Below are 56,948 nucleotides of genomic sequence, written 5' to 3'. Positions count from 1 at the left end.
TCGTTGATGAAGCGATAGCTGTCTTCCAGCGACGAGGTCAGCACGATGCCACCGCGCTTTCCCGTCAGCACCGCGCGTGAGAACTCCACGCGCTGTTCGGTCATCCGCGACCAGTGTTCCGGAAGTGCGGCGAGTGCCGCCTCGGCGACCTTGCGGCTGTGCGTCACCAGATAGGCCGAGGAATCCGGCCCGTGCTCGGCTTCGATCAAGAGGTCAAGCGCGGCAAGGCCGCCGTCGACACTTTCATCGGCAAAGATGATGGCTTCCGACGGGCCGGCCGGAAGACCGGTGTCGATGATCGACGACAGCACGCTTTTTGCCGCCACCACCCACGGGCTACCGGGGCCAACAATCTTGAGCGCGGGTTTCACCGTTTCGGTGCCGTAGGCAACGGCGGCGACGGCCTGGGCGCCGCCACACTTGTAGACGGTGTGCACGCCGGCTAGGCGCGCCGCGACCAACGTTGCCGCATCCACCGACCCGTCCGATGTCGGCGGTGTCACGATGGCGATCTGCGGCACGCCGGCAATGACCGCCGGGACCGACGTCATCATCGTCACCGACGGAAAGGCGCCCTTGCCGCGCGGTACGTAAAGCGCGACCGAGGCGATCGGCGTGTATCGGTCGCCGGCATAGGCACCCGGCCGGACTTCCTTGAGCCACATCGTCTCCGGCTTCTGCTCCTCATGGAAATGCCTGATGTTGTCGATGCCGAAGCCGATGCTTTCCACGACATCCTTTTCGACCTTGTCGAAGGCCGCGTCGAACTCGGCTTCCGAGACCTGCAGTCCGCCTTCGGCGACTTTGGCCTTGTCGAGTTCCCTGGCAAGGCGGATCAGCGCGGCGTCACCCTCGTCCTTGACGGCCTGGATGATCGGGCGGACTTTTTCGACGAAGACCGACAGATCGGCCTCGGCGCGTTTCAGCAGGCCGGCCCGCTGGGTGGCATCGAGCGATGACAGATCGTGGAAGCTGATATCGGACATGGGTATTCCTCTTTGTTGGAACGCAACCTGCCGGCTGGTTGCGTTGCGGAAGACGTTGATTTCGAACCTGTGGCGAGCTGCCTCAGATCGATGCCAGGAATCCGCCATCCACCGGAATGGACTGGCCGGTTATGTAGGCCGCGGCGTCCGAGGCAAGGAACACGGCAACGCCGTGCAGATCGCCGAGATCACCGAAGCGATGCTGCGGAATCTTGGCGAGCATGGATTTCTGCCATGCCTCGTTGCTGTAGAACACATCGGTCATCGCCGTCCGGAAATAGCCCGGGGCGATGGCGTTGACCCTGATGCCGAGATCGGCCCACTCCGCGGCAAGCGCCCGCGTCATGCCGAGCAGGCCTGACTTCGACGAGCCATAGGGCACCGCGGTGGGGATGCCGACTTCCGAGGTCAGCGAGCAGAGATTGATGATGGCGCCGCCACGCCCGGCGTCGCGCATCTGTCGCGCCGCCGCCTGGGCGCAGAAGAACGCGCCCTTGAGATTGGTATCGACGATCCGATCCCACAGCGCCTCGTCGACGTCGAGCGAGGGCCTGACCTCTTCCATCCCGGCATTGTTGACAAGGATATCGAGACCGCCAAGCAGGCTTGCAGCCTCGGCGGTGGCCGTCCGGCAGCGATCGACATCGGTGACGTCGAGGGCAACCGCATGCGCAACCCCGCCGGCCGCGCGGATCGCTGCTGTCGTCTCCTCAAGCGAGGCCAGGCTGCGCGCGGTGACCGCGACATCGGCGCCGGCAGCGCTCAGCGCCTCGGCGATGCTGCGGCCGATGCCCCGGCTGGCGCCGGTGACCAGCGCCTTCCTGCCGGCAAGATCGAACAGAGAAGCATTGCGCATGTGATCCTCCTTGCCGCTGTCGGCTCCGCTTGCATGGCGAGACTATCAGATCAGGTTCCATATACAAGCATGTACAAACTGTTTCGGCTACGCTACTCCTGTCAAAATTCGCCGCACCCGCACGCCTGTCGGTGACCCGGCTCGCCCCCGGGGACGATGCAGCGAAATCCAGTGTTTGAGAAACCCGGTCGATGACGGGAGTCCGTCGCATGGCCGCAGAGGAGCCCGCTCGTGTCAAAAGCCGCGAATATGGTCCGAGCCGAGGTTACGCGCCTGTCGCCTTACAATTCCGGGCTGACCATCGCCGAAGTCATGCAGCGATACGCTCCAGCCAGGATCGCCAAGCTGGGCTCGAATGAAAACCCGCTAGGCCCGAGCCCGACGCTCGCCACCATGATGCAGGCCGGCGGCGAGATGTTCCGGCTCTATCCGGATCCGGCCGGGCGCGCACTGCGCCAGGCCATCGCCGCGAGATATGAATTCAACGAGGACCAAATTATCCTCGGCAATGGGTCGGAGGACTTGCTCTCCGTCATCAGCCGCGCGGTGTTGCGGCCCGGCGATACCATCGTCACGCTTTATCCGTCGTTCCCGCTGCACGAGGACTATGCGACGCTGATGGGCGCGCGCGTCAAGCGTGTCGCCGTCAACGACGACCTTACTATCGACGTCGAAGCCCTGATCGAGGCGGTGCGCGAGCGGCCCCGCATGCTGCTGTTTTCGAACCCAATGAACCCGGTCGGCAGTTGGCTGTCCGGCAGCGATCTGTCGAAGGTGCTGGATGCCGTCGGTGAGGAGACTCTGATCGTCATCGACGAAGCCTATGCCGAATATGCGCTAGGTGAGGACTATGCCTCGTCACTGCGTTACCTCAGCGAACGCGACCGGCCCTGGATCGTGCTGCGGACATTTTCCAAGGCGTTCGGCCTGGCTGGATTGCGGATCGGCTTCGGCATCGTCGGCGATCCGGAATTGCGTGCGCTGCTCGACAGGGTGCGCACACCGTTCAACGCCAATGGCGTTGCGCAGGCGGCCGCGCTGGCCGCGCTCGCGGATGAGGAACACCTCGCCAAGGTTGTCGCACTGGCCAGGACGGAGAGAGCGCGTCTCGAGAATTTCCTGGCGAGCAAGGGCCTCGAAGTCGCCCGTTCCCGAGGCAATTTCCTGTTCTTCAACTGCGGGCAAGATGCCAGCGCATTCGTCGAAGGCCTGCTGCGCGAAGGCGTCATCGTCAAACCATGGAAGCAGGAAGGTTTTGACAGCTACGTGCGTGTCAGCATCGGCTCGCCAGCGGAGAACGACCACTTCATGGCGGCGCTGTCGCAGCTGTTGTGATTTCCCGAAAGCCATGCTGAATTGCCTGGCGCGCACCGGGCACGATATCCGACGGTCTGCCGTTGCAATATGGAGTTTTTCGCAGGTGGCGCATCCCCTTTCGCCCGACGGCTTCCGTCCAGCCTCTCGGACCTGTGTTCTTCCCTGTCACCTTGACGATGCCCAGCATGCTTGAGAGCAACCCACCGAAGAGCCTCTACCGCGAAACGGCCGGCGGCACCGGCGACTACCCTGCCCTCGCCGGCGCGCGGCGGGCGAGGGTCGCGATTGTCGGCGGTGGCTTCACCGGCCTTTCGACCGCCCTGCATCTGGCGGAAGCCGGCGACGACGTTGCCGTGATCGAGGCCCGACAGCCGGGCTGGGGCGCGTCGGGCAGGAATGGCGGTCAGGTCAATCCCGGCCTCAAATACGATCCCGACACGATCGAGGCGATGTTCGGCCCTGAGCTTGGGCCACCGATGATCGATTTCTCCTACAGTGCGCCGGATTTCACCTTCGGTCTTATCAGGCGCCTCTCGATCGCCTGCGAGGCGCGGCAGAACGGCACCATACGCGCGGCCATCCGGCCGAAGCCGGAAGCCGCCGTACGGACCACGGCCGCGCAATGCGTGCGGCGGGGAATGCCGGTCGAAATGCTGGACGCACAGGCGATGGCGGCGCGCACCGGAACCGATCGCTACATATCGGGCATGTGCGATGCCCGCGGCGGCGACCTCCACCCTCTGAAATACAGCCTTGGCCTGGCAGCCGCCGCGCGGGACGCCGGCGCGCGGATATTTGGCGGCAGCGAAGTCGTCTCGCTGAAGCGGGAGGCCGGGCGATGGGTCCTCAAAACCGCGAACGGCTCAATCAGCGTCGAGAAAGTGCTTGTCGCGACCAATGGCTATACCGGAACCCTGTGGCCGGGCCTGCAGCAGTCGCTGGTTCCGGTGTTCAGCGCGATCGCGGCGACCGAACCTCTTTCACCGACGGTCGCGACCCAAATTCTCCCCGACAGGCCTGTCGTCTACGAGGCCGGCAACATCACCGTGTACTACCGCATCGACGCCCAGAACCGTCTTCTCATGGGCGGCCGGGGACCGATGAGGCCCATCGGAGATGCTTCCGCCATCCGCTACCTCACCGATTATGCGCTGCGACTTTGGCCAGCGCTTGCCGGGGTTCGCTGGACACATGGCTGGAACGGCCGGGTAGCGATCACCAAGGACCATCTTCTGCACATTCACGAGCCGGAAGACGGCGTCCTGATCTGCCTTGGCTACAATGGCCGTGGCGTCGCCATGGCATCGGCAATAGGGGCTGCCCTGGCGCGGCGCCTGCGAGGCAACGAGACGTCGCTGTTTCCCATGCCGATATCGCCGCTCCAGCCAATCCGGTTTCACCGCTTCTGGCCGCTCGGGGTGAAGGCCGCGATCCTTTCCGGGCGGCTGAAGGACCGGTTCGGGATCTGACGCGGTGAGCCCGCACGGCCTGACGGCTCACGGGATCGCGAGAAAAACTATGCTTTCAGGTCAGACAATCTTTGGGCATGCCATCTCAGATGGTCGTCCATGAATGTCGAAATGAAGAAATACGAGTGGTCGTAGCCATCCTGCATGCGCAGCGTCAGCGCAATGCCAGCCTTGGCGCAGGCAGCCTCCAGAAGCCAGGGCTTCAGCCCATCATTGAGAAATCCGTCCGACGTTCCCTGATCGACGAAAAACTCCGGGAAACGGTGGCCATCCTCGATGAGCAAGGTGGTATCGTAAGGCCGCCATGATGTCTCGTCCGCGCCGAGATACTTTTCGAAAGCCGGCCGCGACCAGCCGGCGGTGCTCGGCTGCACGATCGGCGCGAAGGCCGAGCAGCTTTTGAAACGTTGGGGATTTTTGAGCGCGATCGTCAGCGCGCCATGCCCGCCCATCGAGTGGCCGAAGATCGCCTGGCGCGTCATGTCAGCCGGAAATTCCCGCGCGATCAACGCCGGCAATTCCTCTGCGACATAGGAATACATGCGGTAGTTCCTGGCGTAGGGCTCTTGCGTCGCATCGAGGTAGAAGCCGGCTCCGGCGCCGAACTGCCAATTGTCCTTCTCGTCGGGAATGTCGGCGCCGCGAGGGCTGGTGTCGGGACAGACAACGATCAGGCCAAGCTCGGCGGCCATGCGCCTGTACTCACCCTTGTCCATGACGTTGGCGTGGGTGCAGGTAAGGCCGGAGAGGTACCACACGACAGGACAAGGTTTTTCGCGAGCCTGCGGCGGCACGAAGACGGCGAAAATCATGTCGCAGGAGCAGACATCCGAAGCGTGGGAATAGACGCCCTGCACGCCGCCATGCGACTTGGCCGAGGAGATGGTCTTCATCCGGTCCGACATGTGTTTCTTCTCCGCCAAACGTCCTTCACGGCCGCCTGTCTACGGCATGGGCCGGGAGCGCGGCAACCCTGATGGATTGGACCATGGTTCCCAGGCCAGGCGGCGGCCGAAAATCATCCCCATAAGGGCCAAGCCATTGACCGTCACCCAGTGCCGGTTCGGGCGTCCGAGTCGGCCGACGTGGTGCGGGTAACGACACTGACGATGGATGGCTTGAGATCGGCCGAATACTCGAAAGCGATCTTTGTCCAGTCTTCATCGAATGCATTGGATTCGCCGCCACCAGGCCGGGCAAAGCCCAGACGACCCCTCGCCTCAAATAACAGCTTCTTCCAGGAACGGCTCGTTGCGCGCAATGCGCTCGTAGCAGAACGGCGACAGGTCGAGCGTCTGGAAAGACCCGTGGACGATGAGTTCCGAGACCGCACGCCCCACGGCCGGCGACTGTTGCAACCCATGCCCGGAGAAGCCATTGGCGAACATGAAGTTTTTCACCTCGGGGTGGAAGCCGACGATGCCGTTGTGGTCGAGCATGTTGTATTCGTAATGGCCGGTCCAGCTGGTCTGGACCTTCAGCGCATCGAAGGCCGGAATGCGATGCCAGAGCGACGGCCAGATATAGTCGTCGAACTCCTCGAAATGCATTTCGAAGTCGTCATAGTCGGCTGGGCCGTCGCCCTGCGGCGTGTTGCCGGTGAGGAAAAGCTCGCCTTCCGGCCGCACGAAGGTGCCGGAGAGGTCGATGACGTTGGGCATGCGGCCGGGGATCGGATTGGCGCTGGCGAAGACGAAGCTGTAGCGCTTGTAGGGCGCGACCGGGATGGACAGGTTGGCCATGGCGGCGACCTGCTGGGCACGCGGGCCGGCGGCGTTGACCAGGGTTCCGCAGGAAATCGTCTCGCCGGTCGCCAGACGCGCCGAGACGACGCGTCCGTCTGTGACATCCAGTGCGGTCACGGCGTTGTCGATATATTCGACGCCGCTGGCGCGCGCGGCGCGGCGGAACCCATTGAGCAGGCCCATGGAATCGAACCAGCCCTCTTCGCGCGAGCCCCAGGAGCCACCGCCGAGATCATCGACGTTCAGCCAGGGGAAACGTTCCTTCAACGGGCCGGGTTCGAGGAAGACCGTGTGGGCGCCGAGGCTACGCTGCAGATCCACCCTTTCGCGCGCCGCTTCCACGCCTTCAGGCGAGCAACAGTAGAGATAGCCATATTCCTTGAAGCCGAGATCGGGCGCCGGCTCATCCTTGTAGAAGGGCGCCATCCGTTCCGGAAACCCACGGATGATGTCGATGCCGAATTGGCTGATCTTCACATTGATCGGATTGGAATATTGCTGGCGGATGGCGCTGGTGGAGAGCGCCGTCGAAGAAAAGGTGTAGCTCGAGTCACGCTCGACCACGAGGATCGATGCGCCATTGCCCAGCGCCTGGCTGAGCCAATAGGCCGTCGACGAACCGACAACCGCGCCGCCGACGATGACGATGTCGTAGGCGGTGCGCGACGGCGCCTTGTAGGGAGGAATTGCCACGGTCTGTCTCCGGTCTACTGGTTGAATGAAGCGATCAGCGCATCCGAGCCGCGAGCCAAAAGGCCAAGGTCTGAGCCGACGGCAACCATGGTGAAGCCGTCGGCGAGATAGCGGTCGGCATCGGCCTTTGCCGGCGCCAATATGCCGCTGGCCTTGCCCGCTGCCTTTGCGGCCTTGCGAACCGAGGCGATGGCCTCCTGCACATGCGCGGCACCCGGATTGCCCATCGAGCCCATATTGGTGGAGAGGTCGCCGGGGCCGACGAAGAGGACATCGACGCCATCAACGGCCGCGATTTCGGCGGCATTGGCAACACCCAGTTCATCCTCGATCTGCACGGCGAGAAGCTGCTGCTCACGCGCCTTGGCGTGGTAGCCGGCGATGCGGCCGAAGGCGTTGGCGCGGTGACCGACCGAATAGCCGCGAAACCCGCCGGGCGCATAGGTCATGGCCGCAACGATGGCGCGGGCTTGCTCGGCGGTCCGCACATTGGGGATCATCAGGCTGCGCGCACCGATATCGAGCGCCTGCTTGATCAGATTGGAATCGTCGGACGGCAGCCTGACGACGGCCTCGCTGTCGAAGCCGCCCATGACCTGAAGCTGCGCCATGATGCTGCGCAGATCGTTGGGGCTATGTTCGCCGTCGATCAGCACCCAACCGGCTCCGCAGCCGGCGACGATCTCCGTGGTGAGGGCCGAAGCCAGTGAGCACCAGATGCCGATATGAGCCCGACCGACCGTTACGGCGGCCTTCAATGTGTTGCTGCGCTCCTGCATTTCGCGATCGGTCTCCAGCCAAATAAGGTCCATTGAAATTTGTATGATGTCCTATATCATATGGCTAACTTTGGCTGCAAGGCCGGTTTCACTGGCGGGGTCTGCTTGGGAGTTTGAACATGAAGATCGGCTTCATCGGGCTTGGCGTCATGGGTGCACCGATGGCGCGCCATCTCGCCGCTGCCGGGCATGAGATCATGACGGTTCTGAACCGCTCCCCCCTGCCGAGCGACCTGAAGGCATCGGTCGTCGCCTCCCCAGCCGAGGTGGCGCGGCTGTCCGAGATCATCGTCACCATGCTGCCCGACACCCCTGACGTGGAGCGCGTCCTGTTGGGAAAGGACGGCGTCGTCGAGGGACTATCGGCCGACAAGCTGGTGATCGACATGAGCTCGATCAGCCCGATCGCCACGGCCGAGTTCGCGGCGAAGGTTCGCGAGACCGGAGCCGGCTATCTCGACGCGCCGGTCTCGGGCGGCGAGGTCGGCGCCAAGGCGGCGAAGCTCACCATCATGGTTGGAGGGCCGGCCGCTGAGTTCGAACGGGCGCTGCCGATCTTCGAGACGCTCGGCAAGAACATCACCTTGATCGGCGAACAGAATGGCGCCGGACAGACCTGCAAGATCGCCAACCAGATCATCGTCGCGCTCAACATCGAAGCCGTGGCCGAAGCGCTTGTCTTCGCCAGCAAGGCCGGCTGCGACCCGGCCAAAGTGCGCAGCGCGCTCATGGGCGGCTTTGCCGCTTCTCGCGTGCTGGACATGCATGGCGAGCGCATGATTGCCCGCACGTTCGCACCGGGCTTTCGCATCCGGCTGCACCAGAAGGACCTCAATCTCGCGCTCGAAAGCGCCCGCGCGCTTGGCGTGGCCCTGCCGAACACCGCCGTGGCGCAGCAGCTTATGAATGCCTGCTCGGCCCGGACAGGCGGCGCGGAAGCCGACCACTCGTCCCTCGTCAAGGCGCTCGAGATGCTGAGCGACCATGAACTGTCAAACGGAAAGGAATAAATCGATGCGCGGAACCGGCAAGGCCGATATCTTCGTCATGCTGGCCCATCCCGTGGGCCATGCCAAGAGCCCCGGCATGTTCAACGAAATCTTCGAGCAGAAGGGCCTCGACAGCCTGATGGTGCCGCTGAGTTGCCGCCCGGAGGATTTCGAGACCTTCTGGGCCGGCATCACGGCGGCCGAGAACATCCGCGGCGTCATCATCTCGGTGCCGTACAAGGTCGCGGTCTACCACAAATGTTCCGCCGCGCATGACCGCGCCGCGCGGGTTGAGAGCGCCAATTCCGTGCGCCGCCAGGCCGATGGAAGCTGGTACGCCGACAATTTCGACGGCGTCGGCTTCATCGACGGCCTCAAGGCTGGCGGGCACCAGATTGCCGGCCGCCGCATCCTCCAGGTCGGTGCCGGCGGCGCCGGCGCGTCGCTGACCTACTGTCTGGCCGAGGAAGGCGCAGCGGAGATCCGGCTGACCGACATCGACAGGGGACGCGCGGAGAAGCTGGCCGCGCTGGTCGGCAAGTCCTTTCCAAAATGCCGTATCGAGATCGGCCAGCCCGATCCGTCTGGCATGGACATGGCGATCAACGCCACGCCTTCCGGGCTGAAGGCTACCGATCCGCTGCCCATGGATGTGACGAAGCTGACGCCTGACATGACGGTCGTCGACATCATCATGGAGCCGGCCGAGACGGCGCTGCTCAAGGCGGCAAAGGAGATCGGCTGCCGCGTCCAGCCTGGACGCCCGATGATGGACTTCCAGGTTGAAGCCATGGCCGAATTCTTCGACATCGAGCGCAAGGACCGCGGCCATGGCTGAGACAATGACGGCCGTCGTCATCGGCGGCACTTCGGGCATAGGCCGCGCGATCGCCTTGCGCTTCGCCGAGGACGGCTACCAGGTTGTCGTCGCCGGCCGGGACGCGACACGAGGCAAGGAGGCGGCCAGCGCCTGCGAGACGGCGGGCGCACCGCGCGCTCTGTTCGTCCAGACCGATGTCGCCGAAGCCGCTTCGGTGGAGGCGCTGGCGCAGGCCGTCAGCGCTGCGTTCGGCACGCCTGAAGTCGCAATCAACTGCGCCGGCATCCTGCAGAGCGGCAAGCATGTGCTCGATCAGGATCTGGACGAGGACGAGAAGATGTGGCGGGTGAATTATCGCGGCACGCTGCTGGGGTGCCAGGTGTTCGGTCGGCTTATGTCGGCCGCCGGGCACGGCGCCATCCTGAACGTCGGCTCGCTCGCCTCCTTCGCGCCGCTGTCGCTACCAGCCTACACGCCTGGAAAGCATGCGGTTCTGGCACTCACCCAAGTCCTGGCGGCAGAACTCGGCCCGCACGGCGTCCGCGTCAACGCGGTGGCGCCCGGCTACACGCTTTCCGATGGGCTGAAAGCCAGGATCGCCAAAGGCGAGCGAAACCCCGAAGCCATCCAGGCGACCACGGCGCTGCGCCGTTTCGTCGAGCCGCGCGACGTTGCCGAGGCGGCATTATTCCTCTGCTCGGATCGTGCGGCATCGATAACCGGCGTCACCTTGCCTGTCGACGCCGGCTGGCTCGTGCAGGCGCCTTACGCGCAATACCTGCAAGGCAATCCCATCCGGCGCACGCCGGCAAACTGACCCCGGCCGGCGGATGCCGGCAAACCGACAAGGACAACCCGTGAGCGATATCAAGCGTTTCGACTTCGACACCCGCATCCACCATGGTGTCATCCACAATGGCACGCTCTATCTCACCGGCCAGGTCGCGAGACCGGGCCAGTCCGCCGCCGACCAGATGCGCGAGGTGCTGGGCAAGATCGATGCACTGCTGGCCAAGGCAGGTACCGACAAGACCCGCATCCTGCACGTCCAGATGTGGCTGGATGACGTCAGGGATTTCGACGAGGTCAACACCGTCTGGGACGCCTGGATACCGAAAGAACATGCGCCGGCGCGCTCTTCCGGCGAAGGACGGATGGCCAAGCCCGGAATGCTGGTCGAGCTGATCGTCACCGCGGCAGTTTGAATGGTCCTGCCGGTTCGGGCATCATCGCGAATCTGGTTAGAGCAGCTCACGTTTCACGGAGACGACGAACCACTCTAACTCTTTGTTTTTGGCGCAATTCCGGACGGAGAACCGTTTACACTTTTGCTGGAATCGCTCTAAGGGGAGACTGATGACGAAGCGCAAGCCGCTTTCCACCGTCGTGGCGGAAAGCCTGTCCGAAAAGATCCGTTCCGGACAGCTGCTTCCCGGCGCGCAGTTGCCGACCGAGGCGGAGCTTTGCGCCGAATACGACGTCAGCCGCACGGTGGTGCGGGAAGCAGTAGCGCGGCTGCGCTCCGACGGCATGGTGGTGCCTCAGCAAGGGCGCGGCATGTTCGTCAGCGAGACGCCGGCGCCACGCAATTTCTCGATCCCGGACGAAGCGCTCAGGACCTTGCCGGAAACCATCGCCTTGCTCGAACTGAGGCTGAGCGTCGAAGTGGAGTCCGCCGGGCTCTGCGCGGAACGGCGGACCGACGCGGAGGCGAACGGCATCCGCGCCCTGATGGAACAGGTCGACGCCCAGCAGGCGGATCCGGCCGTGGTCCAGATCCACTACGACTATGATTTCCACCTGGCGATCGCCGAGGCGGCCCGCAATGAATTCATTCACGGCTTCCTGGCCTATCTCAGGCCCATGATCGTGCCGCGCTTTCAGCTCGGCTACGTGGTCACGCCGGAGCGCAAGGACAGCTACTACACGCGCATCCACAACGAGCACAAAGCCATCGTAGACGCCATCGAAAGGCAGGACGGCCGCGCCGCGCGCCAGGCCATGCGCAAGCACCTGCATAACAGCCTCGGGCGCGTGCGCGCGCTGGCTCGGGCTTCCGGCATCGAGGCAACGGAGGCGCAGCAGAAGGCGGCAGCGGCCTCGTTGTTCACCGATATGAAAAGGCCCTCTCCGACCGGCGGATAGTGCCCGGTGACGTCGATCGCATAGGCATTCGCCGGGAATCAGATTGGCCACGCATTACGAAAGCCATGTTTTTTGCTCGGCTGGCTGACCAAAACCGTTTTCAACAGGCAGAGAATGTTGCTTTCCCGCCGTTTCCCCGGATTTTCCGCCTCCGCGCCGGACTGACCGCCCGTCCAGTTCTCAGGCAAGAAAAAAGAATTCGAAAGTTTATCTTTCCTTTTTGCTGGTTTTCTTGGTTTCGCGGCGCCGGCCCGCGCCGCAGACTGAAACCAGGCAAACGGGGAAGCCCACGTGACGACAGCCTTCATCACCGGAGCGACGAGCGGCATAGGACGGGCGATGGCGATCGCGTTAAGCGATGTCGGCTATGACGTCTATGCGGTCGGGCGCAGCCAGGCCGCGCTCAAGGAGCTGCAGGCCGAGCGGCCGGGCATCGTGCCGATCGCCGTCGACGTCACCGATCGTGAGGCGCTGGAGGCGGTTCTGGCGGATCTCACGATCGACGTGCTGATCAACAATGCCGGAATCATGCCGCCACTCGGCAATTTCGCCGACATGAAGATATCGGACATCGACACCACGCTGGAGGTGAACCTCAGCGCGGCGATCCTGCTCACCCGCCTCGTCGTACCGCAGATGCGCGAGCGGCAGTCTGGCCACATCCTGTTCACCGGCTCCACGGCGGGCCACGCGGCATATTCCAACATTGCCGTCTATTCGGCCACCAAGGCTGCGATATCAGGCTTCGCCGCCGCGCTGCGCGCCGACCTCTCCCCATCAGGCATACGCGTCACCGAGATCGTGGCCGGTCGTGTCGAGACGCAGCTCTACCAGGACATCCTCGACTCCAAGGCACGTGCAGCCATGTACGCCAGCAAAGTCGTGCAGCCGGATGACGTGGCCAGGATGGTGGTCGGTGTGCTTGCGCTCCCCGCATGGGCCGACGTTACCCGTTTCGACATCATGCCGACCTGGCCAACCTCGCCGAGCGGCACCAAGTAAGGAAGACTGGAATGAAGGATCTTTCCGTTCTGATCGTTGGCGGCGGCGCCGGCCTCGGCGCGCTCCTGGCTGGGATGGCCGTGGAGGCCGGGGCGGCAAAGATCGGCATCATCGACATCAATCAGGAGGCTGCCGAATCCGCGCTCGCGCCGGCGAAGGCCAAGGGCTTGCCGGCCGCGACCGCTGCCTGCGACATCCAGGTCGGCCCTCAGTGCCATGCGGCCTTCGACGCCATCGTCTCAAAGCTCGGGCGCATCGACACGCTGATCAATTGCGCCGCCATCTACCCGCGCCGTCCGCTTCTGGAAATCAGTGACGCCGACTGGGATGCCTCCAACGGCATCAACATCAAGGGCACCTATCACATGATGGTGGCGGCGGTTCGCCACATGCAATCGCAGGAGCCGAAGAGCCATGTCCGCGGCCGCATCGTCAACCTGACCTCCGTCGACGCCTTCAAGGCGCATCCGCAGAATGCCCACTACGCGGCAACCAAGGCCGCCGTCGTCAGCCTGACGCGCTCCTTCGCCCATCACGTGGCGAAGGACGGGATCCTGGTGAATTCGGTGGCACCGGCCGGCATGGCCACGGAGCGGGCGAAAGCGCTCGGCTTCCTGGAGGAACTGGCCAAGGCAAGCCCGCTCGGCCGTGGCGCCGAGCCGACCGAGATCGCCGAATGGGTACTCATGACGGGCGGCCCGAAGAACACCTACATGACCGGTGAAAACGTAATTGTTTCAGGTGGTTATATCTACGCCTGAGGCGGTTTTCCGCAACCGGCGACTGAATACGGCAGTGCATGATCAACGGAGCCTCGAGCGGAAGGAGCGGAATTTTCGATGACCGGCAAGCTGCGCCTTCCCTCGCTGAATGCTCTTCGCGTCTTCCACGCCGTTGCGCAGCACAGGAGTTTTCGGCAGGCCGCGGATGAATTGCTGGTCACGCCGCAAGCGGTCGGCCAACAGATCAAGCTGCTGGAAGACACACTTCAAGTGACGCTGTTCGAGCGCAAGGGCCGGTCGATCGAACTGACCGAGTCAGCCATCCTTCTCTCGCACTACGTCAAGGCCGGCTTCGACGAGTTCTCGGAAGGCGTGCGCCGCGTCACCAAGTCGAACTACCGCGACCGCATCAACCTCAATGCGAGCCCGTATTTCGCCACGCACTATCTGCTGCCCAGGCTTTCGCTGTTCCGGGAAATCCTGCCGGGCGCGGATCTGCGCCTGACGACGATGGTCGACCTGCCCGATTTCGGGCGCGACGACATCGATATGACCGTGCAGTGGGGTTACGGCAACTGGCCGGACTATGAAACCACGCTGCTGGTGCCGGACCCGAAGATCATCTGCTGCACGCCGGCGATCGGCGAAAAGATCAAGTCGGCGCATGATCTGACGAAGTTCACGCTGCTCGACACCGTCAAGTCGAAGCGCCTGTGGCCGGACATATTGCGCCACCTTGGCGTCGAGCTGACGGATGGCGACCGCAGCATCAGCTTCGACGACGCGGCGACCATGCGCCGGGCAACCCTGCAGGGCATTGGCGTGGGCCTGGTTTCCGTCATCGACGCCGAGGAAGATTTCCGGGCGGGCACGCTGGTCGCGCCGATCGGCCGCGACGCTATCGCCGATATGAGGCCGGAGGAAGTTCCCGGCTTCTTCCTTGTCGTCCCACGCGGGCACCTGCGCGTGAAGGCTGTGGCCGCCCTGCATCGATGGCTGACCCAACAGGATTGGCGAAGCGACCTCACGATCCCCTTGCCGAAACCGACCCCGCTTTCCGACTAGGAAGCGGCTTCGAGACCGAGCCTCGGAAAGTTTCTTTCGGGACTCCAACAACAAGAAACGGAACAACCTCAACAGTGGAGACAACATCATGAAGACGATGAAATGGGGGGCTGCGGCCCTGGCCCTTGGCCTCGTGCATTTTTCGGCGCCGGCGCAAGCCGCCGGCGGCAAGACGCTCGAGACGGTCAAGGCACGTGGCGTGCTGAACTGCACCGGCCATGACGGCTCCTATCTCGGCTTCGCCGAGGTGGACGACAAGGGCAACTGGAAGGGCATGGACATCGATCTCTGCAAGGCAGTGGCCACGGCGGTGTTCGGCGATCCGGCAAAGCTGAAGGTCGTTCCGATCAGCTGGGCGCAGCGCTGGCCGGCTTTGCAGTCGGGCGACGTCGACATCATCATCAAGGCGTCGGGCGGCACGCTCAGCCGCGACACGGAGCTGGGGCTGCAGTTCTCCATGTCCTACTACCTCGGCACGACCAAGGTGATGGCGCACAAGGAACTCAATCTGAAGTCGCTCAAGGATGCCGCGGGCGGCACGATCTGCATTCCCGCCGGCACCTCGCAGGAGCAGCAGGTCGCGGCCTATACGGCCAAGCTGGGCATCAAGCTCGAGCCCGTGCTCATCGAAAAGACCGAGGAGCTCGAACAGGCCTACTTCTCGGGACGCTGCGATCTCTATGCGCAGTGGGGTCCCACACTTGCCATTGCACGCATCGCCAAGGGCAAGGTCGAAGACCATGTCATACTGCCCGACGTGCTGGCGGTCGAGCCTGAAGTGATGATCATGCGGCAAGGCGACGACAATTGGGTCGATATCGCCAACTGGACGCTGAGCACCCTGATCTTCGCCGAACAGGAAGGCATCACCTCCAAGAATGTCGATGAGATCAAGGCCAAGCCGACCTCGCCGCAGGTGGCCAAGTTCCTCGGCGTGACGCCGGGCATGGGCAAGGGGCTCGGACTCTCCGACGACTGGGCCTACAAGGTGATCAAGAATGTCGGCAATTACGGTGAAATCTTCGATCGCGATCTCGGCAAGGATTCGCCCTACAAGATGGACCGTGAACTGACCAATTTGTGGAACAATGGCGGCGTCCTGTTCCCGCTGGTCATCGACTGATCCGGTCTGAACGCATCCCGGTTCAGGCTCCGCCCGGCAGAAGCCGGGCGGAGCCGACGGCAATTTCGAGAAAGATTGGTCAATGAGCAGCCTGCTGAGAAATCAGAAGGTCCGCAACACGCTGTTGCAGGTTCTCTATGTCGGCTCGATCGCAGCGCTGGTACTTGCCGGTGTGGTGATCGCGCGACGGAATCTGGCCGAGCAAGGGATCACCTCCGGCTTCGACTTCCTGTTCAAGTCGACAGGCTGGGACGTGAACTTCACGCTGCTGCCCGCCACGGCCAATGACCCCTATTGGTGGTTCTTCCTCATCGGCATCACCAACACACTGTTCTTGGGGACTGTCGGCCTGGTGCTGGCGACGATAGTCGGAACGATCGTTGGCCTGGCGCGGACCTCCAGCAACGAATTGGCGCAGCTGCTTGGCCGCACCTATGTCGACATCTTCCGCAACATCCCGCTGATCCTCCAGGTCTTCTTCTGGTACGCGCTGATCACGCATTTGCCGACGCCGCGCGCAGCGCATGAAGCCTGGGGCTTTCTGCTTACCAGCCGGGGGCTCTATATCCCGTTCCCGAATGTCGGCGGCGTGACAATGGCGCTGGCCCTGTTTGCCTTGATCGCGGCAATAGCGCTGCCGGTCTGGCTGGGCAGGACGTCACGGCTCAGCCAACCCGTTGGCGGGCGGCATGCCATCCAGTTCGCCGTCGCGGCGGCAGCACTTGCCTGTGCCGCGATCATTCTGGCGATCGGCCGCCTGCCCGACACGCCGTTCATCGACTTTCCGGCATTGCAGGGCCTCAACCTCAGGGGCGGCCTGCGCATTCCGCCGGAGTTTTCCGCGCTGGCCATCGCCATCGCGATCTATGGCGGCTCCTACATCGCCGAGATCGTGCGCGGTGGCTTCAAGTCTGTCGGCAAGGGTCAGATGGAAGCGGCGCTCTCGCTGGGCCTCAGCCCCTGGCGGGTGTTCACGCTGGTGCGGCTGCCGCTCGCGTTGCGCGCCATGCTGCCGATCCTTGCCAACCAGTATGTCTGGCTGATGAAGGCCACCACCATGGGCATCGCGGTGGGCTTCACGGATTTCTTCATGATCGTGGCGCTGACGATCAATCATTCCGGCCAGACCCTCGAGGTGATCGGCATCCTGATGGCAGGCTTCCTCGCGATCAACCTCTCGCTGGCCGCCCTGTTCAACCGCCTCAACAAGGCCATTGCCCTCAAGGGCAATCAGCTGAGGGGCTAAGCCATGGAGATTGTCGCTCCGCCCGCCCCCGGAAAGCTCGAGGATCTGAGGCGACGCTTTTTCGCGACGCCGCTTCAGGCGGCGATGTCTCTGATCTGCCTGGCGATCATGGCCCTCATCGTCTGGAAGCTGCTGACCTGGGCGGTCTTCTCCGCTGTCTTCACCACGGCCGGCGGGCCCGAGGCCTGCCAGGCCGCGGCCGGAGCCTGTTGGTCGGTCATCGCGGCCAGGTGGCGCATCATCCTCTTCGGCCTCTATCCCTATGAAGAGCAATGGCGCTCGGCGCTGGCCTGCGTGGCCGTGGTGGTGATGACTGTGCTGAGCTGTATTCCAGCCTTCTGGACCGGCCGCCGCATCGCGCTGGTGTGGGGTATCGGAACCACCGTCTTCTACGCGCTGATGAAAGGCGGCATGCTCGGCCTGCCCTTCGTCGGCGAGGAAGCGTGGGGCGGGCTGGCGCTGACCCTGTTCATCTTTGTCACCACCTGCCTGATCGGCTTCCCGCTGGCGATCTGCCTGGCCTTGCTGCGCCGGTCGGAACTGCCCTGGATTTCCCGCACCACCGGCCTGATCATCGATGGGGTGCGCTCGTTGCCGCTGATCTCGATCCTGTTCACATTCGCCATCGTCCTGCCTTTCGCACTGCCGCAATGGCTGCAGGGCGACAAGCTGTACCGGGTGATCCTGGGATCGGCCCTGTTCTTCTCCGCCTACCAGGCGGAGATCGTGCGCGGCGGCATGCAGGGTGTTGCCAAGGGACAGGAGGAGGCAGCCATGGCGCTCGGCATGCGCTATTGGCAACGCATCGGCCGCATCCTGCTGCCGCAGGCCATGCGGAACGCGTTGCCGGCGACGATCAACCAGTTCGTCATCTCGTTCAAGGAGACCTCGCTGGTTGTCATCGTCGGCTTCTTCGAGATCCTGGCTTCCGGCAATGCTGCCTACGGCACCGGCGAATGGCGTTTCGCTTATGTCGAGGTCTATGCCTTCATCGCCTTCATCTATTTCGTCTTCGTTTTCAGCCTGTCCCGCTACGGCGCCTTCCTAGAGCGCCGCATGTCGGCCAGCGAACGCTAAGGAGGCGCGGTCGTGATTTCAGCCAAGTCGACCCAATCGGCCGGACCCGCGGTCCGCATCGAAAAGGTCGATAAATATTATGGATCGTTCCGCGCGCTGCGAAACGTCAGCCTGTCGGTGGAGCGCGGCGAGAAGATCGTCGTCTGCGGTCCGTCCGGTTCCGGCAAGTCGACCATGATCCGCTGCATCAATCGCCTCGAACAACATAACGCAGGCCGTATCACGGTACTCGGCACCGAACTCAACGACGATGTCGGCAACATAGACGAGATCAGGCGGGAGGTCGGCATGGTGTTCCAGCACTTCAACCTGTTCCCGCACATGACGGTGCTGGAGAACTGCATGCTGTCCCCGATGATCGTGCGCAGAAAGCCGCGTGCTGAAGCCGAGGCAACTGCCAGGCGCTATCTGGAGAAGGTCCGCATTCCCGAGCAGGCGATGAAGTTTCCCGGCCAGCTCTCCGGCGGCCAGCAGCAGCGGGTCGCAATCGCACGCGCTTTGTGCATGCAGCCGCAGATCATGCTGTTCGACGAGCCGACCTCGGCGCTCGATCCCGAGATGATTTCGGAAGTGCTCGATGTCATGGTCACGCTTGCCTCCGAAGGCATGACCATGATCTGCGTCACGCATGAGATGGGCTTTGCCCGCCGGGTCGCCGACCGGGTGGCCTTCATGGATGGCGGCGAGATCGTCGAAGAGGCGCCGCCGGAAGAGTTTTTCACTGCGTCCCGCAACGAGCGCACCCGACAATTCCTGTCGCAGGTGCTGGGCCATTGAACGGCATTTTTTAAGATGCAACGTTCAAGCAGCACACAACCTTCAGGGATTTCCATGACTGACCCGACAGCCGCGTTGCGCGATATCCTCGGACCGAAAGGCTGGCTTTCGGGCGCCGATGCGAAGCCCTACCAGCGCGATTGGCTCAACCGCTATGGCGTTGCGCCGCTGGGCGTTGCCAGGCCAGCGAACACCGCTGAGGTGGCCGCGGTCGTCGTGGCATGCCGGGAGGCCGGATTGGCGGTGGTGCCGCAGGGCGGCAATACAGGGCTTTGCGGCGGTGCCGTCGCGGAGCAGCCGAACGCGGTGATCGTCTCGCTCTCGCGCATGGCGGCGATCGGCGAACCGGATCTCGAGAGCGGCTCGATCATCGTCGAAGCTGGCGTCGTGCTTGCCGCGCTGCACGATGCGCTGGAGCCGCATGGCCTGATGTTTCCCATGCATCTCGGCGCGGAAGGCAGCGCCAGGATCGGCGGGCTGATCGGCACCAATGCAGGCGGCAGCCAGGCTTTCCGATACGGCATGATGCAGGATCTCGTGCTCGGCCTCGAAGTCGTGATACCGGACGGCGCGGTATGGGACGGACTGCGCGCGGTACAAAAGGACAATGCCGGCTACCAGCTGCGCAAGTTGTTCTGCGGCGCGGAAGGCACACTCGGCATCGTGACACGCGCGGTGCTTCGGCTCTATCCCACGCCGAGGCAGCAGGCGAGCGCGCTTCTGGTCATGCCCGACTTTGCCGCCGCCGTTTCGTTCGGCGCCTTCCTGCGCGGCGAGGCAAGCGAATTCCTCTCCGGCCTCGAATTCTTCAGCGATGTCGGCCTGACACTGGCTCTCAAGCACCTGCCTGATCTCGCCTATCAATTGGAGGCACGCGGTGACGTTTATCTACTCGTCGAACTGGCTTCCGGCTCGCCCCGCGTTCCCTTGGACGAGATCCTGAATTCGGCATTGGAATGGGGCATGGAGCAAGGCCTCGTCCTTGATGGTGCGCTGGCGACATCGGGCGCGCATCGGGCGCAGTTCTGGCGGTTGCGCGAGGAGCAGCCGGAAGGGCAGCGGCTGGAGGGCGAGCAGCTCAAGCATGACATCTCGGTGCCGCCGGGCGCGATCGCCCGCTTTGTCGAGGCCGGCGCCAAGCTCTGCCACGAGATTCTGCCTGGCGTGCGGATCAACCCGTTCGGCCATCTCGGCGACGGCAACATCCACTACAATCTGTCGCCACCGGAGGGTCGCGCCGACTTCAACGGCAAGGCCGGGCAGTTCGCCGAGGCGCTGTCGGCGCTTGCCACGGAAATGGGCGGCAGTTTCGCGGCCGAGCACGGGCTTGGCCGGGCAAAGATCGCCCTGGCCGAGCGCAATCGCGGTCTGGTGGAGCGGGACCTCATGGCACGGTTGAAGGGCGCATTCGATCCATTGGGCGCAATGAACCCCGGCGTTCTGGTGCGGACTGCCAAGTAAAGAAAAACTTTCGAATAGACCGCATTTCTTGATTTCGTCCCGATCCGCCAGCGTGCACGTATGAATCCGAAAGGCAGGCCGGATCCGCTTGCCGCCAGACCGAGGATGCCGAAAACATGATCCGCAATGGCGGCCGCCTTCTTGTCGAATGCCTGATCGCTCTTGGCGCGACCAAGAGCTTCGGTGTGCCCGGCGAAAGCTACCTGGCCGTTCTCGACGCGCTGCACGACACGCATGGGAAGCTGGACTATGTGCTCTGCCGCAATGAGGGTGGCGCGGCGTTCATGGCTTCGGCCTATGGCAAGCTGACCGGCTCGCCCGGCATCTGCTTCGTGACGCGCGGCCCGGGTGTCACGAATGCCAGCATCGGCGTGCATACGGCCATGCAGGACAGTTCGCCGATGATCCTCTTCGTCGGCCAGGTCGGCACCGACATGAGGGGCCGCGAGGCCTTTCAGGAGATCGACTACAGGGCCGTCTATGGCACGGTCGCCAAATGGGCAGTCGAGATCGACGACGTCTCCCGCCTGCCCGAGATCGTGGCGCGGGCCTGGACCACCGCCTTGACTGGACGGCCCGGCCCCGTCGTGGTCGCGCTGCCGGAAGACATGCTGACGAGCCTGACTGAAGCCGCCCCGCTCAGCGGGCCAGCCGCAATCTTCGAAGCCGCTCCGGCACAGGACGCGATGGCTGCGGCACTCAAGTTGCTGGAAGCAGCCGAGAGGCCGGTCCTACTTATGGGCGGCGCCAACTGGACAGAGGCGGGACGCACGGCGCTGCAGGCTTTCGCCGAGGCTTCCGACATCCCGGTCGTGGCGGCCTTCCGCTACCAGGACCAATTCGACAATCATTCGCCGGCCTTCGTCGGCGAGGCCGGTGTCGGCATGGTGGCGCATGTCAAAAACCTGATCCGCGATGCCGATGTGATGCTGGCCGTCAATGTGCGCTTCGGCGAGATGACCACGGACGGCTATACGCTGCTGTCGGTGCCGCAGCCGCGCCAGAAGCTGATCCATGTCCACGGCTCCGACCGCGAGATCGGCAAGATCTATGTGCCGGCAATCGGCATCCACGCCGGCCCGAACGCCTTCGCCAAGGCGTTGACGCCGGTGAAGGGCGGCTGGAAGGAGTGGCGCGCGTCGGCGCGCAGAGCCTATGAAGGGACATTCGCGGCGCCCGTCCAGCCCGGCCCGGTGGATATGGTGGCGGTCAGCGCCTGGCTGCGCGAGACCTTGCCCGCCGACGTCATCCTCACCAACGGCGCTGGCAATTTCACGGTGTGGCCGAACAAGTTCTTCAAGTTCGGGCCGCGGGCGCGACTGCTTGCGCCGCAATCCGGCGCCATGGGCTATGGCCTGCCGGCGGCCGTCGCGGCAAAGGTCGTATTCCCGCAGCGCACGGTGGTCTGCTTTGCCGGCGACGGCGATTTCCAGATGAACTGCCAGGAGCTCGGCACCGCGATGCAAGCCGGCGCGCAGCCGATCGTGCTGATCATCAACAATGGTATCTACGGCACGATCCGCGCGCACCAGGAACGCAACTACCCGGCCCGCGTCTCGGGAACCTCGCTTGAGAATCCGGACTTCGTCACGCTGGCGAAGGCCTATGGCTTTCATGCCGAGCGGGTCGAGACGACGGCGGATTTCGCCGCTGCCTTCGGTCGCGCGCTCGATTCGGCGACGGGCGCCGTTCTCGATATCGCCATCTCGCCCGAAGCGCTGACACCCCGGCAGACCCTCTCCCAGATGCGCGAAGCCGCTCTCGCTTCGCAGAAGGCCAAGGCATGACCTCCGGAACCGACGACATCCGTCTTGGCGCTGACATAGGCGGCACGTTCACCGACATTGCGCTTGAGCTGCGGGGCACGCTGTTCTCGACCAAGGTGCTGACCAATTATGCGGCGCCCGAGCAGGCGATCCTCGACGGCATTGCGGTCGTCACGCGCGATGCCGGCATTTCGCCCTCCGAGATCGGCATTATCATCCACGGCACGACGCTCGCCACCAACGCCCTGATCGAGCGCCGCGGCGCGAAGACAGCATTGGTCACGACCGAAGGGTTTCGCGACGTGATCGAGATGCGGACTGAAAACCGTTTCGAGCAATACGATCTGAACCTGCAACTTCCAACGCCGCTCATCCCGCGCGAGCACCGCTTCACGGTCAAGGGCCGCATCGGCGCCGAAGGACAGGAGTTGCAGCCGCTCGATGAAGCCGCCCTGGAGGAGATCGCGAAGCGGATCGCGGCCGGCGGCTTCGGCTCGGTGGCGATCGGCTTCATCCATGCCTACACCAATCCGGCTCACGAGCGCCGGGCGCGCGAGATCCTTTCCCGCCACCTCAACATCCCGATTTCGCTCAGCGCCGAAGTGTCGCCGCAGATGCGCGAATTCGAGCGCTTCAACACGGTCTGCGCCAACGCCTATGTGCGACCGCAGATGGCCGATTATCTCGCCCGCTTCCAGACGCGACTGAAGGAGATGGGCGCCGAGTGCCCGGTCTTCATGATCCATTCGGGCGGCGGCCTGATCTCGGTGGAAACGGCTTCCGAATTTCCCGTGCGCCTGGTCGAGTCCGGCCCGGCCGGCGGTGCCATTTTCGCCGCCGACATCGCCCGGCGCTTCGGCCTGGAAAAGGTCGTCTCCTACGATATGGGCGGCACGACCGCGAAGATCTGCCTGATCGAGGACTTTGCGCCACGCACGGCCAGAACCTTCGAGGTGGCGCGCACCTACCGCTTCTGCAAGGGTTCGGGCATGCCGATCTCGATCCCTGTCATCGAGATGATCGAGATCGGCGCCGGCGGTGGCTCCATCGCCTGGGTCGACGCCATGGGCCGGATCCAGACCGGACCGGAAAGCGCCGGATCGGAGCCGGGGCCTGCCTGCTACGGCCGCGGCGGCAAGCGCCCGGCAATCACCGACGCCGACCTGGTACTCGGCAAGCTCGACCCCGACAATTTCGCCGGCGGCGCGATCCGGCTCGACACGGCGGCGTCGGAACAGGCCATCCTGCGCGATGTCGGCGAGCGCCTGTCACTTGACGCCATGTCGACGGCCTTCGGCATCTGCGAGGTGGTGGATGAGAACATGGCCAATGCCGCCCGCGTCCACGCGGTCGAGAACGGCAAGAACATTTCCGACAATCTGATGATTGCCTTTGGCGGCGCTGCCCCGCTTCACGCGGCAAGGCTCTGCGAAAAACTCGGCATCGAGCGCTGCATCGTCCCCAAGGGTGCGGGCGTCGGCTCGGCGATCGGCTTCCTCAAGGCACCATTCGGCTACGAGGCGCTGGCGTCGAAGCTGACCCGCCTGTCGCGGTTCAAGCCGGAGGAGATCAACACCTTGCTCGGCGACCTCAAGGCATCAGCCGAAAGCTTCGTGCGCAGCGGCGCCAGCGGCAGCATCACCTGCGAAATCACCGCCTTCATGCGTTATGCCGGCCAGGGCTGGGAAATCCCGGTGGCTGTACCGGATGAGCCGTTCGGCGAGGATGCCGTGACAAGGCTCAAGGACCTGTTCGAGGCGAACTACCAGCGCTTCTTCGGCCGCGCCATCGAAGGGCTCGACGGGCTGGAGATCGAGATCGTCACCTGGTCGGTCAAGGCGACCGATGTCAGGCCTGATGTCGCCAGGCATGAACTCACGGCAGGCACGCGAACCAGCCAGCCCGCCACCACGCGCGCGGTGTTCGATCCGGCGAGCGGCGAACCGCAAATCTATGGCATCGTCGAACGTGATGCGCTCTGCGCCGGCGACCGCGTGGCCGGTCCCGTGGTCATTGTCGAACGCGAGACGTCCACCGTCGTCACCACCAGCTTCGACGCCGTCATCCAGAGCGACGGCGCAATCCTTCTGGTCCGCAAAGGCAGCCAGTCATGAGCGACATCAGCGAAATCCGCATGCAGGTGATGTGGAACCGGTTGATCTCGGTGGTCGAGGAGCAGGCGCTTACCTTGCTGCGCACGGCCTTCTCGACTTCGGTGCGCGAGTCCGGCGACCTGTCGGCGGGCGTGTTCGACCCGCGCGGCCAGATGCTGGCGCAGGCGGTCACCGGCACGCCCGGCCACGTCAACACCATGGCCGAGGCCGTGCTGCATTTCATGAATGAAATCCCGCGCGAGGCCATGTTCGAGGGCGACACCTATGTCACCAACGATCCCTGGCTGGGCACAGGCCATCTGCACGACATCACCATGGTGTCGCCGTCTTTCCTGAATGGCGAGCTGGTGGCGTTCTTCGCCTGCACGGCCCATGTCGTCGATGTCGGCGGGCGCGGCTTCGGCGCCGACGGCAAGTCGGTCTACGAGGAAGGCATCCAGATCCCGATCATGAAGTTCGCGGAGAAGGGCAAGGTCAATCTCGACCTGGTCCGGATCCTGCGCGCCAATGTCCGCGAACCGAACCAGGTGGTCGGCGATTTCTATTCGCTCGCCGCCTGCAACGAAGTCGGCCACCGGCGCCTCGTCGATATGATGAAGGAGATTGGCCTGGCATCACTTGATGGCCTTGGCGACTTCATCTTCTCGCGCACACGCGACGCCATGCTCGAACGCATCAAGGCGCTGCCGAAGGGCAGTTGGTCAAACGAGCTCGTCACCGACGGCTATGACGCACCGGTGAAGTTGGTGGCAAAGGTGTCGGTCCGCGACGACCATGTCGAGGTCGATTTCACCGGCACCGATGCGATGAGCCGGTGGGGCATCAACTGCCCGATCATCTACAGCAAGGCCTATGCCTGCTACGCGCTGAAATGCGTGGTGGCTCCCGACATTCCCAACAACGCCGCCTCGCTCGCCTTCTTCACCGTGACGTCGCCGGTCAACATCTTGAACGCGGTGCGGCCGGCGCCGGTGGCGCTCAGGCACATTTTCGGCCACATGGTCCCCGATCTCGTGCTGGGCGCGCTCTCCCAGGCCTTGCCGGGCAAGATCCTCGCCGAAGGCGCCGGCGCGCTGTGGAACATCCACATCTCGGTGCGTCCGGTCGCGGGCGGTTCGGGCCGGCGCGCCGAAGTGCTGATGTTCAATTCCGGTGGCATGGGCGCACGGCCTGGACTCGACGGCCTGTCGGCGACCGCCTTCCCGTCCGGCGTGCACACGATGCCGATCGAGGCGACCGAGCACACCGGTCCTATTGTCATCTGGCGCAAGGAACTGCGGCCGGGTTCCGGCGGCGACGGAGAGTTCCGTGGCGGCCTCGGACAAGTCATCGAAATCGCCGCGTTGGAAGGCCACGAATTCGATTTCTCGGCCATGTTCGACCGCGTCAATCACCCCGCCCATGGACGCAATGGCGGCGAGCCTGGCGTCGCCGGCGTGGTCAGACTGGACGATGACACGCAGATGCGGCCCAAGGGCTGGCAGCACGTCCCGGCAGGGCGCCGGCTGATCCTCGAATTGCCTGGCGGCGGCGGCTACGGCGATCCGGCCAAACGCAGCACCGAGGCGCGGGCGAACGACCGCTCCAAGGAATACATTTCGGAGAACGGCAAATGAGCTACATTGCCTCGCGCCTATCGGCGGTGAAGCCTTCGGCTTCGATGGCTGCCTCGCAAGCCGCCAAGGCGCTGCGCGCCAAGGGCGTCGACGTGATCGATCTCGGCTTGGGCGAACCGGATTTCCCGACGCCCAGCCACATCATCGACGCCGCCCATTTCGCGGCGAAGGCAGGACAGACGCTCTACACCGGTGCGGCCGGCACGACAGAAGTGCGCGAGGCCATTGCCGGCAAATTCAGACGCGAGAACGGGCTGGATTACACGGCCGACGACATCGTGGTGGCCAACGGCGCCAAACAGATCATCTTCAACGCGCTGATGGCGACGCTGGAGAGCGGCGACGAGGCGATCCTGCCGGCGCCCTATTTCGTCTCCTATCCCGAAATGGTGAAGCTGCTCGGCGGCACGCCTGTCACCGTCGAATGCCCGGAGACATCTGGTTTCCGCCTGACGCCTGATGTGCTGGAGAAGGCCATTACGTCGAGAACCAAATGGCTTTTCCTCAATATGCCGGGCAACCCGTCCGGCGCCGTCTATTCGCAATCGGATCTGCAAGCGCTGGGCGCGGTTCTGGCAACGCACCCGCAAGTGCTCGTGCTTTCCGACGAGATCTATGAGCACATCCTGTTCGACGGCCGCGAGTTCGTTTCCTTCGGCAAGGCCTGCCCGGAACTCAGGGACCGTACACTGATCGTCAACGGCGTCTCGAAATCCTACGCGATGACCGGCTGGCGTGTCGGCTATGCGGCCGGACCGGCGCCGCTGGTGAAGGCGATGTCGACCATCCAGAGCCAGTCCTGCACCTCCGTCTGCTCCATCGCGCAGGCGGCGACGGTCGCCGCGCTCAACGGTCCGCAGGACGAAGTGGCGCGCTTCCGGCAAGCCTTCGAAGCGCGCCGTGACCTCGTTGTCGATGGGATCAGGAAAATCAACGGGCTGACGCTGTCGCCGCCGGATGGCGCCTTCTATGCCTATATCGGCTGTGCCAGCCTGATCGGCCGCAAGACGCCCGGGGGTGTCGTGCTGGAGGACGATGCGGCGGTGGCGAACTATCTTCTGGTCGAAGGCCGCGTGGCATCAGTGCCGGGCATGGCCTATGGACTTTCACCCTATTTTCGTATCTCGACCGCGACCAGCGAAGAGGTGCTTACCGAGGCGATCGCGCGGATCAATGCCGCTGTCGCGCAAGTGGAGTAGATGATGCCACATTACGAACGTATCCTGATCACCGGCGCCGCCGGCCGCCTCGGTTCGGAGCTGCGCAAGGGGCTGGTGCCACTGGCGAAAACGATCCGGTTGGCGGGGCGTGAACCGTTCGGCGATCTCGCGCCTCACGAAGAGGAAGCGGTCTTCGATCTCGCCGACATGGAAGCGACGATCGCGGCCACCAGGGACTGCGATGCAATCGTGCATTTCGGCGGCGCGCCGCTCGAATGCGAATGGCAGACGATCCTGGATTCCAGCATACGCGGCTCCTACCACATCTACGAAGGCGCCCGGAAACACGGCGTGAAGCGCATCATCTACGCCTCCTCGGTGCATGCGATCGGCTATCATGAGGTCGAGGCCCAAATCGGCGTCGACGCGCCGGTGCGCCCTGACAGCCTCTACGGCGTCTCGAAGAATTTCGTCGAGAGCCTCAGCCGGCTCTACTGGGACAAATTCGGCATAGAGACGGTGTGCCTACGCATCTTCTCGTCCTTCCCCGAACCGGCGGACCGGCGCATGCTGTGGTCATATCTTTCCTTTGCCGACTGCGTGCGCCTGGTCGAGGCATCGCTTACCGCGCCGCGCGTCGGCCACACGATCTCCTTCGGCATTTCAGACAACAAGGTGAAGACGGTCGACAACAACGGCGCCAAACATCTGGGGTTCATCCCCCAGGACAGCGCCGAGCCGTTCCGCGCCGCGGTGGAAGCAAAGACCCCCGTTCCCGATCCGAAAAGACCGTCGGTAAAATATCTCGGCGGCTGGTTCTGCGAACTCGGCCATCCGGACGACAAGCCCGCCTGACTATAGAGCGGGCCGCCGTTTCGGTAAGACGGTGGCTCGCTTTCAGGCAGCCGCGCCGCCCAAATAGGCGCGCCTGCTGATGCCCAGCATCACGCATGGGCTGCGCATCATCGTCGAACGCTGCGCCGCGGAATCCGGCATCACGCCCGATGTCGGCATCGGATTCGTATGCCGTGCTGTGGCCCGTGCACAACGGTCTGCTGCGCTACTCGGGCTTCGATGCGCTGCCGCCCTTCGTCGCCCACATGCCGGACCGTGTCGGCGACGAAGGCCGCCAGGCCTATCTGGAGGCCTACGGCAAGAGACTGGCAGAGATCGACAAGACGCCGCGCCTGTTCTTCCACCCCGCTGAGGATTACGGCAAGAACGAGCGGCTGAAGCCGGGCGTGCTCGCCCGCTCGGGAGTGCAGCAATACCTGACGCCGGCGCGCGCCCGCTGGAGAACGAGCAGGCCGCGCCGCGCTGCTTCGCACGGTCCGCCTCGCCGACGACAGAAGTGGCATTGCCGGATGACAAGCGCATCGCACAACAAGGGCCAGAATTTCGGAGCCATTGCGCGGTAAGTTTTTGCTTGTGAACAGGCCGGCGGATTGTAGCCTGCCCATGAGCTGGTCCAACAAAGGTGGTTGCGCGAAATGGTCGACATCCAAATTCCGATGGATGCAGCGTGCCGCTGAAAGCAGTAGCTCATATCGAGGCCATGTCTGCCTTTGCGCTTGCGAATTTCGGCGGCTATGACGGGCCTACCCTTGCTCAGAATGAGAGCGCCTTTCCGCCCAGCCCTAAGGCGATCGCCGCCGGCCAGGACGCGATTGGCCGCAGCCATCTCTATCCCGACCCGGACTGGACGGCACTGCGCGGGGCGATCGCGCAAGCCTATGGGGTTGAGCGCGACCTGATCCTGTGCGGCGCCGGTTCGATGGAGCTGATCAGCTGCACCGTCGCGGCATTCGCCGGACCAGGCGATGAGGTGCTGGGCACCGCCTATGCCTACAATTTCGCAGCATCGGCCGCCGCGCGCGTCGGTGCGGTCTACATCAAGGCAGAAGAGCGCGATTTCACCGTTTCGATCGACAGCATCCTGGCTGCCGTCACGCCAGCAACGCGTATCGTCTTCGTCTGCAATCCCGGCAATCCGACCGGCACCCGTATCGGCAACAGCGAACTGCTGCGGCTGCGCGCGGCGTTGCGGCCGGACGTGCTGCTGGTGATCGATCAGGCCTATGGCGAATTCGACGACCAGGACCCCGGACCGATCTTCGCGCTTGCCTTGCGCGGCGACACCGTGGTGCTGCGCACCCTGTCCAAAGCCTACGGCCTGGCTGGGGCGCGCGTCGGCTGGGGCTTGTTTGCACCTTCGGTCGGGGCGCAAGTGCGCAAGATGCAGAATTCGAACCAGGTGACGACGCCTAGCCTCGCCATGGCCGTCGCGGCTGTGGAGGACCAGGCCTATATGCGCGAAACGGTAGCCCGCACGGCCGGAATTCGCGACCGGTTTGCGCAGGATCTGCGGTCCGCCGGGTACCATGTTCCCGAAAGCCGGACGAATTTCGTGCTGATCCGCTTCTCCAGCGCAGCCGCCGCGGAGGCGGCCGAGAGAAGCTTGCGCGGTGCCGATATCATCCTGCGGAGCCTGGGCGGTTACGGGCTCACCGACTGTTTGCGCGCGACGGTCGGCCCGCAAGAGATGATGGATCGGGCGCTGCGCATACTGATCGACATGCGCGGCGAATAGATCCGGCGACTGCATCCTGGGGAGATTGAGAGATGACGTACCTGCCCGCCCGTGACTTCATCGGCTATGGCGACAAGCCGCCGGCCGCGCAGTGGCCCGGCGGCGCCAAGCTCGCCCTCAACATCGTCGTCAACTATGAGGAAGGCGCCGAATACAGCATCGGCGAGGGCGACGGCGTCTCCGAGGCGATCCTGTCGGACCTTGCCGTGTCCCCCGCGGTGCCGGGCCTGCGCAACCGCAACATGGAATCGCTCTACGAATACGGCTCACGCGTCGGCGTCTGGCGTCTGGCTTCGTTGTTTCGCGATAAGGGCATCGTCCCGACTTTCTACGTCGTCGGGCGAGCGCTGGAGCTCAACCCGGCCGCAGGCAAGGCGATTGCCGAACTCGGCAGCGATATCGTCTGCCATGGCTGGCGCTGGATCGACTATGCGCCGCTGAGCGAGGAAGAGGAGCGCGATCACATCGCGATGACCGTGAACACGGTCCAGCGCTTGACCGGCATTCGCCCGCTCGGCTGGTACACGGGCCGGCCCAGTCTCAACACGCGGCGGCTGGTGGTGGAGCACGGCGGCTTCCTGTTCGACTGTGACGACTACAATGACGACCTGCCCTATTTTGTCGACGTCGATGCCAAGCGGCATCTGGTCGTCCCGCACAGCTTCGACAACAATGACAGCCGGTTCTCGCGCGGCTCCGGCCTGGAGACTGGCAGCCAGTTCTTCGAATATGTCAGCGATGGCGTGGACTGGCTGCTGGCCGAGGGCGAAAAGACGCCGCGCATGATGACAGTCTCGCTGCACTGCCGGCTGGCGGCCCGGCCGGGCCGCATGATCGGGCTCGCCCGCTTCCTCGACAAGATCAGGGCCAATCCGGACATATGGATCTGCCGCCGCTCCGACCTTGCCCAACATTGGCTGGATCGGTTCGGCGGATGAGAAAGCATTCGGCGGCATTGTTTTGACGCAATTCCGGACGGAAAACCGCTTCGCACTTTTCCTGGAATTGCTCTGGCCGCCGGCAACACCCTACTTATTCGGAACCTCGTAAACCTTGCCGTGCCAGGGTGCTGCATCGATCTGGTCGAGAGCCATCACGTAGAGCACCTTCTCATCCGGTCCGAAGGCAAAATTCGGCATGGATGGCGACGGAACCGAAAGCGTGCGCAGCAGCTTCGCGTCCTTGTCGACGACGATGATCTTGCCTGGCGCATCAAGCGAGCGTGGGCTCTGGCCGATATACATCTCGCCAGCCTTGTCCATCTTGATGCCGTCGGGCCAGATATGCGGCTGGTTCGGGAACAGATCATCGAGGCGCAGGAAGACGCGGCGGTTGCTCAGGCCGTGGTCGGGCTGGACATCGAATTCGATGATCCTGTTATCCTCGGTCTCGACCAGGTAGAGGATTTTTCCATCGTTCGACATGACCAAGCCATTGGCATTGTGCAGGTCGCCGGCAACCTTCTTCACGCTGCCGTCCTTGCCGATGTAGTAGGCCGAGGCGTCGATCAGCGGTCCGCCCTTGCCGGACCCAGTGAAGTAGATGCCGCCATCCTTGTCGGGCGCGAAGTCATTCGGTCCGCTGAACGGATTGCCGTCCGTGTCCTTGTCATAGGCCGGCAGCGTCTTGCCGTCGGCGGAGATGCGGCCGATCGAGTTGCTGTCGTAGCAGGTAACAAGAAACTCGCCAGAGCTCGTCGGCAACACCGCTGAAGGGCCGCAACCGTCCATCTTCCAGAAGATTTCGTTCTTCTTGCCGTCCCATACAGTCACTGTGCCGCGGCCGTATTCGACGTAGAAGAGCTTGTCCTGATACCAGATCGGACCTTCAGCGAACCACGCGTCTTCATTGATGACCTTGACGTCTCCCGCATGCGCGGAGGATGTGAGGGCCAGGGCAAGCATGGTGCCCAGCAGATGCCATTTGATCATGCGATTCCCCTTTGTTTTCAGATGGTCGAAATCTTCCTCGTTCAGCTTCGCCGGCGTTTCCGGCCGGTCACGGTTTTCGTCAGTTCGTCGAATGGAGGGATGGTCGGGTCTCTATGAGCGCAACCGCTTGCCTTCGGGGTCGAATGGCGGATGCGGCAGCAAGATCGCTTCATGCGGCCTTCCCAGTATGGCGACCGAGACCTTGTCTCCGGCCTTGGCCGAGCCGGCCTTGACATAGCCGAGTGCCAGGGACTTCTCGACGAAATAGCCATAGGCGCCCGAAGACACCTGTCCAATCGGCGTGCCATCGGTGAGGAAGATCGGTTCGCCGCCGGTTGCGTCGGCGTCCCTGGCATCGATCGACAGCATGATGAGTTCATCGCGCGCCGGCTTGCCGGCGATGGCGGCATAGGCATCGCGGTTCAGGAACGCTCCCTTGTCCATTTTGACAAGGCCATCGAACCTGACCTCCTGCGGCCAATATTCGGGCGAATATTCGCGACTCCAGCTGCCATAGCCCTTTTCGACGCGCAGCGACATCAGCGCGCGCGATCCGACCGGTCCGGCACCAACCTCATTGCCAGCTTTCAGAAGCGCATCGTAAAGCTCGACCTGGTCGGCGGATTTGCAATGCAGCTCCCAGCCAAGATCGCCGGTGAAGGACACCCTGAGCGCCATCACATCGATGCCGGCGACGGCGATCCGGCGCGACTGCATGAAGGGGAATGCCTCGTTCGACAGATCCTCATTGGTCAGGCGCTGCAGCAGTTCGCGCGAGCTCGGTCCCGCCACGTTGAAGCCGCAGAGCTCCTCGGTGCGCGAGCGGAAGGTCGTGCCCTCGGGCAAGGGAACGGCCTTGAAGAACCTTTGGTGGAAGCGCTCGGCCATGCCGGAGCCGATGACCATGAATTCGTCGTCGGCGAGCCTGGTCACGGTGAAGTCGCCGGCGATGCCGCCACGCTTGCCAATCAGCGGCGTGAGGCAGGAGCGGCCAACTTTTGCCGGCATGCGGTTGGCGAACAGCGCATTGAGCCAGGCCTCGGCACCAGTGCCCTTGACCTCGTATTTGGCGAAATTGGAGATGTCGATGATGCCGGCGCGTTCGCGCAGCATGCGCGCCTCGCGGCCCACCGGTTCCCACCAGTTCTGGCGCGTGAAGCCGATCGTCTCCTCGCGTGGCTCGCCCTCGGCGGCGAACCACAGCGGGTGCTCCCAGCCGAAATTGAGGCCGAAGACGGCGTTCATTTCCTTTTGCATGTCGTAGGCAGGCCTGGTCCGCACCGGTCGCCCGGCGGCGCGTTCCTCGTTGGGGAAATGGATCTTGAAGCGATGGCTGTACTGATCCTGGACGCGAGCCTTGGTGAAGGCCTTGCCGGCCCAGTGGCCGAAGCGCGCCATGTCCCAGGCAAACATGTCGAGCGAGGGCTCACCCTCGATCATCCACTCGGCTGCCAGCTTGCCCATGCCGCCCGACTGCGAGAAACCAGGAATGATGCCGTTGCAGCAAAAATAGTTGCTGAGTTCGGGCACCGGCCCGAACAGGACCGCGCTGTCCGGCGACCAGATCATCGGCCCGTTGATGACCTTCTTGACGCCGGCTGTGCCGACGGCCGGCACACGCGCGATCGCGCGCAGCATGTTCTCTTCGATACGGTCGAGATCGTCGGGAAACAGTTCGTGGCCGAAGTCCAGCGGGGTGCCGTCCTCGGCCCAGAATTTCATCTTGCGCTCATAGGCGCCGATGAGCAGCCCAAGGCCTTCCTGGCGCAGATAGTACTCGCCGTCGCGATCGGCGACCGAAGGCAAGCGGCGGCCCATGGCGGCGATTTCCGGAATGGTCTCGGTCACGAAATACTGGTGCTCGGTCGGAATCAGCGGCAGCTGCAGGCCAGCCATCGCGGCGACCTCCCTGCCCCACAGGCCGGCGGCGTTGACCACCCATTGCGTGTGGATGTCGCCCTTCGGCGTGCGCACGATCCAGCTGCCGTCTGCTTGGGCCTCGGTCGCGGTGACCGGTGTGAAGCGATGGATCTCGGCGCCCCGCTGGCGCGCGCCGGCGGCGTAGGCGGCGGTGACGCCGGACGGATCGACATTGCCGCCCTCCGGCTCGTACATGATGCAGCGTATGCCGTCGAAGTCGACCAGCGGATGCAGCCGCTCCGCCTCGTCACGCGCGACCTCGTAGAAATTCATCTTGTAGCGCCGCGCCTTGGCTTCCTGGAGCCTCAGCTGATGCTCGCGTGCCTCGGTCTGGGCGAGATAGAGCGAGCCCGGCTGGAAGATGCCGCAGCCCTGGCCTGTCTCGGCTTCCAGCTCCTTGTAAAGCGCCATGGTGTAGTGCTGGAGGCGGCTGATGTTGGTGGAATTGTGCAAGCCGTGGATGTTTGCCGCCGCATGCCAGGTGGAACCGGAGGTCAGTTCGCTGCGCTCCAGGAGGACGACATCCGTCCAGCCGAACTTGGCAAGGTGATAGAGGATCGAGCAGCCGATCAGACCGCCGCCGATGACGACGGCTTGTGCATGAGTACGCATGTTTCTTCCCTTTGTACGGCGACTTTATCCTGGCGTTTGACTTAGCTGACTGGTCGATCGCAGTCGCCCGGCGAGTTCGGGGGCGCAACATGCGCCCCCGAGATATTTGCTGTGGTTGAACCGACCTATGCCTTGTCGAGCCAGACCTTATCCAGCTGCAGTTCGAATGTCTGATGCATGCCAAGGTTCTTCACATAGGTGGCGTGGTGCCGGTACAGCGAACGCCAGAACGCCTGGACGAGGATGCCGGAGTCCTGCAGAATGGATTCGACGTCCTTCATCAGTTCCTTGCGCTTGTCGACGTCCGCCACGGCGAGCGCCGCGCTGAGCTTCTTGTCGAATTCCGGATTGGCGTAGCCCGACTCGTTCCAGGCCTCACCGCTGCGATAGGCAATCGCCAGCACCTGGACGCCGAGCGGCCGCATGCCCCAATCGGTGGTCGACCACGGATATTTCGTCCAGTCGTTCCAGAACGACGAGCCCGGAATGATGGTGCGCTTGACCTTGAAGCCGGCCTCGCGCATCTGCGCGGCGACGACGTCGGCCGGGTCCTTCACATAGTCCGCATCGTAGGAGATCAGCTCGAACTCGTGATCCGTCTGGCCGGCCTCGGCCATCAGCGCCTTGGCTTTGGCGAGATCGCGCGGAACTTTCGGCAGCGCGTAGTATTCCGGATGGATCGGACAGACATGGTGGTTCTCAGCGACCTGCCCGAGGCCGCTGTAGCCGAGCTTCAGCACCGTCTCATTGTCGACAGCGAGCTGGATGGCATTGCGCACGCGTTTGTCGTCATACGGCTTGTTGGTCACATTGGTGCGCAGCACGATGGTGCCGGCGGTGACCACCTGCTCCTTGACCAGCCCCATGCTGTCATAGAGGTCGACCGTGCCGCCCACCGTCTGGTAGTTGCAATCTATCTCACCGGCCTCGAAGGCGCTGCCGATGGCGGGGTTGGACGCGTCAGATCCGTAGTCGGTCCAGTCGACGCCATCGAGATAGGGCTCGCCGCCGAACCAGGTGAAGTCCTTGCGCCGCCGCACCGAGGCCGACTCGCCGACCTTGTACGAGATCAGCTCATAGGGACCGGTGCCGGGCGTCTTGAGCATGTCGGCGCCGTTCTTGTCGAAGTCGCGATGGACGATGACCGCCGGATAATCGGAAAAGCCCGGAATGATGGTGACGTCGGACTGATTGCATTTCAGCTTCACCGTGTGGTCGTCGACCTTGGTGATGGCGCCGGCCGCGGCTTTCTTGGTAACGGGATCGATCAGGGAGTTCATGCGCCCGGCCATCGAATTGCCCTCGGCCGCCTTGTCGCACCAGCGTTCGATGTTGTGCACGATGTCGTCGGCGTTGAAGTCGTCGCCATTCGACCACTTCACGCCCTTGCGCAGATGCAGCGTGTATTGCGTGGCGTCGTCACTCACTTCCCAGCTCTCGACCAGATGTCCCTCGAAGGTGAAGTCGGTGGTGTAGCGGATCATGTAATCGTTGCATTGGCGCATGACGTTGGCGATCTCGGACCAGTCCCAGGAGCGCGGATCCTTCATGTCCTTGATGATCATCTGCATCTTCAGGATGCCGCCCTTCTTGCCGGGCACGATCGTCGCGGCCTTGGCCGGGGCAATACCGGCCATCGAATAGGCGAACGCCGTGGACGCGCCCATCGCGCTTGCCATGGCCAGGAATTCGCGGCGATCCATCTTACCGCTTTTGACTTCGGCTGCGTAGCTTTCGATGACCGCCGGGACGCGGTCACCGTTGCTCTTGAACATTGTCATCGTTGTTCTCCGGTTCAGGGCTTTCCGCCCGTTACATTCCCCTTGCGATGTCCATGTTAGGGGTGATGCAAAAATCCCGGAAGGGCTCAAGCCGTGAAGAACCGCCAAAACCCGGCCCTAAAGACCTAAAAAAACGACGCCATTGGCGTGTCAAATTTTTGAGCGCAGGCCCGCTGCCCGCTCGCGGACGGCTGTCAGGCGCCGTCTTCGCGCGCTCGCGACAGGATCCATTCGCGCACGATGCGAGCGATGTTTCCTTTCGAGAGCTGGCTCTCGGTGAGGTAGTAATTCCAGGGGCTTGGCGGCCGAACCGGAAAGGGCTCGACGAGCAGTCCGCGACGCAGATAGGCATGGGCAAGCGACCGCTGGGTGGCGACCAGTCCGGCCCCCATGGCAGCGAGTTCGAGCGCGATGTTGGAGGCGTTCGTCGACAGCCCCTTGTCGTGGTCGTCCATGTCGACGCCAAGCGCGGTGGCAACAACCTGCCAGTATTCCTGGCGGCCATGCACGAAGATCCAGTCCACCTTGAGGATATCTGCCGGCGCCTTCACGGCATGCTCGCCTTCGAGCAGCGAAGGCGCGCAGAGCAGCAGCAGTTCGTCGTTCCAAAGCGGGATGCCGGCGGGCGGACGGTCGTCGAAACGCCGCGTCGAAATCGTGATGTCGGCGATCTGCTCGCTCATATCCTCCCAGATCGTGCCGTGCAGCACGATCTCGATCTCGGGATGCTTCTTGCGAAACGCGGCCATGCAGCCGGCCAGCCAGTTCTCCGCCAGGCTCATCGGGCAGGAGACGACCACGGTGCGGTTGCGCGACGAGGTTACGATCGCCTCCGTTGCCTGGTCGATCTGATCGAGGGCCTGGCGCAAGGTCGGCAGGAAGGCCTCGCCCATTTCGGTGAGCTTGAGGCTGCGCGGATAGCGGATGAACAATTGCCGTCCGATGTAATGTTCGAGCGCGCGGACATGCGTGCTGACCGCGGCCTGCGTGTATCCGAGTTCGTTGGCGGCGGCGGTGAAGGAGAGATGCCGGGCCGAACTCTCAAAGGACCTGATATAGTTCAACGGGGGTGGCGGCTTCATCGCTAACTCCTGCAAGACGCAGTGATAGCTATCCCACAGACGGGCTGGCGTTCAATCGTGACCGACCACAAGACGTGAATTTTTTTGGCCAATGCCGCCGAACTAATTGCGTGAAAGCGCGATGAACCCAAATTAATGATGTCGTGACGCAGAGGGGAGTAATGCAAGTGGCTGTGCCGTCGCATCGGCGTGAAGGGCCTGACGCGAGTACCAGCGTTACCGTCCGCCTGGCTGATTTCGTGTTACGGCGGCCGGCGGCGGCATTCCCCGTCTCCGTCCTCGAGCAGGCGCGCTACCTCCTGCTGGACACAATCGGCATTGCCGTTGCCGCCGGTCCGATGGAAGCGGGCCGGATTGCCCGCGACACCGCAGCACTTCTCTACGGTTCTACCGACCCGCGGCATTCGGCACGCATGCTTTTCGATGGACGCCGTGCCAGCATCGCGGGAGCCGCCTATGCGGCCGCGACACAGATCGACAATCTCGACGGCCATGACGGATACAGCCCGACCAAGGGCCATATCGGCGTCGCTGTCGTGCCGGCGCTGGCAGCGCTTGCCGAAGCACGCCCCGACCTTGGCGGGCCGGAGGCACTGGCGGCCCTGGTCGTCGGCTACGAAATTGCCGGGCGGGCGGGCATCGCGCTGCACGCGACCGTGTCGGACTACCATACATCGGGCGCCTGGAATGCGCTGGGCGTCGTCGCGGTGGCGGCGAGGTTGCGGCGGCTCGGCGACGATCAACTGCGCCAGGCGCTTGGCATTGCGGAATATCACGGCCCACGCAGCCAGATGATGCGCGAGATCGCGAACCCGACGATGCTGCATGACGGCTCGGGCATCGGCACGCTGATCGGCCTGTCCGCGGCCGTGCTCGCCGAACGCGGCTTTACCGGCGCCCCGGCGATCACGATCGAGGAACCCGAGGTCGCGCCGCATTGGCAGGATCTCGGCGCCTTCTGGCAGGTGCTGCATCAGTATGTGAAGCCGTACCCGATCTGCCGCTGGGCGCATGCCGCGATCGACGCGACGCGCGGGCTCTGCCATGCGCATCATCTCGCGCCTTCCGACATCAGCCACGTCGAGGTGAACAGTTTCCACTATGCCGCAACGCTGTTCGACGGCATGCCGGACACGACCTCGAAGGCGCAGTACAGTCTGCGCTTCGCCGTCGCGACCTTTATCGTCCATGGCCGTATCGGACTCGAGCACATTTCCGGCAGCGGCCTGGAGGATGCCGCCGTGGCGGATATGCTGAGCCGCATCACGGTCCTGGAGTCGGAGCGCCACAGTGCCCGTTTTCCGGCCGGCCGTTGGGCCGACGTGGCGATCACGACATCAGATGGGCGGATCCTCGCTTCGGGCGACGTCCATGCGCGCGGCGGACCGGAGGCGCCGCTAACGCAAGCCGAAATCGAGGCCAAGTACATGGAATTCGCCGCACCGGTGCTGGGACAGGGCCGCGCCGAGGCGATCCGCGACACGGTGCTGTCGCTCCACGACCGCGACAGCCTCTTCAGCGATCTCTCGGCATTGCTTTACGATCCTCCTGTCATCACCAGGATGCTGCAACGGCCAGCGTGGTAGCGGCCCGGGCGGCGGCAGCGGCGGTCACACACGGCATCGAATACCATCACGCATAGAGGACACAGATGACCCGCCCGCAAGGAACCATCGCACCGATCCTGACGCCATTCGCTGACGACGGCAGCATTGCACGCGATCTCTTTGTGTCCCATGCCAAATGGGTGCTGGACCAGGGCGCGCATTTCCTGTCCCCCTTCGGCACCACCGGCGAGGCACTGTCGCTCTCGCTGGGCGAGCGCATGCGGGCGCTGGAGTGGCTGATCGAAGCCGGCATTTCGCCAGACCGCCTGATGCCCGGCACCGGCGTCACCGCGCTGCCCGAAACCGTCGAACTGTCGAAGCACGCGGTCGGGCTCGGCTGTGCCGGAGTGATGGTGCTGCCGTCCTTCTTCTACACCGCCGCCGGCGATAGCGGCCAGGCGCGCTACTACAGCGAACTGATCGAGCGGGTTGCGAACCCGGCAATGAAGATGATCCTCTACCATATTCCGCAGAACTCCGGTGTGCCGGTGAGCCCGGCCTTGACCGCCCGGCTGAGTGCGGCGTTTCCTGAAACGGTCGTCGCCTACAAGGACAGCGCCGGTGACTGGAACAACACGGCAGCGGTGATTGCCGCCGCCCCCGAGGTTGCGGTTTTCCCGAGTTCTGAAGCGCAATTGACCAAGGGCCTGGCCAGCGGCGCGGCAGGCTGCATCTCGGCCACGGTCAACCTCAACGCCGCGGCCATCCGCTCGCTCTACGAGCGTACGCTGGCCGGGGAGGACATTGCCGAGGCGGATGCGACGATCAAGGCGTTCCGCAAGATCATCCAGGATGCCGGTCTGATCCCGGCAATGAAGGCCGTGCTGGCGGTGCGCTCCGGCGACCAGCGCTGGCTGAACCTGCGCGCTCCACACGAGAATGCAACGCTCGAAAGCGGTGAGAAACTGCTCGCGGCGCTCGGCTCTTCGGCAGATCACATTGGCCGGAACTGAGCGGCATCATGTCGGCTGAACCATCCGTCATCCTGCACACAGACCGGCCGGGCGCGGCGCTGGCCGTGCTGATGGAGACGCATCCGGACCTCGCGATCCATGCTTGCGACAGTTACGCCGCGCTGCCCGAATTGATCGGGCGCGTGGCGGCGGAAGTGGTTTATTCCGTCCGCTTCGACGGTACGCCGCGCTTTCCGCGCCAGGCCCTGGTCGAAAGCCCAACCGTGAAATGGGTCTCGGTGGGTGGCTCCGGCACCGATCATCTCGGACGTTGGGACCCGGAGCGGCTGACGGTGACGAACGCCGCGGGCGTTGCCGCCGGCATGCTTGCCGAATATGCGCTCGGCGCCATGCTGTCCTTCTCGCTCGACCTGCGCGGCTTTGCGGGCCGCCAGCAGGCACGACAGTGGGGCAGCGGCCGCGTCGAGCCGATCGAAGGCAAGACGGTGCTGATCATCGGCCTTGGCAAGACCGGCGAGGCCGTCGCCAAACGGGCGCAGGCGATGGGTATGCGCACGCTGGGCATCCGCGCGCGCCCCAAGCCGACACCAAACCTGGATGAGGTTCATGGCGTTGACGCGCTGCTGCCACTCGTGGGCCGTGCCGATTTCATTATCTGCTGCGTGCCTTTGCTGCCGACCACGCGCGGCCTGCTCGGCAAGGCGGCCTTCGCCGCGATGAAGCCCTCCGCCGTGCTAATCGATATTTCGCGCGGTGGCGTGGTCGATGAGACGGCGCTGCTCGAAGCCCTCGACGACAAGCGGATCAAGGGGGCGGCGCTCGACGTCTTTGCGACCGAGCCGCTACCCGCCGAGCATCCTCTCTGGGGTTACGACAACGTCGCCATCACGCCGCATTGCGCCGCGGTCTATGACGGCTGGGACATAAAGTCGGTGCGCATGTTCACCGACAATCTGGCGCGCTATCGCCGCGGCGAGCCGCTGGAGAATGTGGTCAGTCCGGAGCGCGGCTATTGAAAGCCGGGAAGGAATAAATCCGATGTCACAGGACAGGCGCGGCGGCGGCCGCAGATCGAAGCTCGGGCGCAGCGGTGGCGGCATCGCGCAACTGCCGTGGCAGAGCGTCAAGAATCCCTATCCGCCCATGCAGCTTCTCGACGAAGAGCGGATGCAGCGACTGCACGACACCTCAATGCGCATCCTGTCCGAACTCGGCATCCGCGTCATGAGCGAGCGGGTGATGGACCTGTTCGCTTCCGCCGGCGCCATCGTCGATCGCGAAGAGAAGACCATCCGCATCGATGAGAGCCTGGTGCGCGAAGCGCTGCGGGCGGTGCCGTCCTCCTTCACGCTGACCAGCCGTAATCCCGAAAAGCAGGTCCATCTCGGCGGTAACTCGCTGGTCTTCGGCCTGGTGGCCGGCCCGCCCAACGTACATGACCGCATCAACGGCCGACGTCAGGGCAATCTTGCCGACTACCAGAACTTCATCCGGCTGGCGCACCACTTCAACGCCATCCACATCATCGGCAACCAGGTGGTGGCGCCGATGGAGCTGCCGGCGAATGCGCGCCATCTCGACACCTACCATGCCAATCTGACGCTGAGCGACCTCTCCTTCCACTGCACCGCGATCGGCCGCTCGCGAGCCATGGACGGCATCAACATGATGGCGATCGCGCGCGGCATCTCCGTCGAGGAGATGCGCGCCTCGCCTGGCGTGACCACGATCATCTCGATCAACTCGCCGCGCCTGTTCGACGACGCGATGGCGGAGGGCCTGATCGCCATGGCGGAGCACGGCCAGCCGGTGACCGTCACGCCTTTCACGCTGATGGGCGCGATGACGCCGGTGACGCTGGCCGCCGCACTCTGCCAGCAGAACGCGGAGGCGCTGTTCGGCGTGGTCCTGACCCAGCTCGTCAATCCCGGCACGCCGGTGATGTATGGCGCCTTCACCTCCAATGTCGACATGAAGTCGGGCGCGCCGGCCTTCGGCACGCCCGAGAATGCCAAGGCCAACATCATCGCCGGCCAGTTGGCGCGGCGCTACAACCTCCCCTATCGCACCTCAAATGCGAATGCCTCGAACGTGGTTGATCTGCAGGCCGCCTACGAAACCGAGATGGCGACGTGGGGCGCGGTGCTCGGCGGCGCCAATCTGATCTACCATGCGGCAGGCTGGCTGGAGGGCGGGCTGACAGCGTCCTATGAAAAGCTCGTGCTGGACGTCGAGATCCTGCAGAACATGATGGAATTCCTGCGGCCGCTGCCGTTCCAGGAAGACGACCTGGGCTTCGAAGCGATCAAGTCGGTGCCGGCCGGCGGCCATTTCTTCGGCGCCGAGCACACCATGTCGCGCTATACCACCGCCTTCTACCAGCCGATGCTCTCCAACTGGCAGAACCATGGCGCCTGGGAGGAGGCCGGCGGCAAGGATGCGCTGGAGCGGGCGACGGAGCTCTGGCAGCAGGCGCTGCACGATTACGAAGAACCGGTGATGGACCCCGCGATCCGCGAGGAACTCGACGCCTATGTCGCGCACCGCCGCGAGGAGATCGCCGCCAATCCGGAAGGTTAGGACCTCTGCCCCATGCACTATGATCTCGTCATCCGTCACGCGACGCTGATCGCCGGCGACGGCTCGAAACCTTTCGAGGCCGACATCGCCGTCACCGGGGACAGGATCGCCGCCATCGGGCGGCTGGACGACGCACAGGGCATCGAGGAGATCGATGCCAGGGGCAAGGTGGTCGCGCCCGGCTTCATCGACGTGCACACCCATGACGACGGCGCGCTGCTGGCGCCCCGCGGCATGGATCCGAAGATCAGCCAGGGCGTGACGACGGTGATCGCCGGCAATTGCGGCGTCAGCCTGGCGCCGCTGCTTCTCGACAGGACGCCACCGCCGCCCTTCACGCTGGTCGGCGGCCGCGAGAATTTCCGCTTCGATCGCTTTGCCGACTATGTCGCCGAGCTCAAGCGGCGCGGTATCGCAACGAACGCGGCTCTATTGGTCGGGCACACCACTTTGCGCCAGCGCTGCATGCCGGTGACCGACCGTCCGGCCAACGAAACGGAGACGGCGGCGATGCAGGAGGCGGTCGCCGAGGCGATGGCCGAAGGAGCCTTCGGCCTCAGCACCGGGCTCGACTATCCGCCGGCGGTGAAGTCCTCGACCGAGGAGGTCAAGGCGCTCGCAGCCATGGCGGCCGGCCTCGGCGGCCCCTATGTCACCCACACACGCAACTATTTCGAGACGATGGACGAGGCGATCGAGGAAGCGATCGACATTGCCGATCATGCCGGCGGCAAGCTGTTCATCTCGCACCATCAGTGCACCGGCCGCGCCAATTTCGGCAAGAGCCGTCCGTCACTGGAAAGGATCGACCGGGCGCGCGAGACGATGGACATCGGCCTGGATGTCTATCCCTATGCCGCAAGCTCTACCGTGCTTCGCCTGGAACGTTGCGACACCGGGTTGAAGATCCTCGTCACATGGTCCGATCCGCATCCCGAGATGGCCAGGCGCGAGATCGCCGACATTGCGCGAGAATGGAATTGCAGCGAGCGGAAGGCGGGTGAGCGCCTGCTGCCGGCCGGTGCCGTCTATTTCCAGCTCGACGAGGCGGATGTGCGCAACATCATCGCCCATCCGCGCACCATGATCGGCTCGGACGGCCTGCCGCACGATATCCGCCCGCATCCGCGCCTGTGGGGCACCTTTCCGCGCGTGCTCGGCCATTATGCCAGGGATGTCGGCTTGTTCAGCCTGGAGGAGGCCGTGTTCCGGATGACCGGTCTGCCCGCGAAGGAATTCGGCATCGCGCAACGCGGGCTGCTCGTCGAAGGCAATTTCGCCGATCTCGTCGTCTTCGATCCCGACACGATCATCGACACCGCCACGTTCGAGGAGCCGCGTCGGCCCGCCGCCGGCATCGAGCATGTCTTCGTCAACGGCGTATCGGTATGGCGCGGCGGCAGGGCGACCGGCGCACTGCCTGGCACGGTCCTCAAGCCCTCGGCCTCAAGGGTCGTCAGGGGCGCATGCGGCTGCGGCGCCGATCACAGAGCCTCGTAAATCCGGTCCACCGTTTCGAGCGTGTAGACGAATTCCACCGGCCGCGTGCAGCGCCAGCCGTCGAAGGGTTGGCCACCGAGCGCCTTCAGCGCCTCGGGCAGGCGAAGAATGCCGCCGCCATAGAGCCGGTTGGCCATGTCGAGCATGCCGGTACGGTGCATGGCTTCGCTCATGCTGCCGCAGGCATCCTTGACCAGCCAGACCCTGAAACCCTGGTAGACCGCGTCGAACACGCTCTCGGTCACGCAACTGTCGGTCAGCACGCCGGTTACGATCAGGTTCTCGACCTTAAGGTCGGCAAGCCGTTTTGAAAGATCGGTGCGGCGAAAGGCACTCGGCCAGTGCTTGTGGATGACGATGTCACCGGGCAGCGCCGCCACTTCTGCGCAGATCGCCGCGCCATCGCTGCCGGCCACGGCGGAGCGGAATTCCTCGGTCAGGATCTCCTCCTGCCGCGCATAGCCGTCGCGTTCCTCCGGCTTCACCCAGGCCTGCGCATGGATGACCGGCACGCCCGCCGCACGAGCGCCCGCGATCAGCGTGGCGGCATTGGCGAGCACGGCGTCATAGCCGATCACCGGCCAGGCCGCACCGGGGCGGTATTCGTTCTGCAAATCGATGGAGAGCAGGGCTGTCGCGGCAAGGTTCATGGCTGTCCCAGGGGATTGTCGAAGTCGGTGACGAAACGGAAAAGAAGACGGATAGCTTGATCGAGGTCGGCGATTTCCATCGCTTCATGCGGGTTGTGGCTGCCGTTCTCGTTGCGAACGAAGACCATGGCGGTAGCAATGTCGGCGCCGGCAAAGGTGGCCGCGTCATGCCCCGCCCCGCTCGGCACATGCGGCGCCCGCATCTGCAGTTCGGTGGCAGCGCGGTCCAGCCTCGCGATCAGAGCCGGCGACATGGTCGCCGGCTCCCAGGTGAAACGTGGCCCGGCCTCGAAGCTGACGCCGCGTTTCGTGCCGACTTCGCCGAAGAGCGCGTGCAGCCTTGCGTCGACCCGTTCAAGAACAGCAGCCTCGGCGCTGCGCACATCGAGCGTGAAGCGGAGTTCGCCCAGGACGCGGCTGCCGCCGTGCTGGCTCGGATCGGATTCCACCCGACCGAAGGTGATGGTGGCCTCATGGCCCTCACGCTCGAGCGCGTCCCACTCCGCTTCAAGGCCGGCGACCAGATCGGCAAAGCCGAGCACGCTGTCATGGCGGGCAAAGCGCGGCTCGGCGCCGGAATGCGCGTAGGCGCCAAGGCATTTCGCATCGACATAGCGGAATCCCCCGGCAATACCGGTGACGATGCCGACCGGCGCGCCGGATTCGACAAGGCGCGGTCCCTGCTCGATATGCACTTCGACGAAAGCCGCGATGCGGCCGGCATCGATGCCCGGCACACCACGCCGCACGGCATCGGGGTCGAAGCCTTCATCACGCATGTGATCCGCAAGCGTGCGTCCGCTGTCCGACCGCTTCGCGTCCAGCGCCGCCGGCTCCAGCAGCCCAAGTGCGGCCTGGCTGCCGGGATAGGACAACGGAAACCACACCGCTTCCTCGGCGCGCATCGCCAGCACGACAAGATCGCGCGGCATTTGGATGCCTTGCCCGACCAGTTCGGCCATTACCGCCAGCCCGGCCACGACGCCCGCGGCGCCGTCGAAATTGCCACCATGCGGCACACTGTCGAGATGCGAACCGACGACGATCGCCGGCAGGTCGGGGTTGTAGCCTTTCAGCGTCAAATAGAGGTTGCCGGCGGCATCGACACGCGCCGTCGCGCCGAGCTTTTCCGCTTCGTCGCGCACGAGATCGTGGGCGAAGCGTTCACCGGGTCCATAGGCGATGCGCGTGATCCCCGGCGCATCGGTGGTGGCGTGCGCAAGCCTCTCCAGCAGATGCCCGGCCAGCCTGCCGCCGGCCGTGAGGGAGGCATCGCTCATGACGCAACCTGCGTGGCTTGGGACTCGACGTTGCGCAGCCGGTGTGGCGTGAGATCGTCCATCGACACGCCCTGCCTTGCGACATCGTCTGGAAAGCCCTTGCCCGCGATCAGGCTGGCGCAGATGCGCGACAGCGCCGGCGAGGTCTTGATGCCGTAGCCGCCCTGCCCGACCAGCCAGACGAAATCCGGGACCTCGTCATCCGGTCCTACCACCGGTGACCCATCGGCGACGAAGGTCCGCAAGCCCGCCCATGAGCGCGACACGCGGTGCACTTCGATCGTCGTCGCCCGTTCGAGACGCTCAGCACCGATCGCCACATCGATATCCTCGGCATAGGCATCCATCGGCGCTGAGAGCGTCGCATCGGCAGGCGAGACGAACAACTGCCCTGCATCCGGCTTGAAATAGAATTCGGCGCCGACATCGTTGACCAGCGGCCACTCGGTGATGTCGACACCGGCGGGCGCCGGGATGTTGAAGGCGGTGCGGCGCTTCGGCTGCAGGCCGATTGGGCGTACCCCGGCCATGACGGCGATCTCGTCACCCCAGGCACCGGCGGCATTGACGATCTGTGAAGCAAGGAATGTTCCTGCCGGGGTTTCGACCCGCCATTGGCCGCCTTGCCGACCGATGGCGTTGACGCCGGCATTGGTGACGATCCTGGCGCCATGCGCACGTGCGCCGCGCAAGAAACCCTGATGCAGGCCGTTCACATCGATGTCCATCGAATGCGGTTCGATATAGGCGCCGGCGAGATAGTCCGCGCGCAGCACCGGCACGCGCGCAATCGCCTCGGCTTGTGTCATGGCGGCGATCGACGGGACCAGCGCCCGCGCGGCCTCGAGATCCTGAGCCAGGAGATCGAGCTGATCGGCGCGCGCCACGGTGATCATGCCGCGTTTGCTGAGAAGCGGATAATCCGTGAAGCCAGCCGGCGGTTCGGTCAGGAAAGACCGGCTCGCCAGCACGATCCGGCGGATGATGCCGTTGCCGTAGTTTTCGGTAAAGCTCGCCGCCGAGCGGCCGGTGGTGTGGTAGCCGCAATGGCTTTCCCGCTCGAGCACGACCACCTTGGCGGAGCGGGAGATCTCGAAGGCAGCGCCGGCGCCGGCCATGCCGCCGCCAATGATGATGATTTCGGTTTGCTCGGCGGCACTCATATCAACTCATCCTTCAACACGATCGCACAGCCTTGCTTTCACGCGGCACGGCAGGCGGCTCGCCCAGACGTCCGCGCCGGGCGCGGTCGCGGGCGCCGCGCCCCTCGGCCAGATTCTCGGCCAACGAATTCTGCGCAGCGCAATCCTCAAGTGCGAGGTCGGTGACAAAAGGCATCGGCTTGCCGGCGATAGCCATGCCTTTCAGCCGCGCCCAGACGGCGCGCCGCTTGCGCACCTGGTGCGACTGCAATTCGCTGATTTCGGCCATATTGGTTTCCCGCTTAATCTCCAGCGCGCCGGCTTCGACCGCCGCGTCGAACAACTCAAGGCCGCGCCTTGTGCGCACGATGATGCCGTTGAGCGCCTCGTCCTCGACCGCCGGCCCGCCGTTCAACCAGGCGTCATGAACCGCTATATCCGCCACCTGGCCGATCGCGTCCGGGCAGATCTTGCAGCGCGGCTGGATCATCCATTTGTCCTCGTCTTCCCACAGCTGCCGATAGGTGAGTTCGAAGGCGCGCCCGTCGCTGGTTTCGATTCGGTTGAGGCCGGGATTACCGTGACCTCGATAGCGGAACAATTTGAGCTCATCCTCGCCGAGGTCGAAGCGCTGCAACGCCTGTTCCGATTTCGACAAATCCGAGGCGCCGCCGCAGACGAAGGCCAAGGCATATCGCATCAAATCATCGACGCGGGGATCGAGCCGCGCCAGGTTGCGAACGGCGGTAATGTCGCAAGGCTTGGCGATCAGCGCGAAGGGCTCGCCGCGATCGAGGATTTCGCCGAAATCCACCAGGGCTGCAGCCGGGCCATAGCGTGAGCCGGCGCCCTCAAGCACCGAAGCGGCATCAAAGCTAAGCCGGCGCTCGCTGCGCATCGGCTGGGAATGCGACGCGGCGACATGCAGCACGAACTTGACGCGTCCGGAGCTCAGCAGGAATTGGCCAAGCGCGGTCAGCACCCCGCCTCCCGAGCCGACAAACCGCACCGTGGAATCTCCCGCGCGGCCGAGCACAAGCCGTTCGGCAGGGCCCCAGACGGTGTCCGTCAACGCGGCATTGCTTGCCTGCGCCGGCGGCGGACCGGCGATGCGCGTTCCCGGACAGACGGCGTTGATCAGCATCAGCGTCGACCTGTCCAATGCCTGGTTCGCCACCGGCCGCTCGCGCCCCTCCGGCGTCATCACCATCTCGACCGCGCCGGGACCGGCGATCGATCGGCAGAGGCCGCAGCCAATGCAAAGACCGTTCTCGACGATCTCGCTCAGCGAAAGTGGATCGGTCGAGAGCATCATCGTGGCTTGGCTATGGCTGGCTTCGATCAGGCCCATCTCGTTTCGATCTCAGACCGGTTCCGAAATACGCCGGTACTGATCGGGGCGGCGGTAGAGCGCGAAGTTGAAATTCACCTTCCGGCAGGTCTCGATCAGGTCGAGGTCAGCGCGATGGACGATGATCTCGTCGCCGAGCGACATCGCCTGCGCGGCAATCTCGCCGGTCGGCGCAATGATGCAGGAGCCGCCGATCAGTGCTTGGCCGTCTTCCAGCCCAGCCTTGGCGGCGGCCGCCACCCACAGCGTGTTCTGATAGGCGCCGGCCTGCATCGGCAGATGGTTGTGGAACATCCTGAGATGCGCCAGCGCCGGCGCTTCGTCCAGCAGCAGCGGCGTGTTGTAGCCGAGCAGCACGACCTCGGCGCCGTTGAGGCAAAGCATGCGGTAGGTTTCGGGCCAGCGGCGGTCATTGCAGATCGCCATGCCGACGCGGACGCCGCGATAGTCGAAGACCGGGAAGCCGAGATTGCCGGGCTCGAAATAGCGCCGCTCCAGATGCGTGGTGGTGCCTTCCTCCGGCTCGCTGGACCCCGGCACATGCATTTTGCGGTAGCGGCCGATGAAGCGCCCATCCGGACCGACAAGGTCCATGGTGTTGAAATGACGCGTGCGACCGTCTTCCCTGGTAATCTCGCAATAGCCGAGCGCGAAGCCGACCTTGAGGCGCGCGGCGGCATCATAGAGGCGCTGCGTTTCGGGGCCTGGCATCGATTGTTCGAAGAAGGCGTCGATCTCAGCCTGATCGTCGATGCGCCAGCGCGGGAAGAAGGTGGTCAGCGCCATCTCGGGGAACGCCACAATCTCCGCACCCGCGGCCGTGGCCTGTTTCAGCAAGTGGACGAGGCGATCGACGGTTTCGGCACGCGAGGCGCTGCGCTGGATCGGTCCGGTCTGGGCGACCGCTATGGTCAGGCATCGAGCCATGGCGTCGTCTCCTCGACTGGTTTTCCCGAGCGGGCCGGATCAGCCGCGCTGCGCTCCACGAATTGTCCGAACCCAGGCTGTACCCGCAGCACGCCGTCGGCGACCACCGGCACGCCGCGCACCAGCACGGTGGTCGGCTTGCCGGTGACGCTCCTGCCCTCATAGGGGGTGAAGTCGACGCGCGAATGCAGGGCCGAATGACCGAGCGTCCAGGCCGCCGTGGGATCCCATAGCGCCAGATCGGCATCGAGGCCGATCGCTATCCGGCCCTTGGCGTGGGCCAGGCCATAGATCGCCGCTGCATTGCGCGAGGTGAGATCGAGATAGCGCTCCAGCGTCAGCCGGCCGGAGAGCAGTCCTTCAGAGAAGAGCAGCGGCAGACGAGTCTCGATGCCTGGGATGCCGCTTAGCGTGGTGGTGAAACCGGGCGTCCGCGATCGTGCGATCTTGTCGGCGAAGAAATAGGGCGAATGGTCGGAGGACCAGAGATCGATGCCGCCATCGACAAGCGCTTGCCACAGATGGTCATGGCTACGCGGCGAACGCGGCGGCGGTGAAAAGACGAAACGCGCCGCATCCAGGGCCGGCCGGTCGAGATCGGCGGCGCCGATGAACAGATATTGTGGACAGGTCTCGGCGATCGCATCCACACCACGAGCCCGCGCCCGCGCCACCTCCTCGGCCGACTGCCAGGAGGAGACGTGGACGATGGTCATGCGCGCGCCTGTCATTTCGGCGAAGGCCAGCGCACGATGCGTGGCCTCGCGCTCCATCGTCTCGCTGTGGGCAACGACATGGTAGCGCATGTCGGTTCGGCCGAGATCGATCAGCCTCTGGCGCGTGCGCCGGATGGCGGCATCGTTCTCGGCATGGACCATGACGATCCAGCCAAGCCTGTGCGCGGTATCGAGTACCCTGAAGAAGAGATCGTCGTCGACCGCAAAACCCTGATAAGTCATGAACAGCTTGACCGAGGCGATGCCGCGTCCGGCGAGTTGCGAAAGCTGTTGCTCGACATCGGGGCCGGTGCCCATGGTCACCACCGCGTGCAGCCCGTAGTCGATCACCGCGCGCCCTGCGGCGCGATCGAGAGCGCGGTCCACGGCGCCAATCGTCGTCATGTCCGGACCCGGCATGCCGAAGGGGACGATGCATGTGGTGCCCCCGAAGGCCGCAGAGATGGTGCCGGACTCGAAATCATCGGCATTGCCGGCCCCGCCCCAGACCGGCTGGTCGAGATGGCAGTGGGCGTCGATGCCCCCGGGCATGACCCAACGACCGCCGGCACCAATCACGGATTTACCGGACAGGCCGGTCCCGATGGCGGCGATGCGGCCATCGTCGATGGCGATGTCGCATTCGGCCCAACCGTTGTCGAGCGCAACCCTTCCGCCTTTGATCACCAGCTCATGCATACGGTTTGCCCACCCCAATCGGTATCAGCCGACGGCCGCCGTGACCATGATCTCGACGCGATACTGATCACCCGCAAGTCGTGCCTCGACCGTCGCGCGCACCGGCATGGCGCTGCGGTCTATCCAGGCGTCCCATGCCGCATTCATCATCTCGAAGTCGGCGATGTCGCGCAGCCAGATCTGGGCGCTGAGAAGCTTCGACTTGTCGCTGCCGGCCTTGGCCAGAAGGGTATCGATCTTGGCGAAAATCTGCTTCGTCTGCGCGGTGGTGTCGCCGGAAAGGTCGTCCGCCGTCAGGCCGGAGACATAGACGGTGCCGTTGTAGCGCAGCACCCGACAGAAGCGTTGCCCGTTCTCAAGACGTTCGATCGTCATCCCCTGGTCTCCTCTCGATCTTCGGCGGGTGACCTATCGTAGGGAGCGTGCAAAAGGGCTGTAAAGCCTGTCGCACGGCGCAACGCCGTTTTCCGCCACCGGGATGGCCAAAAAAAATGACGCCATAGCCGTGTCAATCTTCGCTTGTGGCATGCATGGCGAGGTGTAGCTTACGTCTGGGAGAGCAGCCGCTGGCCGGCGTGACTGCCAAGGGGAGCCGTCGCAATGCATCAAAGTTCAGCGTCGGTCATTGACCCTGCTTGCGATCGCCGGCGCCTGTCCTAGCCGGCTGACGGCGGCATTCATGGGGTCGATCGCTCAATCCGCGATGCGCTTCTGGCGGAACGCCGAGCGCTCCCGCGCCACGCTGCCGATCATGGCAAGCGTCTGTCTCGCCTGCATCGGCAGCGCCATGCTGACGACCGCGGTCTCGTTCCATCTGGGCAAACCTGGCGTCGACCCCGACGTCGTGCAGATCGTGCTGACCGCCTATCCGGTCGGCTTCCTGATCGGATGCCTGATGACGCGTCCATTGGTCGCCCGCTATGGCCATGAGCGGACCTTCCTGCTGATCCTGACAACCGCGCTGCTGTCGGCCCTGGGCTTCATCTTCACCGACTTCATGCCGAGCTGGTTCTGCTTCCGCCTGCTTGGGGGCATGTCGATGGCCTCGATGTTCGTCGTCTGCGAGAGCTGGATCAATCTCTATGCCGAACAGCATAATCGCGGCGCGATGTTCTCGATCTACATGCTGACGACAGCGATCGCCGTGCTGCTCGGCCAGATATTGGTCGCGCTGGTCGGTCCGAAATCTCCGCATCTCTTTTTGGTGGCGACAGCAACGGTGCTTCTGGCCTTCGCGCCAAAGTTCGCGGGGCTACGCTGGCCGGCGCTGCCTTCGATGCCGGCCGATACGGCGCCCGCGCCCGGAGCGAAGGCAGACAGGCGGCTCGGACCGCTGGCGCTTTTCAGGCTGGCGCCGGTGACGGTCGTCGCCATTTTCCAGGCCGGCATCACCAACATGAACATCTTCGTGCTGACACCTCTTTACGGGACGCAGATCGGACTGTCAGCGGTGGCCACGGTCTGGCTGGTGACCACAATAAGCATCGCCGGCATGCTCGCGCAGACCCCGGTCGGCTGGCTGTCGGACCGGTTCGACCGCCGCCTGATGCTGCTCGTGCAAGGGTTGGTATCGGTGACGACCTGCGCCGCGATCGCATGGGTCGGGACCCTGTCGGTGCCGCTGCTGTTTGTGCTGTTCTTCCTCTATGGGGCCACGGCGCTGACGATCTATCCGGTGGCGATGGCCTTCGGCGCATCGCAGCTTCATAGCCGGCACATGGTCGCCGCGTCCGGCACGCTGCTCCTGCTCTACTCGATCGGCAATGTGGCGACGCCGGGCGTCGCCGCGGGGTTGATGGCGCATCTTGGCCCTCCCGCCATGTTCCTGCTGCTCGGCGGCGGCGCTGCACTGGTCACGCTCGCGGCCTGCTACAATCTTCTGCGCCGGCCGGTCACGGTGCCGGTCATGCAAAATGTCGAGGAACGGGCTTGAGGTCACGGCAATGAACCGATTGCAAGGCAGCGTTGTCCTGATCGCGGGCGCCGCAAGCGGCATTGGCGCCGCCATTGCCCGGCGGTGCGTCGCCGAGGGCGCCAGTGTGGTCTGCGCCGACTATGATCTCGCGGCGGCGACACAGCTTGCCGATACACTTGGTCTCTCGGCCACTGCCTGCCAATGTGACGTCACCGACATCGGTTCCGCCCGGGATGCCGTCGAATTCGCGAGACAAAAACTTGGCCGGCTGGACGGACTGGTGCACAACGCCGCCGCACCGTCGACGAACGCCACCGTCGTCGATCTTGACGAACAGTCCTGGCGCCGCGAACTCGATGTCAGCCTGACCGGTGCGTTCCTGATGAGCAAGTACGCGGTGCCGTTGATCGCGGCCAGCGGCGGCGGTTCGGTGGTGTTCATCGACTCGCAGTTCGGACGGGTCGCCACCACCAAGGCCGTCGCCTACTGTGCCGCCAAGGCGGGACTGATCCATCTCGCCAAGGCGATGGCGGTCGACCATGCGCCGGACAAGGTGCGCGTCAACAGCCTGTCGCCGGGCGCCGTGGCGACGACGCGCCTGTTGCGCAGATTTCCGGACTTCGAGGCCGCCACTGCAGGTCTTGGACCCGCCCATCTGCTCGGTCGCATCGCAGAGCCGGATGAAATCGCCGCCGCCGCGGCCTTCCTTCTGTCATCGGACGCGTCCTTCGTCACCGGATCCGACATGCTCGTGGATGGCGGCTATGCGACGCGCTGACTTCGTCTCTCTTCGTTCAGCTTCAAAGGAGTTCGCATGACGCTGCTCGTCACCGGTGGCACCGGCTTTGTCATGAGCGTGGTCGCACGCGCATGGCTGGATCGTGACCCGCAAGCCCGTGCCGTGATCCTCGACCGTTCCGGCCTCGACGCGGCGGCCGAAAGGCATTTCGCTCCGGTGCGCGATCGGCTCACGGTAATCGCCGCCGATGTGCTCGAGCCGAAGAGCTGGTCCGCGACGCTTGACGAGCAAGGCATCACGGCAATCGTGCATGGCGCGACGATCACGCCGATCTCGCGCGGCAGCGCCTCGGAGGCAAAACGCCAGCCGGAGGCCGAGGACCCTGCCCGCATCGTCGACGTCAATCTCATGGGCACCGTGCGGATGCTGGACTGGGCGCGCGAGAGACAGGGTCTCAAGCGCTTCGTCTATGTCAGCTCCGGATCCGTCTACCGCCACAACGGGCCCGACTGGAGCAGCGAGCCGCTGCCTGAAGACGGCTATGTCGCGCCGCTGACGCTCTACGGCATCTCGAAATTCGCCTCCGAAATGGTGACCAACCGCTATGCCGATCTGTTCGGCCTGTCGGCAGTCTCGGTGCGGCTTGCTTCCGTCTATGGCCCGATGGACCGCGCCACCGAGAGCCGCAACTTTCGCCATGTTCCCAACCGCGTCGCGCATATGGCCCTGGCCGGCGAGACGATCAGGCCGAACAGCCTGGAGCCGGTCGGTGACTACGCCGCCTCGACCGACGTTGCCGCCGCGATCCTCGCACTGATCGATGCGCCACGCCTCAATTACCGCCACTACAATATCGGCTCCGGCTCCAGCCAGACCATCGGCGAGATCATCGGCTGGGCAAGGGAACGCGTGCCCGGACTGAAAGTCGAGGTGACATCGGGAGAAGATGCCAACATCGTCCAGGATGTGAGCCTGAAAGGCGGCATGTGGGGCGCCTATGACATCGCCCGCATCCTGCGCGACACCACATGGCGGCCGCGTCCCGGCAAGGAAGCCTTCCACGCCTACATGGACTGGATAGCTGCCAACGAAACGAACTGAGAGGAAACTGTCATGACGCAGAGCGTTGCCTCGCAAGCGCCACAGCCGCGCGACTTCGTCGGCTATGGTCCGCGCCCACCCTTCATGGCCTGGCCGGGCGACGTCAAGCTCGCCATCAACCTCGTGCTCAACTACGAGGAAGGCTCCGAGTACTCCTGGCTGGAAGACGGTCGCAACGACAATTGGGGAGAGTACAATCTCACCTCGAGCCCGCCGGTGCGCGACCTCGGCACCGAGACGCATTTCGAGTACGGCAGCCGGGCCGGCGTGTGGCGTTTGGCGCGCCTGTTTGACCGCTATGATATCCCGATCACCATCTCCGCCTGCGCGGTGGCGCTGGAGCAAAACCCGCCCTTCGTCGAATGGATGAAGACGCGACGGCACGACCTGCTCGGCCACGGCCTGCGCTGGATCGACTACACGACGATGGAGCGCAGCGAGGAAAAGCGCCATCTGCATGAAGCGATCGCGCTCTACGAGAAACTGCTGGAGAGGCGACCCCTCGGCTGGAACTGCCGCTCTCTGCCCAGCGTCAACACGCGCGATTTGCTCGTCGAGGAAGGCGGATTCCTCTACCACTCCGACCCCTGCAATGACGATCTGCCCTACTTCGTCGATCACCAAGGCACGGAGATACTGGTCGTTCCCTATTCCAAGACACTCAACGACAGCCGCTATCTGGTGGCGCCCGGCTACAGCAATCCGCGCGACTTCGCCGAGGATTGCCGCTCGGCCATCGATTACATGCTCGACGAGGCTGACGAGACCGGCGGCCGCATGCTGACAATCGGCATCCATGCGCGCTGGATGGGCCAACCCAACCGGGCGTCCGGGCTGCGCGAGGTGATCGAGCACGTGAAGCAGAACCCGGCCGCTGCCTTCATGCGGCGCGAAGATATCGCCCGGTTCTGGCTCGCCAACCATGCCGGCTTCGAGCGGCGCGGCTGACAAGAGCAAAGAGAATGGCGGCATGTTCGAAACGCTGATCCGGGGAGCTACCATCGTCAACGCCGAAGGGTTCGAGCGGCGCGATGTAGGCGTCACCAACGGAAGGATCGTAGCGCTCGTCGCCCCCGGTGAGACGGTTTCGGCCCGGACCGTTTTCGATGCCGCCGGTGCCTATCTATTACCCGGCCTGGTCGACGCGCACGCGCATCTGCGCGAGCCGGGCCTGACTCACAAGGAGGACTTTTCGTCCGGCACGCATGCCGCGGCGCTTGGCGGCGTGACCACGGTGCTCGACATGCCGACCGACGAGCCCTGGACGGCCACGGCCGAACAGCTTGCCGACAAGATGGCGATGACCGAAGGCCGCATTCATGTCGATGTCGGCCTCCAGAGTGTCGTCAGCCGCGACCTGTCGCGCATCCCGGGCCTGCTCGATCTGGCGCCGGTCTCGTTCGAGCTGTTCACCGCCGATGTGCCCGATGACTTCCTCTTTGCGACGCTGGACGCCGTGGCCGAGGCGTTGAAGGCTTTCGCAGGCACCGATACTTTGATCGGCATCTCGCCCGGCGATCAATCGATCCTGACCGGCAGCACACTGCGCGACCGCTCAGGCACCATCGCCGCCTTTCAGGCCAGCCGGCCGCCGCTCGCCGAGGCCAATGGCATCGCCCGAGCGCTTGTCGCCGCCGCCTCGGCCGGGACCAGAATTCATGTCCGCCAGATCAATTCCAAACTTGGCGTCGAGACGTGGGGCCGGTTGCGCGGCATGGCTGACGCCAGCGTCGAAACCACGCCGCAGAACCTCTTCTTCAACGCCGGCGACTATGAGATGCACGGCGCCAATCTCAAGGCCTCGCCACCCTTGCGCTCGCCGCATGACGTGGATGCGCTGCGCGCGGCACTCGGCGCAGGGCTGATCGACATCGTCGCCACCGACCACGCGCCGCACACACCGGCCGAGAAGGCAACGCCTTACGCGGCTTTCGCCGACATTCCGGGCGGCATGCCGGGGCTGCAGACGCTGCTGCAGGTGATGCTGAAACTGGTCGATGACGGCCTGATCGCCCTGCCCGATCTGGTGCGCCTGTGCGCACGCAATCCGGCCGAGCGCTTCGGGCTTGGCCGGCGCAAGGGGAAGATCGCCACCGGCTACGATGCCGATATCCTCATCCTCGATCCTCGCCGGCCCAGCACGATCGCCAATGCCGATCAGGTCTCGCGAGCGGGCTACACGCCATTCGACGGCTGGACCGTCCAGGCCCGGCTGTCAAACGTCTTCCTGCGCGGTCGCGAGATCGTGCGCGAGGGAAAACTGATCGGCCCGAAAGTCGGAACCATCGTCACCCGGGAAAGCTGAGGACCCATGCCCCTGCTCGCAGACAAGACCGCCATCGTCACCGGAGGCAGTTCCGGCATCGGCCGCGCGATCGCGCTGAAATTCGCGGGCGAGGGCGCGAGCGTCGTCATCGCCGACACGGTCGAGCAGCCGATCGAGGGTGGTGAGAGCACCGTGGCGTTGATCCGCTCGGCCGGTGGAGCCGCCATTTACATCCGCACCGACATCTCCGACTGGAGCGCCGTCGATGCGCTGGTCGGTGTGACGGTCGAGCAGTTCGGACGGCTCGACGTGATGGTCAACAACGCCGCGATCTACACCAGCACCAATCTGATCGAGACCACGCCGGAGCAATGGAACCGCGTCATCGGCGTCAACCTGACCGGCTTCTTCTACTGCTCGAAACGGGCGGTGATGCAGATGCTCACCCAGGTGCCCGTCGACGACGTGCGCGGCCGCATCATCAACATCTCCTCGCAGCATGGCATGGTGGCCTGCCCCGGCGACCTTCCCTATTCGGTGAGCAAGGGCGGCATCGTGCAGATGACGCGGCAAATCGCGGTCGACCACGCCGACGATCTGATCGTCTGCAATGCCATCGCACCCGGCAAGATCATCACCGGCAAGCCGGGCGTGGCCAACGACCCCGACGCGCTCGACTACTCGCTCCGTCGCACGCCTTGGCCGCGGCTTGGAACC

Annotated in this window: 51 protein-coding genes (2 of these 51 only partly in view); 34 read left to right on the top strand and 17 right to left on the bottom strand. The window is 64.3% G+C overall.

The genetic code is table 11. The features are described 5' to 3' along the window. Both hisD and AC1VON_RS13595 read right to left on the bottom strand, forming a co-directional pair. Positions 1-986: the 5' portion of a histidinol dehydrogenase gene (gene hisD / locus AC1VON_RS13600; RefSeq protein WP_483123354.1), read on the bottom strand. Its footprint begins 337 nt before the window's first position; the window shows 986 of its 1,323 coding nt (coding positions 1-986); it begins with the start codon at positions 984-986; its stop codon lies beyond the left edge, outside the window. 82 nt (positions 987-1,068) lie between these two features. After that, positions 1,069-1,842 (bottom strand): SDR family NAD(P)-dependent oxidoreductase, encoded by a 774-nt coding sequence (locus AC1VON_RS13595; RefSeq protein ID WP_483123352.1) that lies wholly within the window; start codon positions 1,840-1,842, stop codon positions 1,069-1,071. A 231-nt stretch (positions 1,843-2,073) separates the two neighbouring features. On the opposite strand from AC1VON_RS13595, the gene AC1VON_RS13590 reads away from it, so the two are divergent. Together AC1VON_RS13590 and AC1VON_RS13585 are read left to right on the top strand one after the other, a co-directional pair. Next, a complete protein-coding gene (locus AC1VON_RS13590) occupies positions 2,074-3,177 on the top strand; it encodes a histidinol-phosphate transaminase (protein WP_483123350.1) in 1,104 nt (367 codons plus the stop codon). Positions 3,178-3,344: 167 nt separating this feature from the next. Further along, a complete protein-coding gene (locus AC1VON_RS13585; protein ID WP_483123348.1) occupies positions 3,345-4,628 on the top strand; it encodes an NAD(P)/FAD-dependent oxidoreductase in 1,284 nt (427 codons plus the stop codon). A 47-nt stretch (positions 4,629-4,675) separates the two neighbouring features. Here the strand turns inward: AC1VON_RS13585 and fghA are convergent, their stop codons facing one another. From fghA to AC1VON_RS13570, 3 genes are all read right to left on the bottom strand, one after another. Then, positions 4,676-5,533, bottom strand: coding sequence for an S-formylglutathione hydrolase (gene fghA, locus AC1VON_RS13580; protein ID WP_172351674.1), 858 nt, complete (start codon positions 5,531-5,533; stop codon positions 4,676-4,678). A 315-nt stretch (positions 5,534-5,848) separates the two neighbouring features. Next, entirely contained in the window at positions 5,849-7,066 is a 1,218-nt protein-coding gene (locus tag AC1VON_RS13575; protein WP_483123346.1) for an NAD(P)/FAD-dependent oxidoreductase, read from the bottom strand. 14 nt (positions 7,067-7,080) lie between these two features. Continuing rightward, positions 7,081-7,845: an HpcH/HpaI aldolase family protein gene (locus AC1VON_RS13570; RefSeq protein WP_483126328.1), complete on the bottom strand. Its 765-nt coding sequence runs from the start codon at positions 7,843-7,845 to the stop codon at positions 7,081-7,083. Positions 7,846-7,964: 119 nt separating this feature from the next. Between AC1VON_RS13570 and AC1VON_RS13565 the strand changes: the two genes are divergently transcribed. The 5 genes from AC1VON_RS13565 to AC1VON_RS13545 all read left to right on the top strand — a co-directional run bounded on the left by AC1VON_RS13565 (position 7,965) and on the right by AC1VON_RS13545 (position 11,799). Then, entirely contained in the window at positions 7,965-8,855 is an 891-nt protein-coding gene (locus AC1VON_RS13565) for a 2-hydroxy-3-oxopropionate reductase (protein WP_483123345.1), read from the top strand. A 4-nt stretch (positions 8,856-8,859) separates the two neighbouring features. Further along, a complete protein-coding gene (locus AC1VON_RS13560) occupies positions 8,860-9,672 on the top strand; it encodes a shikimate dehydrogenase family protein (protein WP_483123343.1) in 813 nt (270 codons plus the stop codon). Further along, positions 9,665-10,471, top strand: coding sequence for an SDR family NAD(P)-dependent oxidoreductase (locus AC1VON_RS13555; protein ID WP_483123342.1), 807 nt, complete (start codon positions 9,665-9,667; stop codon positions 10,469-10,471). Before AC1VON_RS13560 ends, AC1VON_RS13555 begins: the two co-directional genes overlap by 8 nt. Positions 10,472-10,511: 40 nt before the next feature. Further along, positions 10,512-10,859 carry a RidA family protein gene (locus AC1VON_RS13550; RefSeq protein ID WP_140769515.1) on the top strand — a complete coding sequence of 116 codons (348 nt, stop codon included), beginning with the start codon at positions 10,512-10,514 and terminating at the stop codon, positions 10,857-10,859. A gap of 151 nt (positions 10,860-11,010) precedes the next feature. Continuing rightward, positions 11,011-11,799 carry a FadR/GntR family transcriptional regulator gene (locus AC1VON_RS13545; protein WP_483123340.1) on the top strand — a complete coding sequence of 263 codons (789 nt, stop codon included), beginning with the start codon at positions 11,011-11,013 and terminating at the stop codon, positions 11,797-11,799. A gap of 38 nt (positions 11,800-11,837) precedes the next feature. Here the strand turns inward: AC1VON_RS13545 and AC1VON_RS13540 are convergent, their stop codons facing one another. After that, positions 11,838-12,107, bottom strand: a complete 270-nt coding sequence (locus tag AC1VON_RS13540; protein WP_483123338.1) for a hypothetical protein — start codon at positions 12,105-12,107, stop codon at positions 11,838-11,840. On the opposite strand from AC1VON_RS13540, the gene AC1VON_RS13535 reads away from it, so the two are divergent. The 16 genes from AC1VON_RS13535 to AC1VON_RS13460 all read left to right on the top strand — a co-directional run bounded on the left by AC1VON_RS13535 (position 12,091) and on the right by AC1VON_RS13460 (position 30,456). After that, entirely contained in the window at positions 12,091-12,801 is a 711-nt protein-coding gene (locus tag AC1VON_RS13535) for an SDR family oxidoreductase (RefSeq protein WP_483123337.1), read from the top strand. The genes AC1VON_RS13540 and AC1VON_RS13535 overlap by 17 nt on opposite strands. Positions 12,802-12,812: 11 nt before the next feature. Then, the gene (locus tag AC1VON_RS13530; protein WP_483123334.1) at positions 12,813-13,562 is read left to right on the top strand and encodes an SDR family NAD(P)-dependent oxidoreductase; all 750 of its coding nucleotides are present in this window, start codon (positions 12,813-12,815) and stop codon (positions 13,560-13,562) included. Positions 13,563-13,640: 78 nt separating this feature from the next. Continuing rightward, on the top strand, positions 13,641-14,588 hold the full coding sequence (locus AC1VON_RS13525; RefSeq protein WP_483123330.1) for a LysR substrate-binding domain-containing protein: 948 nt from the start codon (positions 13,641-13,643) through the stop codon (positions 14,586-14,588). 88 nt (positions 14,589-14,676) lie between these two features. Further along, positions 14,677-15,711: an amino acid ABC transporter substrate-binding protein gene (locus AC1VON_RS13520; protein ID WP_172351684.1), complete on the top strand. Its 1,035-nt coding sequence runs from the start codon at positions 14,677-14,679 to the stop codon at positions 15,709-15,711. An 82-nt stretch (positions 15,712-15,793) separates the two neighbouring features. Next, a complete protein-coding gene (locus tag AC1VON_RS13515; protein WP_483123324.1) occupies positions 15,794-16,957 on the top strand; it encodes an ABC transporter permease subunit in 1,164 nt (387 codons plus the stop codon). A 3-nt stretch (positions 16,958-16,960) separates the two neighbouring features. Then, positions 16,961-18,034: an amino acid ABC transporter permease gene (locus AC1VON_RS13510; RefSeq protein ID WP_483123320.1), complete on the top strand. Its 1,074-nt coding sequence runs from the start codon at positions 16,961-16,963 to the stop codon at positions 18,032-18,034. A gap of 12 nt (positions 18,035-18,046) precedes the next feature. After that, positions 18,047-18,811 (top strand): amino acid ABC transporter ATP-binding protein, encoded by a 765-nt coding sequence (locus AC1VON_RS13505; protein ID WP_281411403.1) that lies wholly within the window; start codon positions 18,047-18,049, stop codon positions 18,809-18,811. Between the two features lie 54 nt (positions 18,812-18,865). Next, positions 18,866-20,272, top strand: a complete 1,407-nt coding sequence (locus AC1VON_RS13500; protein ID WP_483123313.1) for an FAD-binding oxidoreductase — start codon at positions 18,866-18,868, stop codon at positions 20,270-20,272. A gap of 116 nt (positions 20,273-20,388) precedes the next feature. Next, positions 20,389-22,059: a thiamine pyrophosphate-dependent enzyme gene (locus tag AC1VON_RS13495; protein ID WP_483123309.1), complete on the top strand. Its 1,671-nt coding sequence runs from the start codon at positions 20,389-20,391 to the stop codon at positions 22,057-22,059. Continuing rightward, positions 22,056-24,152 (top strand): hydantoinase/oxoprolinase family protein, encoded by a 2,097-nt coding sequence (locus tag AC1VON_RS13490; RefSeq protein WP_483123305.1) that lies wholly within the window; start codon positions 22,056-22,058, stop codon positions 24,150-24,152. The genes AC1VON_RS13495 and AC1VON_RS13490 overlap by 4 nt, the downstream gene beginning before the upstream one ends. Further along, positions 24,149-25,768, top strand: coding sequence for a hydantoinase B/oxoprolinase family protein (locus AC1VON_RS13485; protein ID WP_483123303.1), 1,620 nt, complete (start codon positions 24,149-24,151; stop codon positions 25,766-25,768). Before AC1VON_RS13490 ends, AC1VON_RS13485 begins: the two co-directional genes overlap by 4 nt. After that, positions 25,765-26,967 (top strand): pyridoxal phosphate-dependent aminotransferase, encoded by a 1,203-nt coding sequence (locus AC1VON_RS13480; RefSeq protein WP_483123300.1) that lies wholly within the window; start codon positions 25,765-25,767, stop codon positions 26,965-26,967. Before AC1VON_RS13485 ends, AC1VON_RS13480 begins: the two co-directional genes overlap by 4 nt. A gap of 3 nt (positions 26,968-26,970) precedes the next feature. Then, entirely contained in the window at positions 26,971-27,783 is an 813-nt protein-coding gene (locus tag AC1VON_RS13475) for an NAD-dependent epimerase/dehydratase family protein (RefSeq protein WP_172351692.1), read from the top strand. 149 nt (positions 27,784-27,932) lie between these two features. Beyond that, entirely contained in the window at positions 27,933-28,346 is a 414-nt protein-coding gene (locus AC1VON_RS13470; RefSeq protein WP_483123297.1) for a hypothetical protein, read from the top strand. 104 nt (positions 28,347-28,450) lie between these two features. Further along, positions 28,451-29,518, top strand: coding sequence for a pyridoxal phosphate-dependent aminotransferase (locus AC1VON_RS13465; RefSeq protein ID WP_483123295.1), 1,068 nt, complete (start codon positions 28,451-28,453; stop codon positions 29,516-29,518). 32 nt (positions 29,519-29,550) lie between these two features. Next, positions 29,551-30,456 (top strand): allantoinase PuuE, encoded by a 906-nt coding sequence (locus tag AC1VON_RS13460; protein WP_483123292.1) that lies wholly within the window; start codon positions 29,551-29,553, stop codon positions 30,454-30,456. 90 nt (positions 30,457-30,546) lie between these two features. Here the strand turns inward: AC1VON_RS13460 and AC1VON_RS13455 are convergent, their stop codons facing one another. The 4 genes from AC1VON_RS13455 to AC1VON_RS13440 all read right to left on the bottom strand — a co-directional run bounded on the left by AC1VON_RS13455 (position 30,547) and on the right by AC1VON_RS13440 (position 36,844). Then, the gene (locus AC1VON_RS13455) at positions 30,547-31,449 is read right to left on the bottom strand and encodes an SMP-30/gluconolactonase/LRE family protein (RefSeq protein WP_483123289.1); all 903 of its coding nucleotides are present in this window, start codon (positions 31,447-31,449) and stop codon (positions 30,547-30,549) included. A gap of 111 nt (positions 31,450-31,560) precedes the next feature. Further along, complete coding sequence (locus AC1VON_RS13450) at positions 31,561-33,981, bottom strand: GcvT family protein (RefSeq protein ID WP_483123286.1); 2,421 nt, start codon at positions 33,979-33,981, stop codon at positions 31,561-31,563. Positions 33,982-34,106: 125 nt separating this feature from the next. Further along, positions 34,107-35,762: an ABC transporter substrate-binding protein gene (locus tag AC1VON_RS13445; protein WP_172351696.1), complete on the bottom strand. Its 1,656-nt coding sequence runs from the start codon at positions 35,760-35,762 to the stop codon at positions 34,107-34,109. A gap of 194 nt (positions 35,763-35,956) precedes the next feature. Then, a complete protein-coding gene (locus tag AC1VON_RS13440) occupies positions 35,957-36,844 on the bottom strand; it encodes a LysR substrate-binding domain-containing protein (protein ID WP_172351697.1) in 888 nt (295 codons plus the stop codon). A gap of 167 nt (positions 36,845-37,011) precedes the next feature. Between AC1VON_RS13440 and AC1VON_RS13435 the strand changes: the two genes are divergently transcribed. The 5 genes from AC1VON_RS13435 (at position 37,012) to AC1VON_RS13415 (ending at position 43,445) form a co-directional block, all read left to right on the top strand. After that, positions 37,012-38,430, top strand: a complete 1,419-nt coding sequence (locus tag AC1VON_RS13435) for an MmgE/PrpD family protein (protein ID WP_483123281.1) — start codon at positions 37,012-37,014, stop codon at positions 38,428-38,430. 65 nt (positions 38,431-38,495) lie between these two features. Then, on the top strand, positions 38,496-39,404 hold the full coding sequence (locus AC1VON_RS13430) for a dihydrodipicolinate synthase family protein (protein ID WP_172351698.1): 909 nt from the start codon (positions 38,496-38,498) through the stop codon (positions 39,402-39,404). Between the two features lie 8 nt (positions 39,405-39,412). After that, positions 39,413-40,381, top strand: coding sequence for a D-2-hydroxyacid dehydrogenase (locus tag AC1VON_RS13425; protein WP_483123276.1), 969 nt, complete (start codon positions 39,413-39,415; stop codon positions 40,379-40,381). A 22-nt stretch (positions 40,382-40,403) separates the two neighbouring features. Further along, positions 40,404-41,945, top strand: coding sequence for a trimethylamine methyltransferase family protein (locus AC1VON_RS13420; RefSeq protein WP_172351700.1), 1,542 nt, complete (start codon positions 40,404-40,406; stop codon positions 41,943-41,945). Between the two features lie 12 nt (positions 41,946-41,957). Beyond that, positions 41,958-43,445, top strand: a complete 1,488-nt coding sequence (locus tag AC1VON_RS13415; protein WP_483123273.1) for an N-acyl-D-amino-acid deacylase family protein — start codon at positions 41,958-41,960, stop codon at positions 43,443-43,445. Here AC1VON_RS13415 and AC1VON_RS13410 read toward each other — a convergent pair. From AC1VON_RS13410 to AC1VON_RS13380, 7 genes are read right to left on the bottom strand one after another with little or no spacing between them, the layout of a single operon-like run. Then, positions 43,430-44,095 (bottom strand): cysteine hydrolase family protein, encoded by a 666-nt coding sequence (locus AC1VON_RS13410; protein ID WP_483123270.1) that lies wholly within the window; start codon positions 44,093-44,095, stop codon positions 43,430-43,432. The two genes, AC1VON_RS13415 and AC1VON_RS13410, sit on opposite strands and share 16 nt — an antisense overlap. Further along, positions 44,092-45,375, bottom strand: a complete 1,284-nt coding sequence (locus tag AC1VON_RS13405; protein ID WP_483123267.1) for a Zn-dependent hydrolase — start codon at positions 45,373-45,375, stop codon at positions 44,092-44,094. Before AC1VON_RS13405 ends, AC1VON_RS13410 begins: the two co-directional genes overlap by 4 nt. Further along, positions 45,372-46,538, bottom strand: coding sequence for an NAD(P)/FAD-dependent oxidoreductase (locus tag AC1VON_RS13400; protein ID WP_483123265.1), 1,167 nt, complete (start codon positions 46,536-46,538; stop codon positions 45,372-45,374). Before AC1VON_RS13400 ends, AC1VON_RS13405 begins: the two co-directional genes overlap by 4 nt. Before the next feature lie 13 nt (positions 46,539-46,551). Beyond that, positions 46,552-47,868 (bottom strand): Coenzyme F420 hydrogenase/dehydrogenase, beta subunit C-terminal domain, encoded by a 1,317-nt coding sequence (locus AC1VON_RS13395; protein WP_483123262.1) that lies wholly within the window; start codon positions 47,866-47,868, stop codon positions 46,552-46,554. Positions 47,869-47,880: 12 nt separating this feature from the next. Then, on the bottom strand, positions 47,881-48,795 hold the full coding sequence (locus tag AC1VON_RS13390; protein WP_483123260.1) for a nitrilase-related carbon-nitrogen hydrolase: 915 nt from the start codon (positions 48,793-48,795) through the stop codon (positions 47,881-47,883). Beyond that, on the bottom strand, positions 48,780-50,210 hold the full coding sequence (gene hydA / locus AC1VON_RS13385; protein WP_483123258.1) for a dihydropyrimidinase: 1,431 nt from the start codon (positions 50,208-50,210) through the stop codon (positions 48,780-48,782). The genes AC1VON_RS13390 and hydA overlap by 16 nt, the downstream gene beginning before the upstream one ends. Before the next feature lie 24 nt (positions 50,211-50,234). After that, a complete protein-coding gene (locus AC1VON_RS13380) occupies positions 50,235-50,585 on the bottom strand; it encodes a RidA family protein (RefSeq protein WP_056564911.1) in 351 nt (116 codons plus the stop codon). A 250-nt stretch (positions 50,586-50,835) separates the two neighbouring features. Here AC1VON_RS13380 and AC1VON_RS13375 point away from each other — a divergent pair, with 250 nt between their 5' ends. The 6 genes in view from AC1VON_RS13375 to AC1VON_RS13350 are tightly spaced (at most 36 nt apart) and all read left to right on the top strand, a layout consistent with a single transcriptional unit that may run on beyond the window. Next, positions 50,836-52,143, top strand: a complete 1,308-nt coding sequence (locus tag AC1VON_RS13375; protein ID WP_483123254.1) for an MFS transporter — start codon at positions 50,836-50,838, stop codon at positions 52,141-52,143. 10 nt (positions 52,144-52,153) lie between these two features. Continuing rightward, positions 52,154-52,903, top strand: coding sequence for an SDR family NAD(P)-dependent oxidoreductase (locus tag AC1VON_RS13370; protein WP_483123251.1), 750 nt, complete (start codon positions 52,154-52,156; stop codon positions 52,901-52,903). A 36-nt stretch (positions 52,904-52,939) separates the two neighbouring features. After that, the gene (locus AC1VON_RS13365) at positions 52,940-53,965 is read left to right on the top strand and encodes an NAD-dependent epimerase/dehydratase family protein (protein WP_172351709.1); all 1,026 of its coding nucleotides are present in this window, start codon (positions 52,940-52,942) and stop codon (positions 53,963-53,965) included. A gap of 12 nt (positions 53,966-53,977) precedes the next feature. After that, positions 53,978-54,913, top strand: a complete 936-nt coding sequence (locus AC1VON_RS13360) for a polysaccharide deacetylase family protein (RefSeq protein ID WP_483123246.1) — start codon at positions 53,978-53,980, stop codon at positions 54,911-54,913. Beyond that, the gene (locus AC1VON_RS13355) at positions 54,888-56,270 is read left to right on the top strand and encodes a dihydroorotase (protein WP_483123242.1); all 1,383 of its coding nucleotides are present in this window, start codon (positions 54,888-54,890) and stop codon (positions 56,268-56,270) included. The genes AC1VON_RS13360 and AC1VON_RS13355 overlap by 26 nt, the downstream gene beginning before the upstream one ends. Before the next feature lie 6 nt (positions 56,271-56,276). Further along, on the top strand, positions 56,277-56,948 hold the 5' portion of the coding sequence (locus AC1VON_RS13350) for an SDR family NAD(P)-dependent oxidoreductase (protein ID WP_483123240.1). 102 nt of this gene lie beyond the right edge of the window; the window shows 672 of its 774 coding nt (coding positions 1-672); the start codon lies at positions 56,277-56,279; its stop codon lies beyond the right edge, outside the window.

The sequence above is a fragment of the Mesorhizobium sp. HAY1-8B genome (assembly GCF_056868045.1).
Note: the sequence above shows the minus strand (reverse complement) of the source record. Positions and strands in the feature narration are given on the sequence as shown.

What these genes read in the sequence shown, in the direction of transcription:
- AC1VON_RS13410 (WP_483123270.1), bottom strand. Translation starts at nt 44,095, where the DNA reads ATGAACCTTGCCGCGACAGCCCTGCTCTCCATCGATTTGCAGAACGAA.
- AC1VON_RS13355 (WP_483123242.1), top strand. Translation starts at nt 54,888, where the DNA reads ATGCCGGCTTCGAGCGGCGCGGCTGACAAGAGCAAAGAGAATGGCGGC.
- AC1VON_RS13460 (WP_483123292.1), top strand. Translation starts at nt 29,551, where the DNA reads ATGACGTACCTGCCCGCCCGTGACTTCATCGGCTATGGCGACAAGCCG.
- fghA (WP_172351674.1), bottom strand. Translation starts at nt 5,533, where the DNA reads ATGTCGGACCGGATGAAGACCATCTCCTCGGCCAAGTCGCATGGCGGC.
- AC1VON_RS13515 (WP_483123324.1), top strand. Translation starts at nt 15,794, where the DNA reads ATGAGCAGCCTGCTGAGAAATCAGAAGGTCCGCAACACGCTGTTGCAG.
- AC1VON_RS13540 (WP_483123338.1), bottom strand. Translation starts at nt 12,107, where the DNA reads ATGAAGGCTGTCGTCACGTGGGCTTCCCCGTTTGCCTGGTTTCAGTCT.
- AC1VON_RS13585 (WP_483123348.1), top strand. Translation starts at nt 3,345, where the DNA reads ATGCTTGAGAGCAACCCACCGAAGAGCCTCTACCGCGAAACGGCCGGC.
- AC1VON_RS13485 (WP_483123303.1), top strand. Translation starts at nt 24,149, where the DNA reads ATGAGCGACATCAGCGAAATCCGCATGCAGGTGATGTGGAACCGGTTG.
- AC1VON_RS13370 (WP_483123251.1), top strand. Translation starts at nt 52,154, where the DNA reads ATGAACCGATTGCAAGGCAGCGTTGTCCTGATCGCGGGCGCCGCAAGC.
- AC1VON_RS13490 (WP_483123305.1), top strand. Translation starts at nt 22,056, where the DNA reads ATGACCTCCGGAACCGACGACATCCGTCTTGGCGCTGACATAGGCGGC.
- AC1VON_RS13530 (WP_483123334.1), top strand. Translation starts at nt 12,813, where the DNA reads ATGAAGGATCTTTCCGTTCTGATCGTTGGCGGCGGCGCCGGCCTCGGC.
- AC1VON_RS13400 (WP_483123265.1), bottom strand. Translation starts at nt 46,538, where the DNA reads ATGAGTGCCGCCGAGCAAACCGAAATCATCATCATTGGCGGCGGCATG.
- AC1VON_RS13520 (WP_172351684.1), top strand. Translation starts at nt 14,677, where the DNA reads ATGAAGACGATGAAATGGGGGGCTGCGGCCCTGGCCCTTGGCCTCGTG.
- AC1VON_RS13455 (WP_483123289.1), bottom strand. Translation starts at nt 31,449, where the DNA reads ATGATCAAATGGCATCTGCTGGGCACCATGCTTGCCCTGGCCCTCACA.
- AC1VON_RS13380 (WP_056564911.1), bottom strand. Translation starts at nt 50,585, where the DNA reads ATGACGATCGAACGTCTTGAGAACGGGCAACGCTTCTGTCGGGTGCTG.
- AC1VON_RS13360 (WP_483123246.1), top strand. Translation starts at nt 53,978, where the DNA reads ATGACGCAGAGCGTTGCCTCGCAAGCGCCACAGCCGCGCGACTTCGTC.
- AC1VON_RS13470 (WP_483123297.1), top strand. Translation starts at nt 27,933, where the DNA reads ATGTCGGCATCGGATTCGTATGCCGTGCTGTGGCCCGTGCACAACGGT.
- hydA (WP_483123258.1), bottom strand. Translation starts at nt 50,210, where the DNA reads ATGCATGAGCTGGTGATCAAAGGCGGAAGGGTTGCGCTCGACAACGGT.
- AC1VON_RS13495 (WP_483123309.1), top strand. Translation starts at nt 20,389, where the DNA reads ATGATCCGCAATGGCGGCCGCCTTCTTGTCGAATGCCTGATCGCTCTT.
- AC1VON_RS13425 (WP_483123276.1), top strand. Translation starts at nt 39,413, where the DNA reads ATGTCGGCTGAACCATCCGTCATCCTGCACACAGACCGGCCGGGCGCG.
- AC1VON_RS13475 (WP_172351692.1), top strand. Translation starts at nt 26,971, where the DNA reads ATGCCACATTACGAACGTATCCTGATCACCGGCGCCGCCGGCCGCCTC.
- AC1VON_RS13395 (WP_483123262.1), bottom strand. Translation starts at nt 47,868, where the DNA reads ATGGGCCTGATCGAAGCCAGCCATAGCCAAGCCACGATGATGCTCTCG.
- AC1VON_RS13570 (WP_483126328.1), bottom strand. Translation starts at nt 7,845, where the DNA reads ATGCAGGAGCGCAGCAACACATTGAAGGCCGCCGTAACGGTCGGTCGG.
- AC1VON_RS13420 (WP_172351700.1), top strand. Translation starts at nt 40,404, where the DNA reads ATGTCACAGGACAGGCGCGGCGGCGGCCGCAGATCGAAGCTCGGGCGC.
- AC1VON_RS13525 (WP_483123330.1), top strand. Translation starts at nt 13,641, where the DNA reads ATGACCGGCAAGCTGCGCCTTCCCTCGCTGAATGCTCTTCGCGTCTTC.
- AC1VON_RS13555 (WP_483123342.1), top strand. Translation starts at nt 9,665, where the DNA reads ATGGCTGAGACAATGACGGCCGTCGTCATCGGCGGCACTTCGGGCATA.
- AC1VON_RS13480 (WP_483123300.1), top strand. Translation starts at nt 25,765, where the DNA reads ATGAGCTACATTGCCTCGCGCCTATCGGCGGTGAAGCCTTCGGCTTCG.
- AC1VON_RS13390 (WP_483123260.1), bottom strand. Translation starts at nt 48,795, where the DNA reads ATGGCTCGATGCCTGACCATAGCGGTCGCCCAGACCGGACCGATCCAG.
- AC1VON_RS13365 (WP_172351709.1), top strand. Translation starts at nt 52,940, where the DNA reads ATGACGCTGCTCGTCACCGGTGGCACCGGCTTTGTCATGAGCGTGGTC.
- AC1VON_RS13595 (WP_483123352.1), bottom strand. Translation starts at nt 1,842, where the DNA reads ATGCGCAATGCTTCTCTGTTCGATCTTGCCGGCAGGAAGGCGCTGGTC.
- AC1VON_RS13560 (WP_483123343.1), top strand. Translation starts at nt 8,860, where the DNA reads ATGCGCGGAACCGGCAAGGCCGATATCTTCGTCATGCTGGCCCATCCC.
- AC1VON_RS13450 (WP_483123286.1), bottom strand. Translation starts at nt 33,981, where the DNA reads ATGCGTACTCATGCACAAGCCGTCGTCATCGGCGGCGGTCTGATCGGC.
- AC1VON_RS13510 (WP_483123320.1), top strand. Translation starts at nt 16,961, where the DNA reads ATGGAGATTGTCGCTCCGCCCGCCCCCGGAAAGCTCGAGGATCTGAGG.
- AC1VON_RS13415 (WP_483123273.1), top strand. Translation starts at nt 41,958, where the DNA reads ATGCACTATGATCTCGTCATCCGTCACGCGACGCTGATCGCCGGCGAC.
- AC1VON_RS13445 (WP_172351696.1), bottom strand. Translation starts at nt 35,762, where the DNA reads ATGACAATGTTCAAGAGCAACGGTGACCGCGTCCCGGCGGTCATCGAA.
- AC1VON_RS13405 (WP_483123267.1), bottom strand. Translation starts at nt 45,375, where the DNA reads ATGAGCGATGCCTCCCTCACGGCCGGCGGCAGGCTGGCCGGGCATCTG.
- AC1VON_RS13430 (WP_172351698.1), top strand. Translation starts at nt 38,496, where the DNA reads ATGACCCGCCCGCAAGGAACCATCGCACCGATCCTGACGCCATTCGCT.
- AC1VON_RS13545 (WP_483123340.1), top strand. Translation starts at nt 11,011, where the DNA reads ATGACGAAGCGCAAGCCGCTTTCCACCGTCGTGGCGGAAAGCCTGTCC.
- AC1VON_RS13500 (WP_483123313.1), top strand. Translation starts at nt 18,866, where the DNA reads ATGACTGACCCGACAGCCGCGTTGCGCGATATCCTCGGACCGAAAGGC.
- AC1VON_RS13440 (WP_172351697.1), bottom strand. Translation starts at nt 36,844, where the DNA reads ATGAAGCCGCCACCCCCGTTGAACTATATCAGGTCCTTTGAGAGTTCG.
- AC1VON_RS13565 (WP_483123345.1), top strand. Translation starts at nt 7,965, where the DNA reads ATGAAGATCGGCTTCATCGGGCTTGGCGTCATGGGTGCACCGATGGCG.